Genomic DNA, 57671 nt, shown 5'->3' on the forward strand with positions numbered 1-57671 from the left:
AGAGCCGCCGGGAGGGGTGCTGCCGGACCCGCCCCCCCTCGTGATACAGCACGAACTCCAGCTGATCGCGGTCCCAGTCCGCCAGAGCCACATAGAAGCAGGCGAGGCCAAGGGGCTTGAAACAGACCTCCATGAGGGCCTGCCCCAGCTCCCGAGGCGACAGCCCTGGGCGGAGGCGCTCGACGGCCCCCAGGAGCAGGTCGCGGTCCTGGTCCAGGTGCCGCACCAGTTCCCGGGTTTCCTCCAGGCGGCTCTTCAGGGCCCGGTTCTCCTCCTCGACCTGGACCAGACGCTCATCCCGCCCGGGGGGGGCCTGGTTCCTGGATTTCCCGCCGAAGAGACCCATGAGGACACACGAAGCCTTCAGAAGAAGCGATAAAGATGGTTACCTAGTGCCATGAAGATGCAGCGGCAGATCTCCCTTTTCAACACCCTGACCCGAAAGATCGAGCCCGTGGCGCCGGTGGTGCCCGGGAGGGTCTCTTTGTACACCTGCGGGCCCACCGTCTACAACTACGCACACATCGGAAATTTACGGACCTTCCTTTTCCAGGATCTCCTCAAGCGGACCTTCCAGGCCGCTGGCCATGAGGTCCGCCACTGCATGAACATCACCGACGTCGAGGACAAGATCATCCGCGACTCCCAGGGTGCCCTGCCTGCGGACGCCTCCAACGGGGCCCGCCACGAGGCCATGAAGGCCCTCACCGAGCGCTTCACCACCATCTTCCTGGAGGACCTGGAGACGCTAGGCGTCCAGCGGGCGGACTTCCTCCCCCGGGCCACGGCCTACATCCCCCAGATGATCCACCTCGTGCAGGAGCTCGAGGCGAAGGGCCTGGCGTATGTCCGCGAGGGCAGCGTCTACTACCGCATCGCCGGGCTGCCCCAGTACGGCTGCCTGGCCCACCTGGATCGCGAGGGCATGCAGGCGGGCGCCTCGGTGGACGCCGACGAATACGAACGCGACTCCGTCACGGACTTTGTGCTGTGGAAGGCCGCCAAGCCCGGCGAGCCCTGGTGGGACAGCCCCTGGGGCCCCGGCCGCCCCGGCTGGCACATCGAGTGCTCGGCCATGGGCATGGAGCTGCTGGGCGAGCGGGTGGACATCCACAGCGGTGGCGTGGACCTGATCTTCCCCCACCACGAGAACGAGATCGCCCAGAGCGAGGGCTGCCTGGGCCACCGCTGGGTGAACCACTGGGTGCACGGCGAGTTCCTCATGGTCGAGGGCCAGAAGATGGCCAAGAGCCTGGGGAACTTCTTCACCCTCCGCGACCTGGTGGCCAAGGGGGTGGATCCCATCGCCCTCCGTTACGCCATCCAGAGCAACCACTACCGCAAGGTGCTGAACTTCAGCTTCGAGGGCCTGCGGGCCGCCGAGAACTCGCTGAAGCGCATCCGGGCCTTCCGCAAGCGCATGGAGGGCGAGGGCCAGGCCGGGGGCGGCCCCTGGTCGGAGGCCATCGATCCCATGGCCCGGCTGAACCAGGCCCGCGAGGCGTTCTGGGCCGCCATGGCCGACGACCTGAACACCCCTGAGGCCCTGGCCGCCATCTTCACCCTCATCAGCGATCTCAACGCCCAGGACGACCACGTGGCCCTCACCCGGGAGGAGCGGGATGCCGCGCTGGCCTTCCTGGACGAGACCGACGCCATCTTCGCCGCCTGGCCCCACGAGGGGGAGAGCCTCGACGCCGAGGTGGCGGCCCTCATCGAGGCCCGCCGCGCCGCCAAGGCGGCGAAGAACTGGCCCGAGGCCGACCGCGTCCGCGATCAGCTCAAGACCATGGGCATCGTGCTGGAAGATCGCAAGGACGGCACGGTCGGCTGGCGCAGAGGATAGCTTTTTTCGCGTGGCCCTCAGCGGCTCAGACGGCGGCGGGCGATGGTGAGGAATTCCGGGGGACCAGGCAGGAGGCCCGAATCGGCCACGGCATCCTGGCCCTCCTTCGACAGCAGGTACATGGCCACCTCCTGGATCGCGTCGGGCAGCGGCTCTCCGGGCGTGCGGTTCAGGTAGATGTAGAAGAGCCGCGGCATGGGATAGCGGCTGGTGGTCACATTCTCCTGGGTGGGCATGCGTGCGTCCGTCGCGCGGTGGGGCACCACGGGGATCACCTTGGTGGAGAAGTACCAGGAGGCCATGCTCCCGAACGCGATGCCGGCCGGGTCGTTCGTGACCGCCTCCGCCAGGGCGGCCGGATTCTCGCACGAGATGATGCCGTCGCGGTACTCGCCCTTAAGCATGGCCTGGGCGGCGAAGGTCGTGCGGGTCGTGGTCCCCTCGGCGCGTGCGTAGGCGTGGATGGGCTGCTTGGCCCAGGAGCCGCGGAGGCCGAGGTCCCCCCAGGTCAGGGCGGCGGCTTTGGCCCCGCCCAACCGGTTCTTCGAGTAGATCGCGTCCAGCTTCTCCATGGTGATCTCTGTCATGGGGTTGGACTTGTGGACGAAGACGATGTTCGCGTCCAGGCAGACCGGGATTCGCATGGGCTGGTAGCCGTGCTTGCCCTGGAAGGCGGCGTTCTCCTCCGGCGTCAGTTCCCGGGCCGACAGGATCAGGAGCTGGCCGCCCGCGATGAAGTCCTTCACGGCGTCCTTGGAGAGCCGGGCGCGGTAGGTGAGGTTGGCCTCCGGATGCAGGGTTCGGAAGCCCCGGGACCACTCCTCGCCCAGGTCCAAAAGCTCGTCGGCACCCTGGATCTCGATGGGGCCCTTGACCACGCGCTGCGCTTGGTAGGGCGGAACCGAGTCAGGAACCTTGGCCCGCCTCTGGGCCGATTGAGCGGATAGAGAGCCCACGACCTGGGCAAGGACCAGCAGCTGAGTCGCGACGGAGATTCGGAGGGAATAGCTCATGAACAGGTCCTATGGGCACGGTTCAGGGGAGGGCGGCATCCCGGTCGCCCCAGGGAAGCAAAGGCTGGAGCAGGCGGCTGGGAGACCGGGATATAGATTCCCTCAGCGTCATGATCCCACGATTCCTCATCCACGGGCTTCCGGTATCTCGAGAAGGCGGCTCTCATCTAGTCTGATATTCGGCAAGAAAGGAACGCCCCATGACATTTCGCTGGTCGGTACCCCTGGGTCTTCTCGTGGCGCTCGGAGGCTGCGTGCTGACAGCCCAGCCCGGCCCGACCCGGAAGCTCCCGGCCCCGCACATCAAGGCGGGTGTGCACTGCTACGACTGCCACCATGAGGAGAATCCCACGAAGAAGGCCGTGGCCGCGGAATCCTGCATGGTCTGCCACGGGGACTACCCCGCCATGAAGGCCGTCACCCGGAATGTGAAGCCGAATCCCCACGATTCCCACCTGGGCGAGGTCTCCTGCACGGAATGCCACCGGCAGCATCAGCCCCCGGTTGTGAAATGCCTGGAGTGCCACGAGGGCAAGTTCAAGTTCAACGCGAAGTAGCTCCAGCTGCACCCGCCCTCGCCAGGCGCGACATCCGTCACAGTTCCCGGCCAGTGGACACCGGCGCCTGGATCTTGCTCACCTCAAGGTCCACAATTCAAAGTGCCCCGAGGCGCCGCCTCGGCCCCTCACCACCCCGGCGTCCCGCGCCCTTCCCCCCCTCCCCCGAGTCCATGCGGCTTCCGTCTCGGATCTTGCTCCTGGCGGCCTTCCTGGCCGGGGCGGGCGTCTCCCTGCACGCCCAGGGCCCCAAGCCGGCCTGCGCCGCCTGCCACGAACCGGCCGCCAGGCTGAGCGCCTCGCCCACCGCCCACAAGCCCCTCCGGGAGGGTCACTGCAAGTGGTGCCACCTGGAGCACGGGAAGGCCAATACCAACGTCCTGCATGCCTCCGGCGGCCGGGACCTGTGCCAGATCTGCCACCCGGCGTTCAAGCCCGCCGTGGGGGAGCGAGCCGCCCACCAGTTCGCCGGGAAGCGCGAATGCCTGGCCTGCCACGCAGCCCACGACAGCGGGCGCAAGGGCCTGCTCCCGAAGCCCGCTCAGGAGCTCTGCCTCTCCTGCCACGAGGCCGTCAGGGCGCGGCTCGGCCAGGCCCATGCCCACAGCGCCGCCAAGGACGACTGCCTCGCCTGCCACCAGCCCCACCCATCCTCGACCAGCTTCCTGCTCAAGGAGAAGCCGGCGGAGCTGTGCGCGACCTGCCACGACCTCGAGGCTCTGAAGGCGCCACACACGGGCATATCCCTGAAACCCTCAGGCTGCCTCTCCTGCCACGATCCCCATGGCTCGGCCGAGAAGGGCATGCTCCGGGACCGGCAGCACGCCCCCTTCTCCACCCGTGACTGCTCGAACTGCCACCAGGCCACCAAGGGCGGGAGTGCGCCCCTGGTCGAGCCGCCGCCAGCCCTCTGCCTGACCTGCCACGAGGCTCTCCCCGCCACCGACCATCCCCATGCCCCGGTGAAGGCCGGCAGCTGTCTCGACTGCCACGCCGCGCACGCCTCGAACACCAAGGGCCTGCTCCAGAAGCCGGTCCCGGGCCTCTGCTCCGACTGCCACGCGAACCCCGCCAAGGAAGGTGACTCCCTCCATCCACCCTTCGAGGGGGGAACCTGCGGCGACTGCCACAAGCCTCACAGCTCGAAGGAGCAGAACCTCCTGACGGCGCCCCCGAAGCAGCTCTGCCTGACCTGCCACGACGGTCTGCTCAAGGCCGCAGTCACCCACGCCCCCGCGAAAGCAGGCGACTGCCTGGCCTGCCACGGTGCCCACCTGGCCCCCAATGAGCATGTGCTGAAGGATACCCCCGAGAAGCTCTGCCAAGCTTGCCACCAGGACAAGGCGGCGACGCGGGTCCCCCATTTCCCCGTCAAAGAAGGCCGGTGCGGTGCCTGCCATGCCCCCCATGCCGCCGACCGGCCGGGCTTGCTGAGGAAGGGCGAATTCGAGCTCTGCGGGGCCTGCCACAGAACCATCGTGGAACGGACGGTACTGCACGCACCCGTGAAACAGGGTCAGTGCAGCGCCTGCCACCTGCCCCATGGCGGCCCCGATCCCCGGCTGCTGAAACAAGAGACGGAGAAGCTCTGCGCCAGCTGCCACGGCGAGCTCACCGGCAAAGGGCACGACCACCAGGCCCTAAAGAACAAGGCCTCCTGCCTCGCCTGCCACGACCCGCACGGTGGTAGCGTTCCCAAGCTGCTGACCCTGGCCCAGCCTGACCTCTGCTACCGGTGCCATGAGCGGAAGGACACCTTCCAGGTCGGACACGCCCCGGTGGAATCGGGTGCCTGCTCCACCTGCCACGGCCCACACTCAGAGAAGGGCCCGTCCCTGCTGCGGACCCCCACCGCATCGGAAACCTGCCTCACCTGCCATGAGCTGGGCGGCAAGGCCTTCACGGAAAAGCACAAGGGCGCCACGCTGGCCGGCGCAAACTGCGTCGGCTGCCACGAATCCCACGCCTCGATGCAGAAGGGCCTCATCCTTCCCAACATCCATCCCCCCTTCCTGGATGGCTGCGATTCCTGCCACACCACGCCGAACCAGCGCGGCGGCCTGGACCTGAGCGAACCGGTCCCGGGACTATGCCTCAACTGCCACGAGGGCGCCAAGCCCAAGGAAGGTCTGACCGCGCACAACCCCTTCCGGGAAGGCCAGTGCCTAGCCTGCCATGGGCCCCACGCCTCGCGGTCCGAAGCGCTCCTGAACCGGCCCCAGAGTGGGACCTGCCTCACCTGCCACCCGACCCCGGAAGTCCCCAAGGGCGGCTGGGGGCACAAGCCCGTCCTCGAGAACGCCTGCCGGACCTGCCACGCTCCCCACCAGTCCGAAGAGAAGGCCCTGCTCAGCGCCAAGCCAGCGGCCCTGTGCGTGACCTGCCACACCTCCATCGAGGAGAAGCTCAAGGCCAAACACCCCCATGCCCCTGCCGCCTCGGGGGACTGCCTGAGCTGCCACACGGCCCACACGGGCAAATTCGACCACGGGCTCGTCTCCCCGGTGGAGGAGCTGTGCGTGGGCTGTCATGTTGAGGCGGACCTGCAGCCCAAGCACAAGGGCTACGCGGTGGGCGCGAAGCAGTGCATCACCTGCCACGATCCCCACGGCTCCGACAGTGGCGGCATGCTGAAGGGCAAGGGCCACCCCCCGGTGGCCGAAGGGGCCTGCGACACCTGCCATGCCGGACCCACGCCCGACAAGCCCTTCGGCCTGAACACTCCCCTGCCCGACCTCTGCTTCATGTGCCACGACAAAGTCGCCGCCGCCGCCAAGATGGCCTTCCCGCACCCCCCGGTGGTCAACGGGGAGTGTATGACCTGCCACGCACCCCACGCCTCCCAGTTGCCCTCGCTGCTGGCCGGCAATCCCAAGGACCTCTGCCTCCAGTGCCATGACGGCCTGCAGAAGCAGGCCGAGCAGGCCGCCTCGCGGCACCAGCCCGTGATGGCGGGCCAGTGCGCCACCTGCCACACTTCCCACGGCGGCGAGTCCAAGGGTTTCCCCAAGGGCGACATCCAGAAGACCTGCCTCAGCTGCCACAAGGACAAGAGCGGGAATCATCCCCAGGCCAACCACCCCACGGGCGGCGTCACCAACCCCTCCACTGGCAAGCCCCTGACCTGCCTCTCCTGCCACCAGCCACATTTCTCCAATGAACCCAACCTGCTCTACGTGGGCTGCACCAACTGCCACTAACACGCCGGAGCGGGGCCCATCCCAGGCTCCGCTCCCTCCCCACAAACCCTGAACCCATGAGGTCCCACATGAACCGAACCCTGATCCTCCTGTCCTTGCCCCTGACGCTGGGCATCCTCGCCTGCCGCCGCGACGTTGCCCCTCAGGCGACGGAAGCTGCCCCCCAGGCCTCCGCTCAGGCCGCTCAGGCTGTCGGCTCCACCGCATCCGGGGTCGTGCTCGAGACGATGGACGCCAGCAATTACACTTATGTCCGCTTCAAGGTTCCCAGCGGCGAGCTGTGGGCGGCAGGCCCGCAGACCCAGGTGGCGGTCGGCGACAAGATCGAGGTATCGCTGGAGATGCCCATGGCGCAGTTCCACAGCGCCACGCTGAACCGGACCTTCCCCGCCATCTACTTCACTTCCCGCATCGTCAAGCAGCCTGCCACACCCGCAGCCCACTGATCCTGCGGAACCGTTCCCGGTTTCGACGCCGCCCGCCCCGATCCATGAGGGGCGGGCGGTTCTTACATGAGGTGGCAGCTCAGGCAGAGCGCGGAACCCTGCGTGGTGACCCTGAGGAAAGGCGCCGTGCCGCCGGCGCTCCCGTAGTTGTGGGGGTCATGGCAGGAACCGCACTGGACCTTGCCCCCGGAGACGTTGGACGGATAGAGGCGCACGCCGACGAGTTCGGTGGGATGCCGCAGGGACTTGTTCAGGTCGTCGCGGTAGGTCATGGAGATGGGATGGACGCCTGTCAGGTCGTGCCCGATCGTGTTCGCCCCCTGCATCAGGCCCGTGCCGGGGTTCACGCCCCCGCCCTGAGCCTGCGAGTAGTCCCCATTCCCTCCGCCGGGAGGGGCCTCGTGGAGGGCTCCCATGGCCAGGGTCCCGTCGTGGCAGGAGAGACAGGCCAGGCTCGGCCCGAGGGGCTGTGGGTCCACAACCCCCTTCATGGTGGCGTTGGAGTACATCAGGAACTGCGTGGTGGTGGTCTCGTGGTTCCAGATGGGGATGGCTTGGTTGATGCCCGAGACGGCCTGGTGCGGGGTATGGCAGAAGGTGCAGGTCTCGGTGCTGTGGGTGACCTTGTAGGGCCCCGTGGCGCTGAGGTCGTGGGCCGTGCCGACCAGCCCGCGGACCGGGATCGCTCCCGCAGCGAGGGTGGGTTCCTGGAGGGCCGACACGGCCATCACCGCCAGCCTCGCCACCAGGGTGAGCGCCGCCATGCACGCCGTCGACCAGATGAGCTTCCGCTCGTTCGGGTCGTACCACCGCCGCCCCCGCCAGCGCAGCGAGAACTTTCGGCGGGTATAGGCTGGATGGCTCTTTCTCATGGCGTTCGCCTCGGGGCCGATTGCCGTTCTTACGGCCACCAGAGGCGCAGGCTTGAGCCTGAACCGCGCGGGCCCGGCGGCCGGTCCGCGCACTCCCGGAGGATGGGCAGACTCTCCCCAAGGATCCAGCGTGAACCGGCAGATTTCGCCGCGCTCTGCCTGCAGGCGCCCGCTCAGTCCAGCAGGATCTCGGGAGGCGCGGCCAGGGTCTTCCGGGACTTCAGCTTGGTGGCGGCGCCATGGGCCTCCATGGGGCACCAGTCGTCCGTGTACCCCTCGCCGGCACTGGGGAGGCGGTACGGAGTGGCCATGAAGCCTTCCAGATACTGGGCGGCTGGCGGGTAGGGGGGAAGGAAGGTGCGCGGCGTCGGCCGGATGCCGGGTGTGAGCGATCCCACCAGCGTGAAGTTGACGACGGCGCCCGGGGCGGGATCGGGAGCCTCGAAGGCGGAGACTTCCGGAAAGACGCCCTGCATCGTGCGCAGGACGGCATTCAGCACCCGGTTCTCCTCCTCGGAACCGCCGGCCACGGCCGCCAGGTTGATGACCAGACCACCCCCGGGGTTCAGGCAACGCTTCACCGCCTGGAAGGCCTCCCGGGTGAACATGTGGGAAGGCTCTGTCTCTGCGGAGAAGGCGTCCAGCAGCACCAGGTCGTAGGTCTCCCGGGTGGTCTCGAGGAAGTGGCGGCCGTCGGCCACGGCCAGCTTGAAGGCATCCTGCCGGTACCCGAAGTAGTCTCGCGCCACCTCTGCCACGCGGGGATCGATCTCTACCACCGTGCCCGACAGCCCGTACTTCGCCAGGCGGGCGGTCATCACGCCGGGGCCCAGTCCCACGATCAGCGCCCTTCGGGCCCGCGGCACGAAGGACAGTGCCGCCCGCTCGAGGAAATAGTCATAAGGGTAGACCGGCTCTCCCGAGACCACGTCGAGCCCGCCCTGAATGATCCCGCCGATGAGCATCTCCCGGGTGTGGTTGGGCGGATAGGTGTAGTCCACCACCCGGATGGGGCCGTAGAAGCTGCCCTGGCGGAAGACCACCTCGGCCCGGGTGCCGGAGTCGAGGACCGTCCGGGCCAGGGGCGGCGCCTGGAGGAAGCAGAGGGCCGGGAGCGCGATGGCCATGGCCCGGGCCTTCCGCAGGGTGACGCTGAGCAGCCCCCCCGCGAGGAGCAGGAGAACGAAAGCGCTGCCGCCCGCGATCTGATCCACATGGAAGGCGGGGATCAGCCAGAAGCCCGTGGCCACGGTGCCCAGGAAGCTGCCCACCGTGGAGAGCGCCGACAGGCGTCCCACGGTACTTCCCGTCTCCCGCACATCCCGGAGGAACAGCTTCACGACGAAGGGCGTGACCATGCCCAGCAGGGTGAGGGGGGCGCCGAAGAGGATCAGGGCCGAGAGGAGGGCCCCGCCGCGGATACCCGCCCTGGCGCAGAGCTGGAGGACCGGCGCACGGAGCCAGGGCACGACCATGAGCAGCAGGCCGGCGGCCCCCACCACAAAGGCGAGGGTCCGCAGATCTCCTCGCCGATCCGCCAGCTGGCCGCCCAGGAAGTAGCCGGCGGCCAGCGCCAGCAGCGTCACCGTGATGAGGGCAGTCCACACGAACAGGCTCACACCGAACCAGGGGCTCACGACCCGGGCCCCGAGGACCTCAATCTCCATCACCGCAGCGCCGCAGAGCACCGCCGTGGCCAGGACCAGCAGGCGGCCAAGGCCCCCGAGGCCGGATGCGCCCTGGGGCCCTGCCGAAGCCGCAATCCCGGAACTCATCTCAGCGCACCACCGGGCTGTTCAGGTTCTCCGGGAAGGTCTTCACGGAAAGCCCGGCCTTGCCCTCGCCGTCCAGGTACCGCTTCACCACGGCGGCGCCCTCGACCTTCACGAAGTCCTTCTGGACCTGCTCCAGGCAGTCCTTGAAGGGCAGCACCTCACCGGGCCTCCGCTCCAGCACCTTGAAGAGCATGGAACCCTCGGGACTGGGCACGGGGCCGACGAGCGACCCCAGGGGCTGCTTCAGCATGGCCACCACGGCTTCCTTGGGCAGCACCTTCTGCAGGCCGGAGACCTCCAGCCAGCCTGCATCCCACTGGCCCGTGGATTCCTTGATGGCGTACTTGTCCACGAGCTGCTTCCAGGGCACTCCCTTCTGGGCCTCCCGCGCCGCCTGGTCCACCGTCTCAGGCAGGTCGGCCACCAGCAGGTAGACCTTCACCGCACCGATGGAGCGGAAGTGTTCGAGGTGCGCCTGATAGTGCGCGCTCAGTTCGGCCTCCTGCGGTTTGTAATCCTTCAGGAAGATCTGGGAGAACAGGTTGAAGGCCGCGGCCCGCTCCGAATCCCAGATGGCGGCCTTGATGCCGGGCTCCTTGGGCAGACCCGCCTTCTCGGCTGCGAGGGTCAGCCGCAGGTCATCCGCCATGAGGTCAAGGAACTTCCCCTTGGTCTCGGGACCAAGGCCGTGGCTCGCCCCGCCCACGTTCATGGCCTCGCCCATGAACAGCTTGAGGGCCTTCAGCGTGATCTCCTTGGAACCCACCTTCCCCGCCACACGCTTCTCGTCCCCCTCCACGGGAACGGTGGTGCGGTCGATGCTGAGCACGGCTCGGTCCGCCTTCAGCGGGTAGGTGGCCCGCAGCGGCGCCAACACCGCCGGGCGGCGCTGGGTCTGGTTCATTTCCTCGAGGCCCGCCAGGAGGGCGGCCTTGTTCTGTTCGAAATCCGCGTCCGTGGGCGCCTTGACCTCCCGGACCTGGGCCACGTGCCAACCGAATTCGCTCTGGAAGGGGCCGCGCAGTTCGCCCACCTTGGCGCCGAAGACCGGGTCCGCGAAGGCCTGGACCACCTGGTCCCGCTTGATCCAGCCCAGATTCCCGTGGTTGCTCGCGGTGGAAGGGTCGATGGAAAGGGCCGTGGCGACCTTCTCGAAGCCTTCCCCCTTCTGGATCCGGCCCAGGGCCGCTTTCGCCTCGCTCTCGGTCTTGCAGACCAGGTGCACCACGCGGCGCTGCTCGTTCGACGCCATGAAATGGGCCTTGGCTGCGGCTTCCGTGAGGGGCGGAGCCCCGGGCTGGCGGTCCAGGTAGGCCCTGCTCAGCACCGCCACCCGGTTCTGCACCTTGAATGCTTCCCAGTTTTCGCCCTCCAGCAGGCCCCGCCGCTCAGCCTGTTGCCAGGCGACTTCGCGCCTCAGCAGGTCCTCCAGGGCCACAGCCGGAGTGGCGGCCGGGTGGTGCTCCAGGTAGTAGGTCCACTCGGGCTGCCCCACCCAGGCGCGTCCCACCTGCGCCACAGGATGGGTCGGCTTGTCGCAGCCAAAGGCCGCGACCAAGAGGATCAGCGCCCCGGCCCACAGCGGGCGGCGAGGGCGGGCGGTTTCCGGGTGCTGTTCCGAGGGTGTGCGCATGGGAGACTCCTGGTCGGGTGCCGGCCCCGGAAACGGCGCTGAAGGGGACACGGCGGAACGCTCAGTAGCGTGTCTGGACGTGATCGTAGCCATGGCAGGTGAGCGTGCAGGTGCCGTGGCCCACACCATTTCTACTAAATTCAACCGCGCCTACAGTGGAGCGGGTCACAACTGCGGTATCGAACTGGATGAGCGCGGGCTGGCTCATGGAGCCGTGCGCCGTGTGGCAGGTGGCGCAGGGCGTCGGCACGCCAAGCCCCGCCGGCGGCGCCAGCGGGCGGCCCGCCTGGATCTCCCGCACCGTGCGGAGTCCCTTGACGGGCGCCTTCAGAGATGAGGCCGTGGTGAACCCCAGGAGGTGCTCCCGGTGGAAGGGGAAGGACCGGTTGGATTCGATGGAACGCTGGTCGTGGCAGGTGTAGCACAGGTCGTTGGAGCGCGCCCCCAGGAGCCCTGCATCGCGTTCGTAGCCGTAGCTGGCCTTCAGGAGGGAGGGGAAGCGCGACACGTGGGGCCCGCGGAGCCCCGTGGGATCGGGGTTGGCATGGCACGAGGTGCAGTCCAGGGGATCCTGGTTAGGGCTGGTGCGGAGGCTCGGCAGGTCCATGCGGTCCGAGGCCTTGCGCCCCATGCGATGGCTGGAGGCTGCGCCCTTGCTGAAGAGCAGCCCCACATCCGCCTTCCCCTGTTCCAGCGGCGCAGCCTCGTTCCCCGCATGGCAGCCGAAGCAGACCTGGGAGGCGGAGGCCGGTTTGACGCCGCGCAGAAGCTGGCCCCTGGCGTCGAAGGCGAGGGCCCGCAGCTTCTTGGGCGTCCGCCCGTGGGGATCGTGGCAAGCCGAGCAGCCCGACCGCAAGACCACCCGCGTGGGCCCCGCACCTACCACGCGGGTATAGCGAGCGGCAAGACTGCCGGGCCTCTGATTCACATGATCGGAACCACCGGCCGGCACCAGCAGCCCCTCCTCCCCCTGGCGCGACAGCCCCAGGGAACCGGCGCCTGCGGGAACCAGGCCCACGGCCCGGCCCAGCGTCTGACCCAGCCCCGGGCCAGCGGCCAGCGACTTGGAGGCGCTGGCCGGCAGCGGGTTCATGTGACAGGCCAGGCAGGCGGCATCGATGGCACTGCGCCTGATGCGGGCGACCTCCTCCCGACTGGCGGGATGACGTGACGCGGCCATGGGGGAGTTGTGCTCAGCGTGGCAGCCGGCGCAGCCCCGGTGGGCCTCTGAGGGGGCCGTTGGCGGGGCGGCCGGCGAGGCCAGCGCAAGAAGGCCTGCCAACACAAAGAGGCCCAGGCCGCGGCTGACCGCAGCCCTCCAACGACCCCATCGCCCGAAGGCCCGAGGCACCTGGAGAGATCGGTCCTGCCGAAGTCCGTGTGGCATCAACGCTGCCCAAAACGGTAGAGGGCGACGGTGTCGAAGGCCCGCAGGAGGTCGACCAGGAACTGGGTGTAGCGGATGCCGTCCTGCCGCCGCACCACCTGGACCGAGAACCGCACATCCAGCAGGCCGGAGTTCAGGTCCAGATGGGTGCCGACGGTGGTGATGGCCGGGCTCTGGGAGGCCTGGTAGCGGGTCCAGAGGATGCCGTAGGGGAATCGACCCACACTGGAATTGAAGTTCAGCGTATAGAAGGAGGACGAGCTGGCCCGGTCGCCCATAACCAGGTAGGCCGGAAGGTCTGCCTGGGCCGTGGAGGTCATGGACTGCTCCGAGCGCCCAAAGCCGACCGAGCCGGAGAGCGTGGACCGCCCGAACAGCTCCGAGGCGTTCAGAGCCAGGTTCCGCTCCTCCCGGTGCACCCCCGCGAGGCCCAAGCCGTCGTCCCGGCGGAGGTCCCCCATGGTGAAGATGCGCAGGCCCTCCGCCATCCTCAGGTCGCCGGTGATCCGCACCCAGTCCATCTTCCCGCCCTGCTCGTTCCGGATGTGGAACAGCTCGCTGGAGAAGCCGAGCTTGCCACCCTGGAGGATCCGCCGCCGCTGCATCTCCTGGGCCAGCTCCGAGGGCACGTAGCCCGGCGCATAGTCGTCCTGCACGCGACGCTGGAAGGCCTGGTCCGACAGGTAGAAGAGAGCCCGCTTCACCAGCGTGGGGACATCGCCCCCCTCGGAGATCCCCAGGTGGAAGGAGCGGGTGATCCCTTCGGCAGTGGAGGTCCCTGCGCCGGTGCTGAGGCCGTTGCTGTGCACCTGGGCGATGCTCATGTCCGCGGACACCCGCCACTGGGCCGTCAGCGCATAGGAGCCCCCCAGGGTCAGGGCCCCCTGCCGCGAACCGGGGAATCCTGCCGAAGCGGATTGATCGCTGGCCGAGAAGGCGCCGAAGGTGGAGAAACGTTCCACCGAGTAGATCAGCGACTGGGCAGCAGAATTCGACGCGGCCCGCCCCGCGGGGCTCTCGGATTCGTTGCGCCCCACATTGGTCTGGGTGATCCAGGCGCCCCACTGGCCCATCAGGTCGGCGGACAGGCCTGTGGTGTGGGAGTCGGCCATGCCCTCGGCCGTCACGCTGGTGCGGAAGAACCAGGTGGGAGCCAACTTCGTCTCGAGGCTGCCGTACAAGAAATCGTCCTTGAAGGCCGGACCACTACCCCGGGTGGCGAACTCCTGGTGGGTGGCCGTGAGATGGACCCGGGTGCCGCCGTACTGCTGGTTGGCGGTCAGGGTGCTGAGGGACCACGACTCGCCCTCCCCTGCCTGGCTGGCCGTTCCGTGCCGCAGGGTGATCTGCAGATCCTGGACCGTGCGCCCGCGATAGTTCAGGGCTGCACCGATGACGTCGTTATTGACCCGGGAGTAGCCCGCAAGGCTCGGCGACTGGGCGTGGACATAGTCCAGGCTCAGGTGGAAGGGGCGGTAGGGGAACAGGGTGGCCCGGAGGCCGTAGGTGTTGAGCCCCAGGGCGGACTGGGTTCCCGCCTCGCTGGAGAAGCGCTGGTAGTCCAAAGCTCCTGTCAGGGCCAGCGTGCCCAGCCGGTAGTCGATGACGGGCATGGACAGAGTGAAGTCGTAGTTGGCCTGCGTCATGTCGCTGGCCGACTGGTTCGACTGCCAGCGGGTGTAGTGGAGCTTGAAGGCCTGATTGAGCAGGAGGGCATCCTGGGCATGCCCACCCACCGCGGCGCTTGCCAGGGCTAAGCTCAGCAGAGGGACCTTCAAGGTTGCTCCGGTGGGGGGGGTAGGGCTTTCTATACCATTTGGTATCATAATGCCTGGAGGCCCGCGTGCCCCCGACTTGTGACCAAATGCCAGGGCTGTTTCCAGACCTGGCGCAGGCTCCGGAAAAGGCAGTCGCCCATGACCATCGTCGGTCGAAATGATCCCTGCCCCTGCGGCAGCGGCAGGAAGTTCAAGAGGTGCTGCGCGGACCGGGAACCAGCGGTGAAGGCCCCGCATGCCGCGGCGGCGGGCGCCCTGGTCGACGCGGCCTGGCGGCTTTTCGAACAGGGCGACGGCCTCGGGGCCACCCGGCTTTGCGAGGACGCCCTGAGGCTGGATGACCACCATCCCGACGCCCTCCATGTGCTGGCGGTGGCCCAGTGCCAGCTGGGGAATCTCGACCGCGCCCGGACCCTGTGCCTGCAGGCCCTGGAGGTCCGACCCGGCCACCTCAACACGCTGAACAGCCTCGGCAACATCCTGCGCACCGGCCTCCGCTTTGACGAGGCGATTGAAGCCTTCCGCCGCGCGCTGGCCCTCAACCCGAGGTTCCCCCAGGCCCACCTCAACCTGGGGATCACCTACTGGCAGGCGGGCCGCCTGGAGGACTCCTTCCGCTGCTCGGAGGCGGCCCTGAAGCTCGATCCCTCCTTCGCAGAGGCCCACTACAACCATGCCCTGCACTTGCTCCAGCGCGGCGATTTCGCCCAGGGCTGGCAGGAGTTCGGCTGGCGTTGGCGCGCGCCAGGCGTGGCTCCGCGGCACGGGTTCACGCAGCCGCGCTGGAAGGGCGAGGACTTCCGGGGCCGTACCCTGCTCGTTCACGCGGAGCAGGGGCTGGGCGACACCCTGCAGTTCATCCGCTTCGTGCCGCAGGTGGCCGGGCGGGGCGGCACCGTCCGGGTGGCCTGCCCGCGGGAGCTGGTCGCCCTCCTGGGCCCGGCGTTGCCGGGCATCCAAGTCCTCGATGAAGGCGCCGCCCTGCCCCCCTTCGACCTCCAGTGCCCGCTGATGGACCTGCCCGGCGTCCTCCGAACCACCGGAGAGACCCTGCCCACCACGACGCCCTACCTCTTCGCCCAGGAGGACGCCGTAACCTCCTGGCGGGGTCGCTTCGCCGGGGCGGGCCTGAAGGTGGGCCTGGTCTGGCGCGGCGGGTTCCGCTACGCCCTGGACGCCATGCGCTCCCTGTCCCTCGAAACCCTGGCGCCTCTGGCGGAAGTTGAGGGCGTGCGCTTCGTGAGCCTGCAGAAGGAGCTGCTGCCCGCGGAGGCGGAGACACCCCTGCTCGCGCGTTGCGACGCGGCGGGACCGGACCTGCCCGACTTCGCTGCCACCGCCGCCGCCGTGGCGGCCCTGGACCTGGTCATCTCCGTGGACACCGCCGTGGCCCACCTGGCGGGGGCCCTGGGCCGGCCCACCTGGCTGCTACTGCCCCATCCTTCGGACTGGCGCTGGGGGCTCGAGGCCTCCAGCACGGTCTGGTACCCGAGCCTGCGACTCTTCCGGCAGGACCAGGCCGGGGATTGGACGGGGGTCGTTCACCGCGTGACCCGCGATATCAGGGCTCTCGCCACGGAAACGCAACGGCCCGCCTGAGCCTCAGCCCACCCGCCCCCGCTTCCACGAGGTTTCCGGTACAGCCACGGGGGAGGGCAAGCCCTCCCCCGTGCTGAACAGGTGACTCTGACTACTTCTTGTGGCAGGCCACGCAGAGGGCGGAGCCGGTGTTGTTGTCGATGCGGAGGAAGGGCGTGCCGCCGAAACCGGTCTTGGGGGACAGGGACCAGTTGTGCACGTCGTGGCAGGAGGCGCACTGCACCTTGTTGTTGAAGAGGGGCAGGCCGGCGGCGACCACGGTGGCCTTGGGCTGCAGGCCGAGGTCGGCCACTTCGTCATAGGTGATGGCGATGGGGTGGTCGTTGGTGAAGTCGCCGCCGGCGCCGACCACGTGGTTGATGAGCTTGCCGGTCGCGTCGATGCTGGTGCTGGCGGTGTAGGCGGTGGTGGTGCCGTAGGGGGCGTTGATGATGGACCCGATGGCGATGCTGCCGTCGTGGCAGGAGATGCAGGCCAGGCTCACGCCGGTGGGGGCGGAGTCAACGACGCCCTTGAGCTGGGAGGCGTCGCTCTTGGCGTTGGTCTGGTTGTACATCGTGAAGGTGGTGGTCGCCGTGTTGTTGTGGTTCCACAGGGGCACGAGCTGGGTGTAGGTGGGATCGGCCTTGGCGTGGTCGCCCATGTGGGGGGCGTGGCAGTAGACGCAGGTCTGGGTGTAGACCGTGGTGGACCCGGCGCGGGTCATGACGGCCTTGGCGGACAGGTCGTGCATGGTGCCCTTGACGCCCGAGGCGGGCGAGGCGGCGGTCAGAGCCATGCTGGCGCCGGCGACGAGGAGGAGAAGAAGGCTCTTCATGGTGTTGCTCCGTAGGGTGGGGGGGGGAGGGGGTTGGTTCGGGTCGTTCCAGGGGTACTGGGTTTCATGACCTCGACATGGCTAATGTGAGACCCGAACCTTAAAAGCAGCTTAAAACCCGACCGAAACCTGAGTGACCCCGGTCACACATTGAACACTTACTTATCGTCTAACGAGGGTTGGGCCTCCCACAGCCCGGTACGCGAAAAGGCGCGGAGGATCAGCTCCGCGCCTTTCGATCCACCCGTTCCCGTCAGCCCTTCGGCTTGGGCTCGGCCGGGGCGTCCTTCTTTTTCTCCGGGAAGTACTGGAAGCGCTGGATCCGAGCGTTCATCTCGTCGGCCACATAGATGCCGCCGTCCTTCCCGATGGCGATGCCCGCCGGGATCTGGAACTGGGCCTTTCCGGGCCCGCCGCGCCCCACATGTTCGAGCACCTGGCCGTCCAGGCGGAAGATCTGGAAATTGCAGAAGGTGGAGTCCACCACGTAGAGGTTGCTGTCGGAGTCCACGGCAATGCCCTTGGGTCGGGCAAAGGTGCCCGAAGAATCGCCGGGCTTGCCGAAGGCCCGGATGAACTTGCAGGCGTAGTCGAAGATCTGGATCCGGAAGTTGCCGGTGTCGCAGACGGCAAAGCCGGTGCCGGGGATCACGCAGCAGAAGGTGGGATAGTTGAACTGGCCCACCTTGTCGCCCCGGCTGCCGAACTTCTTGACCAGCTTCAGGGCGCGGTTGAACACCAGGATGTTGTGGTCGCCGCCGTTGACCACGATCACCATGTCCCGGGCCTCATCCACGGCCACGCCCACGGGGCGCTTGAGGCCGTCGTTGACGGTGAGCCCCTGGATGAAGTGGCCCTGCTTGTCGAAGACCGCCAAGGCGTTGGCGTTGGCGTCGGTGGCGTAGACGAACTTGGAGTCGACAGCCACCCCGGCCGGCGCGTTCAGTGAGCGCTGGGAGACATCGGCGAAGCGCCACATCTTGTGATTCACGGGATCGATGGCCGTAATGCCCAAACCGAAGTCGCCCACGAAGATCGTGCCCTTCTCATCTACCGCCACAGACAGGGGCCGCTTGAGCACCAGGGACTCCTGCCCCTTGCCCGTGAGCCGGTCCATGAAGCTGGTGCGTTTCTTGGCGCCCACGTCGAACTCGTTGCGGTACTCCGCCACCCACTTGATGCGGGGTTCGTTGGGCGGGGGTGGCCACTGCAGATCCTCGCCGGCCTTGGCCTTCCCCTGCCCGTGCAGGGCCGGAAGCGGCAGGGCCAGGAGCAGGAGCGCCCCCAGGGCCACCCGCCGCAAGGCGGCGATGCGGGCCCGGAACGGACGGGGGTGCTGCGGGGAACAGGATTGGCTGGTGCGGATCACGGTCGGCCTCCGGAATCTCATCGTACCTGAAGACCCGGCGCCGCCCAGCGCGGGGTGACGGGGATCACGGCTGGAAACCGCCGCCCTCCAGCACCGCCGCCTTCTCCCGCCGGTAGGCCTCGGGCGTGATGCCGCCGCGGTCCAGCTTGGCCTTCAGGGCCCGCAGGCGTGCCTCGATGCCCTCAGCCGCAGGGGCTGCCGCGGCCTGCGGCGGACGCTTGCGCTCCCGCAGGCGCTGCGCCTCGGCCTTGATGTCGACCAGGTCCATCTTCAGCTCGGCGTTGCCGTACCAGTGGGTGTAGGCCGGGTTCTGGTGGAAGGCGCCCTTGATGGTTTTGGCGAAGTCGTACTTCTTCATCTTGAAGAACAGGCGCTCGATGTGGGAGGTGTCCTCGTAGAGCATCTGAGCGTCCAGCACCAGGGCCCTGCCCCGGAGCGGGTGCGGGGGGCGCTCGCCTGGCATGGGGTCGAGCAGGCCGTGGTCGAAGAGGTCGCCGATGATGGCTTCGGCCTCCTTGACGAGGGCCATGCTCTCCTGCTGCACGGCGTCATCCCGCTCCAGTTCCCTCTTGGCGAAGGCGGTGCTGTGGCAGGCCAGGCAGATCTGAACCATCTCCGCCCTACGGGCCGTCCTTGGCGCATCGGGAAGCCGCTCCCCGCCGGAGGTCAGTGTCAGCCCCGCGGACACGTCGTGACTGCCCCTGGGCATGTGGCAGGTCTGGCAGGTGGGCCCGGTGCCCGACGGGGCGCTGGTGGAGAGGGTGCCGTGCCGGGAGGTTTGCCACATTTCCCACTGGGGATGGTCGGGCCCCATGTGACAGGTGGCGCACACGTTGGGATCGCGGGCGATCTTCAGATCGGTGCCGTGGTTGCTGTGACAGGTGGCGCAGGAAGCCTCCACCTGGTGGCAGGCGTTGCAGCCCACCTGCCCCATGGCCGCGCTCTGCTTGAGGAAGCGGGCGCACTGCACGGTGGAGGTGGGCAGGCCGGTGCCATCTTCGTGGCAGAACTGGCATTCCTTCGCGTTCCGGCCCGGCAGGTTGCGCACGCAGCCCCAGCCCGTGTGCAGGGCCATGCCGTGGCGGCTGGCCTGGTGCTCCCCCAGGGCCCGCTTATGGCAGGCGCCGCAAACCTTGAGGTCCACCCGGGCCTCGCCTTTTTCGATGCGGGCGTGGTCGGATCCATGGCATGTGGCACAGCCCACCTTGACTCTGGCATGGGCACTCAGCTCCCACTGGCGCACGGCGCCGGGCGTCTTCTGGCGGTGGCAGGGGAGACAGTCTTCTGCGCCCACGACCGGGATCGCCAGCGCGGCGAAGCAGGCCATGATGAAGGGGGGGAGACCGCGGAGGAGGCTGCGGGGGAGCGCTTCGGAGAACCTCACGGCGCGGGCCTTCGGGTGCGGTAGTCCTCGGCCGAGACCAGGCCTTCGCTGAGCCACTTCCGGAGCTCGCGCAGCCGGGCCGCATCGGCAGCGCCCAGGGGCGGCGCGGCATCCTCGGGAAGCCCCGACACCCAGTGAAGCCGACCGCCCTCAGCCAGCAGGAGCGCCTCGCCCTTCCCCGTGAAGAAGCCCCGAGTCTCCGCCGGGAAGGAAACCAGCAGGCGCCCATCCCGGAAGAGCTGGCCATCCAGCAGGAGGGTGCGGCCAGAAGGGGACATGGCCACGCGCCGTCCCGGCACCGGAAGGGTGGCGAGCGTTTCATCACCCCAGGGGTCCGCCAGCTGACTGGCCATGACGCCGTCGCCGTAGAGGATGCAGTCGCCCCGGCCGGAGAAGCAGGCGCCGCCAGCCTCCATGGCCACTTCGGCGAGCACCCGTGTCTGACCGGTGTCCAGGTGATGCAGCACGAGCCGGAGCTGGGAGGCCAGGGCCGGCGGGTTGTAGAGCCGGTAGTACAGGATCTCGTCCTGCAACGGAGAGAGGGCGAGGCCGAGGATCCGTGGGAGCTGGTCCTTCAGGGATTCGGCGACCTTCGGCATGAGCGTGCTTCCGTTCAGCACCTGGGCCTTGGGCCGGCCCCTGCCGTCCCACTGGTGGAGCACCTGGGCCATGCGCGTCCCGAAGCGGAAGGGTTCGAGCTCCACGGTCAGCACCAGCCAGGTGCCGTCGTTCCGGGCCTGCAGGCCGGTCACCCGTCCCGGGAGATCCACCTCGGCCCCCGGGCGTCCCTTGGCGTCGAAGAGGCGGAGGCGCGCCTTCCCTTCCGCCTCAAAAGCGGCGGCCAGAGTGGCCCCGTCCGCGGACCAGGCGAGTTGAGTGGGGAGCTCCGTCGAGACAGCCTGTTCGACGCCGGCGAGGTCCCGGATGCGGAGCCCTCGGCCCAGATAGGCCACCCTGGTTCCGCCACGGTCGATGGCCACAGGACCTGCCGCGTCTGTCCCGGCGAGCTCCACCATGCGGATGCCTGCCGGCAGGGCCATGGGCGGCGCGGCTGCGAGGTTAGGACTGCCCCAGGCGAGGCAGGACAGGCCGAACAGCAGGCAGCGGAAGCTGTGGCGGTTACGCATGGGCGGCGCCTAGGGGCAGGGTGACTGTGAAGGTGGCGCCGCCTTCGGGGCGGTTGGCGGCGCGGAGGGTGCCGTGGTGCTCGGCCACCACCCAGGCGGCGATGGCCAGGCCCAGGCCCGTGCCTGGCGCGCGGGTGCGGGTGCGGGAGGGATCCACGCGGTAGAAGCGGTCGAAGATCCGCTCGAGGTCCTCCTCGGGAATGCCGGGGCCGGTGTCGCTGACGATGACCTGGAGGGCCTGCGGGGTGCGGGCCATGTCCACGAGCACCTTCCCCCCTCGGGGCGTGTACTTGATGGCGTTGCTCAGCAGGTTGCTCACGACCTGGTGAAGCCATCCTTCATCGCCCAGGATCTCGTCGTGGATCAGGGGCCCCACCTGCACCTCCAGCCCCCACTCCTCGGCCTGGGGAAGGCGCGCCTCCACCTGCGCCTCGACGATGAAGGCCAGGTCCACGGGCCTCGCCTGCATCACCATGCGCCCCGAGTCGGCGCGGGCCAGCAGAAGCAGGTCCTCCGCCAGGGACCGGATGCGGTCCACCTCCTCGCCAACGCTGCGCAGCGCCGCCTCCTGCTCCTGGGGCGTCCGTGCCTGCTCCAGGGTCACGTCGATGGTATTGCGGATGGTGGCCAGAGGGCTGCGCAGCTCGTGGGAGGCATCGGCCGTGAAGCGCTTCATGGCCTCGAAGGCGTTCTCGAGGCGGCCGATCATCCGGTTCAGCGTGTCGACCAGGCGGCCGATCTCGTCATCCACCCCGGGATGGGGGAGGCGCCGGTCGAGGCTGTGGGCCTCGATCTCCTTCGTCAGTGTGATGATGCGCGTGACCGGAGCCAGGGCCCGGCCCGAGAGCATGTACCCGCCGAGGAAGGAGACCAGGAGGCCCACCGGAACGAGGTGGAAGAAGGCCAGCCGGAGCCGCTTCAGCGTGGCGTCCACGGCCCCCAGCTCCTCGAGGATCCAGATGGTGCTGTGACGGGCGCCGGGCGGATGGCGGTGGATGATGAGAACCCGCCAGTAGTCTCCGTTCTGCACGAAGGTCCGGAGGGCGTTGGGTTCGCCCTCCGAATTGGGAAGGGCGGAGATCCGGTCCATGATGGAGGCGTTGTACAGCTCCGGGGACTCGTAGACCACGAGGTCGCGCCCCACCAGATTCTGCGCGATGGCCACCTTGCCCAGCCGGGCCAGCCGGGTGGTCTGCCAGGGGGTGAAGTCGTGGCCGGGCCCACCCTGGGCCAGGATCTGCAGGGCCGTGGCGCCGCGCAGGCTGATGGCCTCGTCGTGGTTGGTCATCAGGTGCCGTTCCGCCAGGCCCAGGAGGACGCCCCCGAACACGACCATGCCCGCCGCCAGGGCGATGCAGTACCAGGCCGTGAGGCGAAAACGCAGCGTGCGGGTGATGCGCTTCACGGGTGATCCTGGATCATGTAGCCTGCGCCGCGGATGGTCTGGATGAGCTTGACGGACTGCCCCTGGTCGATCTTCTTCCGGAGGAAGTTGACGTAGACCTCCACGAGGTTCGAGCCCCCGTTGTAGTCGGAATCCGAGGGCCAGACGTGGTCCATGATCATGGCGCGGGTCAGCACCAGGCCCTTGCGGCTCAGCAGGTATTCCAGGATGCCGAACTCCTTGGGCGTCAAGTCGATGAGCTTGCCGCCGCGGCGGACCTCGTGGCTTTTCGAGTCCAGTTCGAGGTCGGCCACGGTCAGCTTGCTCCGGATTTCCACCTGGGGCCGCCGCGTGACGGCCCGCAGCCGCGCGAGCAGCTCCTTGAAGTCGAAGGGCTTGGAGAGGTAGTCGTCGGCGCCGAAGTCGAGCCCCCGCACGCGGTCGTCCACATTGGTCCGTGCCGTGAGCATCATCACCGGAAGGGTGCTGCGGGTCTTGCGGATCCTGGATAGGACCTCGAAGCCATCCATGGCGGGGAGCATCACATCCAGGATGACGGCGTCGTAGCTGCCCGAGAGGGCCATCTCCAGGCCGGTGGCGCCGTCCCCGACCCAGTCCGCGATGTAGCCGTTCTCCTTCAGGCCCTGCTGGAGGATCTGGGCCAGCTTGGTCTCGTCTTCGACGATCAGGATCTTCACGGGTTCCCCCTGGGGGCGGTGCGGGCCTACCTCTTCTCGAGGGCGGCGTCTTCGAGGAGCACTTCGTAGGCGTAGCCGGAACCGAAGTCCTTGCGGGTCCGCACCACACCCCGGGCCGTCACGACGGTGCCGGGAGCCGTCTGATCGGTCGTGGTGACTGCGAGGTCGTGAGTGCCCTTTCCCGCATTTCCGCTGCCGTCCTGGAGGTGGATCCAGTTCTTGCCCATGACACCGGCGTTGTACTTCACGACTTGGCCGCGTACGGTCACGGCCCGCCCGGCCAGTTGCTCCTTCTGGCTCCAGATCTCGGCCACGGTGCGGGAATCGGGGCCGGTGGCCCTGCCGACCTTGCCGACCGCGGCGCGCGTCGCCGCCGGCTTGCCGTGGGTGCTCTGGTGGGGATTGCCGTGGGGGCTCGCGTGAGGATCTGCCGCCGGGGCCGCGCCGGCGCCGGTGCCGGCCAGGGTGCCGAAGTAGATTCCCGGGAAGGTGCGCTTGAGGGTCTTGGACTCGAAGTTGTCCATCAACACGGGATCCTCCACCACCACTTCGGAGCCCACCTCGAGCTTCGCGTCGGGGATCGCAGCCCACACCTCGCCCTGAGCGGTCTGGAGGCGCAGGTAGCAGTAGGGCATGGCCACGATGCGCTCGAGCAGCCTGCCTGTGAGTGTGTTGGCCTGGGCGGGCTTTGCAGGCGCCTTCGCGGAGGAGGCGGCCGTCTCCGTCGTGGCTCGTGCCGGCGCTGCCGCGGGGGCGAGCGGCTTCGGAGGTTCCGCCGCCGCGAGCACAGACGCAGATGCGGGCAGGGGCGCGAGAGCCGCGGCCGGAGTCGCGGATTCGGCGGCCCTGGGCCGGTTGCCGCGGCAGCCGAGCGCGCAGGCCGCGAGGATCAGAAGCATGAGGGCCGTTCGCACGGAGAGGGCTCCTAGTGGGGATGCAGCGTGGGCATCTTGTCGCCCAGGTGGCTGAAGTGCCGGCGGTAGGCGCGCATCATCTCCTGGCAGGCGCTGAGGAGGTACCGGCGCTTGAAGCCATCGGGGAGGGCCCGGATGCGGGGGATCTTCTGGGCGTAGAAGTCCATGTAGCAGCGGCCCAGCGCGATGGTCACTTCTTCCAGCGTCATGGCGTAGGGCTCGATGATGGGCGTGGCCAGGTTGTACTTCGCGTAATCGTGGACCCGCACACGATCCCTCAGGTCCTCGTAGAGGGGGGTGAAGGGCATGGGCGTCAGCACCGGGAAGACGGCGATGTCGGGGTCCATGCGGATGGCCACCTCGATGGTGCGCTCGACGGTGGCCCAGGTCTCCGTGGGGTGCCCGATCATGAAGGAGGCTTCGGTGACGATGTCGTGCTCGCGGGCCAGGCGCAGGGCGTGGGTGATGGCGTTCACGTCGTTGCCCTTGTTGAGGGCCGCCAGCAACTCGTCCGACCCGGCCTCGGCGCCGATGTAGAGGTGCACCACGCCGGCCTCCCGGTACTTGGGCAGCAGGTCCGCGTCGCGGACGATGTCCTCGGCACGGGTCTCCATGAGCAGGCGCACACCGAAGTCCTCGGCGATGAACAGGTCCAGCAGGCGCTCCCAGCGGGCCCGGTCACTGGTGGGATAGGGATCGATGAGGGTGATGGACTCCACCCCGTAGCGGGTCACCAGGAGGCGCACCTCCTCGATCACGGCCTCGGGCCTGCGGGCCCGCCAGTCCGCCCGCCAGAAGGCCCGGTGGCTGCAGAAGGAGCAGCTCATCATGCAGCCGCGGGAGGTGAGGATCGAGGCCATCCGGCCCGCGGGCTCGATGCGGTAGCGGTAGGCGTCCCAGTCCAGGAGGTGCCAGGCGGGCCGGAGGCGGTCCAGGTCCTGGATGTGGGGCCGCGTCTCGGTGGCCATCACGATGTCGTCGCGCAGGAAGGCGATGCCGCGCACCCGGTCCAGGGGCCCCGGCAGGGCCCCCAGCAGCTCCGCCAGCGTGTCCTCGGCCTCGCCGCGCAGCACGATGTCCACGGCGCCGGAGGGATCGTGCAGCAACTCCTGGTAGCGGAAGGTGGGGAAGGGTCCGCCGATGAGGGTGGTGATGGCGGGATCCACCTCCTTGGCGATGGCCAGGGCCCTCAGAGCCGCGGGCACGACGGCGGTGCTGATGGCGCCGGTCACGGGCAGGTAGTCGAAGGCCACCACGACCTGGGGGCGGACGCGGGCCACCTCGGCCCGGATGCTCTCGAAGTCCGCACCATCGCGGTTCATGGCGTCGAAGATGCAGGCCTCGTGCCCCGCTTCCTCCACGGCGCCCGCCAGGTAGGCCACCTGGAGGGGTGGCCAGGTGCCGATGGCCTCCACACCCCAGCTGGAGTAGGGCGGCACCACGAAGAGGACCTTGCTCACGGGTTCGGCCTCATGATCACTCGCTTCACAGGGGTGGCGGGCCGGAAAGGCGAGCCCGCGCTCAAATCAGAAGTCTAGGTCCCAAATAGTTGTTGTGGGTCACAACTCATTGGAAGTACGCGGAGTGCAGGGAGGGGATCAGGAACGGGAAGATGAACGCGGTCAGGATGGACACCCCGAAGCAGCCGATGGCGATCCAGGCCGTGGCCCGGGGGCCCAGGCGGTAGAACAGCCGCAGATGCAGCAGCGTGCCGAAGCAGAGCCAGGTGACCAGGGACCAGGTCTCGATGGGATCCCAGCCCCAGTAGCGGCCCCAGGACTGGTGGGCCCAGATGGCCCCCGCGATGATCGTGGTGGACCAGAACACGAAGCCGAAGCCCACGAAGCGGATCATGGAGGCATCCAGTACTTCCGCGGCGGGAAACCGCTCCAGGAAGCGGCTGGTGGAACCCTTCAGCTTCCGCAGCAGGATCACGGCCGCCGCGAAGGCCAGCAGGAAGGCCCCCACCGCCAGCTTGGTGAAGAAGATGTGGAAGATGAGCCAGATGGAGCGCAGGGTCGGGGGCAGGTCCTTCGCTTCGGGGCTGGCGAGCAGGCCCAGGCCCATCATGAGGATGCATCCTGGCAGGGCCACCAGGGCCAGCCCTGCCCAGCTGGGGCGGCGCCACAGGACGATGAGCAGCATGAGCACGGCGATCCAGGCGTTCGAGGACAGCACCTCGTACTTCGCCATGTAGGGCCCGTGACCCACCTCGATCCAGCGGATGACGAGGGCCGCTCCATGGGGCAGCAGGCCCAGGGCCGTGAGCCACCGGGCCCAGCGGACCCGGTGGACGTGGTTCCACAGCAGGGCGTGGACAAAGAGGATCGTGGCCAGGATGTAGAAGCCCACCGCCACCCAGTGGAGCAGTGTCTCGAGCAGGAACGGTTTCATGGCTTCGGTCCCTCCTTCACCGGCGGACTCATCATGCCGTGGGCGTCCTTGGCGTCGATGTTCCAGGGGACTTCCTTGCGCCCCACCTGGGGCGGCGCCGTGAACCTGGTCTCCTCCACCAGCCAGGTGCCCTTGTGGTAGCTGAAGCGGTAGAGCATCTCGTAGTGGTCCACCGAGGCTTCGCCCACCTGCCGGCCGGTAGCGGCGCTCACATCCCGGTAGCGCCACTGCTCCCGGGTGCGGACTTCAAGATCCTCCTTCCCCTGCTCCACCCCGGTCACTTCCAGAGCCTCGAGGCGGGCGTCCAAAATGAGGCCCATATCCATGCGCACACCGATCAGACCGAGGAGGCGCTTTCCGTCGGGGGCGTCCGGTCCCACCACCTCGTCGATGAGGCGGACATCATTCTTCCGGTAGGCCTCGCTCACCACCTGGTTGTAGCGGGCCACCAGCATCCTGGCTTCGCTGGGAGACACCCGCGAGCAGCCGAGGGTGAGCGCCAGAGTGGCCAGGGCAAAGAACGTCCGCATCGTCACACCTCACCTCCATGGTCCCGCACCAGGCGCTCGAAGCGCTCCTGGAACAGGGGAGCGAACCGGTGGGGGCGGAGCGCCACCACCACCCGTTCCCTGTCGTCTTCGGGGGTCACGGCGACCAGCTCATCCACCCGCACCACGCCATAGGTGAGGGCCGCCCCCAGCAGCGCCAGGGTGAAACCCAGGTAGGCCAGCCCGATGGCGGCATCGTGGTTGCCGTGGAGCCGGGCCCAGTAGGGCAGGCCGTGGAGCTTCAGCAGGCCGCCACCGGGGAGGGTCAAGGTCTCCCCGGGTTTGAGGACACCCTCTGCGAGGCGGGAGGCGCCGTCAAGGATCCGTATTTCGGCGCGGTCCGGGCGTCGGCCATCGGCGGGCATGGGCACCCGGATGCGGGCCCGGAGGGTTCCGGGCCCCTGGGTGTAGGCTCCGAAGGCGGCGGTCTCCTTCTTCTCCAGCAGGACGGCCGAGCCGATGGGTGCGCTCGACGGGGCCGTCCATTCCACCAGCGCCGCGGGCCCATGCTGGGCGTCGACGTAGAGGCGGCCCCGGCTGACGGGCAGTTCCTCATTGATGCCCATCTCGCGGATCTGGTCACCGCCGGGCCCCGCTTCGGCCAGCTTCAACCGGAGGGTCATCAGGTCGCCGGCTTCATATCGGGTGCTTGCCACCGACAGCAGCCTCAGGGGTTCGTCCAGGCGGAAGGGCCGCCCCAGGGGGCCTGGCCACTGGGCGCCCCAGGCTTCCACCGTGGCGGGGAGCGTCTCGCCCTCGTAGACATCCACCACGGCCTGGACGCCGAACAGGGCCTGCAAGGCGCCGGCGAGGATCACGCAGAGGAGGCCGGTGTGGAACAGGGGCGAACCTGCCAGGGCCAGGCGCCCCTGGGTGCGGATGTGCGTCGCCGCCACTGCATCCGTGGACGTGGGCCGTGTGAACTCGCGCCGGAAGGGCGCGTTCCGGAACTGGGCCTCCGTGGGAACCTGGCCCCAGGCAGCGCGGAGCCGCCGGATCTGCTCGACCACCACGATGGATAGCGAGGCCGTGGCGGAGACGAGCGCCACCAGGAACCACAGGCTCGTGAAGACGTGATCCAGGGCCAGTCCCTGGACGAGAGTCCTGGCGAGAGTGCCGTGCTGCTGCAGGCGGGCCACCTCGGCTGCGGAAGACCGGCCGGCCTGGGCCAGGCTGGCCCCCAGGATGCAGGCGGCGGTGATGACGAGGATCTCCGCCACGATGACGGCCGGTCGGCGCAGGAATCGCTTCAGGGGCCCGAAGAGGGCCCATCCCGCCGCGGGTCGCGGAGTCGTGGCGCCACGGTTCACCACGTTCCCACTCGTGTCCCAGAGAGCGCGCTGTGGTGAACGGACGTGTAGCAATTGCCCGTCGCGAAGTTGTGTGTCGGATCCGTCGCCAACAAGGCAACACCCGTCATCAGGACCAGAGTGGTGGGCCCTGGGGGAAGTACCCTGCGGAGCCTTCCTATGGAGAGCCACACGAGGTGCATACCAGCCGGGGAAGAGGTCAAACCCAGCTCCTTGTGGACTACCAGGATTCGGAAGGAGAAACCGCGGCGTTGTGGTAGCACGAGGTCTGGCAGCTGCCGTCCTGGGAGTAGCCCGTGGCCGTGGTGGGCTTCTTGAAGCCGGTGATCTTCATGTTGCTCACGGTGTTGTTGTAGGCGTACCGGGCGGGCATGGTGGTGCCAGCACCGCTGTAGCCCATCAGGCGCGACATCTTGCTGCCGTGGGGGATTACGATGTGGCAGTTCCAGCACTGGTACCCGTTGTGGTTGCCCGTGTTGTGCGCCGTGTTGTTGCTCAGTGTCAGCGTATGGCAGTTGGTGCACCAGCTGGTGCTGGCACTGCTGAGGGTGATGTTGGGCCAGTTGGCGGGGTTGGTGCCGCGCAGCATGAACTGGGCGGCGGAGCCGTGGGGACCCTGGGCGGCGGGCGAGGCCGCATCGGTGTTGTGGCAGTCGGAGCACATCATGGTCTGGGTGCCCAGGTTGGTGGCCCAGGGGGCCTTCATGGTGGTGGCGGCCAGGGCTTTGGGTGCGGCACTGCCTGAGTAGTTGTTCAGCCCGGTCACCACGGGGTGCCCCGAGCGGTTGGCAGGGTTGAACTCCTGGGCCAGATCCGTCTCCTGCAGATAGATCGGGCCGGCCAGCAGGTAGCGGTAGACGCCCGTGGCACCGGTGAAATTGCCGCTAAGGGTCAGGTGTGTGGCGTCTGTCACGGCGGTGATGGTGTAGGTGCCCGTCACGCCATTGGCCTGGATGGTGCTGCCCACCAGGGTCGAGGTCCAGGCGGTGCCGTAGCCGGTGACGGCGTTGCTCCCGTTCGTGAAGCTGGCGCCTGGGTGGATGTAGAAATCCTGGGGCGTGGTGGAGGTGGTGGCCGTGACGATGGTCAGGCTGGTGGCGGAAGGTACGGCGGTGATCCGGTAGGCCGTGGTGTTGCCGCTGGTCATGGCGAAGAACTGGTTGATCAGGGCGCTGGTCCAGGTGGTACCGGAGCCGGTCACGGTCGTTGTGGCGGTGATGGCGGCGGCATCGCGGGTCTCGTAGGCAACCGAGGCCGTGGTGGTCTGGCCGAAGGAACTGGAGATGGTCAGCGAGGTGGTGCTGGCCACGGCGGTGACCCGGTAGTTGGTGCTGGTGGAGCCCGTGGGACGGATGTACTGGCCGACCATGTTGGCCGTGGTCCAGCTGGTCCCGGTTCCCGTGACTGTGGTGCTGGCGTTGGTGAATTTTGCAGTGCCCGTGCCCGCCACCCAGGGTTGGGTGGTACCCGAGACCAGCGTCAGGGGGCTGTTCCCGCCGGATGTGATGCCGTTGGGCGGCGTGCTGCCGAAGGAGTAGCTGGTGTGGCACTTGAAGCAGACCTGGTATTCGAATTCGGCGCCGCTGGCGGCCACGGCGGGCGACCCGCCGGCGATCTTGGTGAAGTTCCCGGAGGAGGTGGCGGCCCACAGGCCCAAGCCGGAGTAGTTGATAGCCACGCCATCCACGCCCCGCAGGGCGTACATGTTGTTCAGCACGCCACCGGCGGCGGCACGAATGCGGTTCCGGTTGAGATCGGCTGTGGTGGCGTAGGTGTGCACGCCGGCCGTGGCCATGTGGGGGTTGTGGCAGTCCGCGCAGCCCACCAGACGGCCGGTGTTGTTCTCGACGGGATGGTGGATGGTCTTGGTGATCTGGGTGCGGACGTCCTTGGTCGAGGGGCCGTTGCTGTCGTGGCAGGTCTCGCAGAGGTTGTCCTGCTCGGCGCCGAGGGCATTGGCGTACTTGCCGCCCGGGTTGTTGGCATCGGGCCAGCCGTGGGGGGTGTGGCAGTTCTTGCAGGCGCCCCGATCCGTCGCCAGGGTGTAGGCGGGGTAGGTGCTGCCGCCGTACCCATCACCCGGCCAGAGGATGCCGGTGGTGGGGTTGGTGTGCGTGTTGGCAGTGGTGGTATCGGCCAGGGTGTGGCAGTCCGTGCAGAGGGCCGTGGAATTGCTCACCCGCAGCAGCATGCCCGCAGGCGTGGTGGTAGTGGGGGCGCCGTGGATGTCATGGCAGGTGAGGCACTCGACGTTGCCCAGGGTGTTGAGGACCAGCGAGGCCGAGGGCGTTTTCGTGTTGGGGGCGGACGCCAGGTTCACATGCACGGGATGCGAGGTGCCGCCCTTGCCCACGTTGCGGGCGGCGTGGCAGTCACCGCAGAGGGCGCCGCCATTGTTGGCCACCCGCTGGAAGTGGCGGTTGTTGGTGGTGCCCGCGGTGTAGGTGGGGGATGCGGCGGGGTCGAAGGGGGCCAGGGCCTGCAGGTGCTGGTCATGGCAGGTCGAGCACATGATCTTGCCGCTCTCGAGGCGGCTGGTCATGGCGCCGTTGGCCGGGGCACGGAGGTCGGCGCGCACGTAGACGTAGAAGATGTCGTTGAGGTTGAAGGTGCCGGTGCTGGAGAAGGCCAGGGAGACGCCGGTGGCACCGAGGGGCGTGGCGGCGGTACTGGTGGGGACACCGGTGGTGACGGTGCCGAAGTTGGTGGTGCCGGGCGTGGTCATGCTCCAGTCGAATTTGGCCGCCCCCGTGGCTCCGGCCGTGGAGATCTTGATCTGGATGGTGGAAGCGTAGGCGCCGGTGTAGGCGCCGGACGGTGTGAGGGTGCCCGTGGAGGTGTTGGGCGAGCCCTTACTGAGGCGGCCCTGGGACCCGGAATCCCAACGGTGGGAGGTGCCGCCGGCGGTGGCGCCGGCGAGGCCGGCGGGCACGGCCTGGATCGAGTTGGGCATGGCCCTGTTGGTGGCCGAACCGCCCGAGACATGGCAACTCTGGCAGAGGTTGGCGTTGCCGGCCACGGTGGTGAGGCTGGCGCCGCTGGCCCCGCCCATGACCTTGTGGCAGGTGGTGCAGTAGTTGGAGGATCCGTAGGCGTTCGTCGTGGCGATGTTGTGCGGCGGATCCGCCGCGAACAGACAGGTGTGCGCGGCGAGCAGCAGACCCAGGATGGAGGCGGAGCGGGACCTGAGGCGGTTCACTGGACACCTCCAGCGGGCAGGACGCGGACGTCGGCGATGCTTTCGAAGGAGCGCCCGTCAGTGAGGCGCCCGGAGACCACCAGGAAGGCCTCGCCATCGGGCATGGTGGCCAGGAGGCGGTTGTGGTCGAACCAGGCCCGGAACTCGAAGGTGCCGTCGCCGTCGAAATCCCCGATGTAGGCGCCGGGCACGACCGCCGCCCGCAGGCCGTTGGCGGTGATGGAGCCCACCTGGATCTGCGAGAGGGTCAGGCCGGGGACCTTGAGGAGGACGGCCACGAGACCCGGCCGCTGGTTGCGGTTGGCGGCGGCGCGGGCGAGCCCCCTGGCGTGCTGGGAGGCCTGGCCGCCCTCCCATCGGAAGCGATCCGGCGTGGGTGGTTCCTGGAGGTCCGCTTCCGGGCCGCCATCGACCTCGGGGGCCGCCTTCCGCTGCCACTCGGCCGGCGTCACGGTGGCGTCTGCGAAGACGATGGGCGCGGGATCGGTGTAGGCGTCCAGGCCGAAGACTTCGATCCGGGCATTGCCCGCGGTCGCCACGAAAAGCCGGTTGTTGCGGTCCAGGACCAGGCTGGCGGGACCGCTGAGCTGGCCGGGGCCAGTCCCGAACGCCCCGATGCTGGCGATGGAGGTGCCCGCGCCATCGACCACCTTCACCACCCCTCGATAGGAATCCGCCAGGTAGATCCGGCCCTGGGCGTCGGCCAGCAGACCCTGAACGCGCCCGTATGCCGTGTTGTTGCCGAGCATGCCCACGGTGCCTCCGAACTTGCGGAGGAAGGTCCCGGCAAGGGTGAAGACCTGGACCCGTTCGTTGCCCTGGTCGGACACGAAGACCTCGCCCTGGGGCGTGACGACGAGCCCCGTGGGGAAGCTGAACTGGCCGTCCAGCCTGCCGGGGCCGCCGAACTGCCTCGCCAGCTGGTTGTCCGGCCCGTAGACCTTCACCAGGCCGGCCGTGCTGTCCACCACGAAGACCGTGCCGTCGGCGGTGATCTGGAGGTGGTTGGGCATCTGGAACTCGCCCTCGCCCTGCCCCAGGTACCCGGCGGGAACCCATTCGGAGGTGAAGATCGCGACGCGGCCCTTTCCGGCTTCGCAGACGAAGATCCGGCCCGCCCCGTCCACGGCCACGCCGAGGGGCCGGCTAAGCCCGCGCTTGACGGCCAGCAGGTGGCCCGATTCATCGCGCACGGTGATGAGGCCCAGCCGGGGATCGGCGACGAAGAGGCGCCCCGCCCCGTCCGTGGCCAGGCGCACGGGCTCCCGGAAGCCCTGGGCATAGGCGCGCAAGGGCACGGCCACGGGGACCGGCACCTGGGCGGACAGGACCTGGGCGCCGCAGGCGATCACCGCCATGATCCGCAGCACGCCTCGGAGGGAAGTCAGTGTGCCGTTCATGCGTGGGCACCTCGTCAGGGGGATCTGTAGGGGGGGGGGGGGGGGGGGGGGGGGGGGGGGGGACCCGGAACTGCGGCACGGCCTTCCGTTCCATGGGCCGGATTCATCACTCAGAATAGGGAGTTATGAGCTTTGTGGATCATGGTGTGATCTATCGCACATGACATGGATTCAGATTGCCAAATCCAACTGTTTAAAAATACAAATTTTATAGGTAAAAACACGGGGTCTTGATGGACATCACAAGTATCCGCCCCGGAGTATCCGAGCATGGGTCCTACACTGGGTTCCCTGGCGCGGGGGCTTGTGCCCACCCGATCCGCGGATCCAGCCCGCCCGAGGAAGCCGCCATGCCCACCTGCTCCTTCCGCCTGCTGCTTGCCGCCGCCCTGTTTGCGGGATGGGGTGGAGGCTCCCTGGGCGCCCAGACCGCCCCGCCCCCCCCACCCGCGGAGGACACGGCGGAGGTCCTGGCCTGGCCCTCGCCGCCAGCCGCCCCCCGCATCAAGTGGGTGGCGGAGTACCGCAACGCCTTCGATGTGGGCGCCAAGAAGAAGCGCACCTTCCTGGACCGCCTGGCGGGCAAGGCCGAGGAGGTGATCTGGCTCGAACGCCCCCTGAGCGTGGCAGTGGACGAGCAGGGCCTGATCTTCGTCGGGGATTTCACCCGGGGCATCATCGTCATGGATCCCGTCAACAAGGCCATCCGGGCCTTCTCGGCGGTGAACGGCGCCGTGCTCCCCACGCCGACCGGCCTGGCGGTGGACTCCAAGCTCGTGTTCGCCACCAGCTCCAACCTGAACCAGGTCCTCGTCTTCGACAAGAAGGGCCGCCAGCTCAGCGCATTGAGCAAGGCGGACGGCATCAACCGGCCCGTGGGCATCGCCGTGGACGAAGCCCGGGACCTCGTGGTCCTCGTCAACAGCCAGGAGCACGCCGTGCGGCTCTACACGCGGACGCTTCAACTCATCAAGGTCGTCGGCGAGCGCGGGAGCGAGGACGGGCAGTTCAACATGCCCTCCTACGCCTGCATCATTCCTGGCGTGGGCTTCGCCGTGGCGGACACCGGCAACTTCCGCATCCAGATCTTCGACTTCGAGGGGAAGTTCATCCGCGCCTTCGGCAAGGTGGGGAACATGCCGGGCGACTTCGCGCGCCCCAAGGGCATCGGTGTGGACCCTGACGGCCATCTCTATGTCGCGGATGGGATCTTCAACAATTTCCAGATCTTCGACCAGGAGGGCCACCTCCTCCTCTTCGTGGGGCAGGTCGGCGTGAGGCGCGGGCAGTTCCAGGTGCCTACCGGCCTCGCCACCGACACCAAGGGCGGCGTCTTCGTCGTGGATCAGATCAATGCGCGGATCCAGAAATTCCAATACCTCCCCGAGGAGAAAACCGCTCCGCCTGTCCCGGCCAAGCAGCCCTAGGGCAGGCGGCGAGCCGCGAGATGCCCGCTCCTTTCGTGACAGGCATCACGCACTTTTGTTGTCTTTTTTAAGCCCACTTTAAGGTCCCGACCTCAGATTGTCTCCGTGGAAGTGGTCTGAGATTTCCCTCCTGGGCAGACTTCTTTCCCAAGGATATTTCGATCTACCGCGTTTATTTCACACCCCCTCCCCCCCCCACGAGGCACCCCATGAAGTCCCGCGTTCTCCTCCTCCTGGTCGCCACCTCCCTGAGCCTGTCCGCGACCATTGCCGGCACGAAGCACGACCTCAGCTCCTCAGGCCCCGGCGTCAAGACCAACATCACCCAGAAGTGCGTGTTCTGCCACACGCCGCACGGCTCCGCCACCGGCACGGCCCAGATCATCCCCCTGTGGAACAAGACCACCACGGTGACCACCGGCTTCACCATGTATTCCAGTGGCACCATCTCCGGCACCGTGGACACCACGCCCACCGGCGCCTCCATGGCCTGCTTCACCTGCCATGACGGCACCCAGGCTGTGGGCAACATGATCAACCTGCCCAACGGCGTAGCCAGCGTCACCTACACCGCCGGTGGCGGCGTGAATGCGACCGGTTTCATTGCATCGGGTGTGAACCTGCTGGGCAAGGACCTGTCCAACGACCACCCGGTGTCCATCACCTACACGCAGAACCTCGACTCTGGCCTGGTGAACCCCACCAGCTTCGCGCCCAACACCGTCCAGCTGTTCCCCACCAACGCCAATGGATCGAAGGTGCAGTGCGCCTCCTGCCACCAGGTGCACGACAACACCAACCCGCCTTTCCTGCGGGTGAGCATGACCAACTCGGCCCTCTGCACCACCTGCCACATCAAGTAGGCTGTTCGAGCGCCACACCAAAGGGGGCGGACCTGTCCGCCCCCTTGCTCATCCCGCCCGGGTCCAACGGGCCTCAAATCCTGGGGAGGGATCGTCCATGCCCGTTCCGCCCACCCTGCGAAGCCCGGTGGCACTCCTGCTCCTCCTGGCCGGTGGCCCAGCCCTGGAGGCCAAGGCGCCTCTCCGGGCCGCCGCGAAGGAACCGGCACCGGCCCCCGGCCTGCTGCGCAAAGCCCTGCTCGAGGTCCATCCGGGCCTTGCCCCCGAAGCCCTGGAGGCCATGCTGCGGCGCCTGGAGACGGCGTGGTCCCGCGCCCAGGCCCTGGGCCTCCTGACCGGAGTCGAGTGGCAGGAGTCCGTCCGCGAAGGCCGGTGGGAGATCCTCGGGAGGGCCTTTCTGGACCGCCGCCCCGGCCACGTCCCCATGACCGAGGAGCAGGTCCGGGCGGCCTTCCTCGCCCAGGGGGACCAGCGCCGGATCTCGCACATCCTCTGTCCGACGGAAGCGGAAGCCGCCGCCGCCCTGGCGCGGATCAACCGGGGCGAGGCCTTCGCGAAGGTGGCCGCCGACGTCTCCCGGGACCCGGGCTCGACTCGGAGCGGCGGCGACCTCGGCTGGGTGCGGCAGAAGGAACTGGTGCCGGCCTTCGGTGAGCCCGTGTTTGCCGCCGCCCCCGGCACCCTGGTGGGCCCCATCCACTCGGAGTTCGGCTGGCACCTGGCCAGGACCTCGGAGGTGCGCCGACCGAACCCCGCGGACTTCGAGGCGCAGCGCGGGATCCTGCTGAAGCAGGCGGCCGAGGCCCAGCTGGCCGTGAAGCGGGAGGCCGTGATCGAAGGGCTTCGGAAGCGCTACCCCCTCCAGGCCGACCTGGACGTGCTCGACGCCGACCGGTCCACGGAGCCCCTGCCCGGCGACGAGGCGCGCATCGCTGGCCGCGTCGCCGGTGCCTCCATCTCCCTGAAGACCCTGAAGCGCTACTTGGCGGACCGGCTCAAGGCCGCGGGCCAGAGCCATTCCCTTGGAGCCTCCACCAAGGCGCGGTTCATGGAGGACTTCGCAGACCGGGCCCGGTTGGCCGCGGCCGCGCAGAAGCAGGGCCTGGCGCGTCTGCCGGAGGTCCGGGCCGCCCTATGGGTGGACCAGCGCGAACGGGCGCGCGAAGCCTTCGCCACCTCCCACCTCGCCGCCGTGAAGGTGGCCGAGGTCGATCTCCAGGGCTTGTACGAGCGCGCCCCGGACCGCTTCCGCCCAGTGGGGGCGCTCCGCCTGCAGGTCCTGGTGGCCGACAGCAAGGCGCGCGTGGACGAGGCGCTGGACCAGGTCCGGAAGGGGATGCCCTGGCGCGTGGCGGCGGGACGGTACGGCAGCGCTGAGGCCACCGGGGACCCGGAACCCGGCTGGGTCGAGGTGGAGGCCCTCCGCCGGATGGTGCCCCCCACGCTGCTGCAGCCCCTCCTGACCGGCCCTCTGGGTCAGCCCGTGGGACCGATGCTCGGGGCGGACGGATTCATGATCTTCAACGCCCTCGAGCGCCGGCCGGGACCGGTGCCGCCCCTGGCCGAGTGCCGGGATGCCGTCCGGGCCGAGTACCTCCGGGAGCGTGGCCAGGCCCTGGTGGATCAGGAGCTGGACCGTCGGCCTTGAGGCAGGAGCGCCCTACTTGTGGCAGGCTTCGCAGTCCGTGACGGACAGGAGCTTCTCGTTCTTGGAGAAGTGGGGCTGGTGGCAGGACAGGCAGGTCAGGGGTTTCCCCGTCGCCTTGACGATCCGGTCCGAACAGGGGTGGTTGACGGACGGGTGATCCATCCGCTGGGCCCGGTGGCAGCCGATGCAGATGGCCTGGATGTTGCCGCGGGGGAAGCCCTTGGCCTCCCCGCCGTGGGGTGTGTGGCAGAGGGCACACTGGCCCTCCATGAACGGCCGGTGCTTGGACATCGACTTCCTGGCCTCCTCGCGCAGCGACTCGTGGCACCGGAGGCAGAGCTCGCTTGGATTGCCCATCAGGAGGGTCGGCAGCCTGGAGGCGTGGGGGGCGTGGCAGAGGGTGCATTCCCCGTTGGCCACTGGCGAATGGGGGAAGGGCATCTTCGCAGCGCTGGCGACGCCCGGGTGGCAGCCGAAGCAGAGGCCGGGTTGGGCGGCCCGGGTCGCGAAGGGCCTGGCGGAGGTCGACGGGGCGTGGCAAGTCTCGCAGCTGCCCTTCGCCACTGGCGCGTGGGCGGTCGGGCGCAGCATGCCCTGGAGGTTGGAGCCATGGGGATCGTGGCAGGTGAGGCAGTCCCCGGGCGGGACGGGATAGCCCCGGTGGGCCTTCCCCATGTCCTTCATCTCGTGGCAGGTGGTGCAGAGCCGCTCCACGGGCCTGAGCAGCCCCTTGGGCTGGCTGCCCGCATGGGCCACGTGGCAGGCACCGCAGTCGCCAGAGGCGGCGGGCCGATGGGGATGTTTCGCCTGCAGCGCAGGGCGGAGTTTTTCGTGGCAGGACAGGCAGAGATCCAGGGGCTTCTCCCGCAGGAGGTGCTTCCCTTCGGTGTAGTGCGCCAGGTGGCATTCCCGGCAGCTTCCCTCCACATAGGGTTTGTGCGCCCAGCCCTCCTTCGGCGGTTGGGGCTGTCCGTGGCAGGTGAAGCAAAGCTGGTTCCCCGGGGCTTCCAGCAGGGCCTCGTTTCGGGAGGCGTGAGGCTGGTGGCAACTGAGGCACTCGCCGGCCTGGAAGGGCTGGTGCTGGTGGACGGCGCCCTTGGGTTGCACACCCGGATGGCAGCCCAGGCAAAGCTGGGTCACGGGACGGACGAAGGCCATCCGGCCCTCGGAATTCCGCCCGGGGACCGGGGGCTTGTGGCAGATCGGGCACCCCTCGGGGCCGACATGGCCCTTGACCAGGCTTGCCGCGAAGGGGGCGTGCACCTTCTTCTGGAGGAGGCCCGCTTTCTGGGAGGCGTGGGGCTCATGGCAGCCGAGGCAGTCCACCTTGCCCAACGCCGCGCCGAGGTGTTTCTTCCGCAGGCCCGAGTCGTCGAGGTCGTGGCAGCCCGAGCAGGTGTCCTGGAGGGTCGAGGCCTTGAGCAGGGCCCCGCCGGTGCCGGAGTGCGGATCGTGGCAGCCGCTGCAGGCGCCTTCCTTCACGGGCTGATGCACCACCTGGAACCGGTCCTGCCGCCGGTGGCAGGCATAGCACCCTTCGGGCTGGTCGCGCTTCAGGTGCTTCGCCTTGGTCCCCCCGTGGGGGTCATGGCAGGCGAGGCAGCCGTTCTTCCCGATGGCCGGCTTGTGGATGGTGTCTCGGTCCAGGAGCTTGGCGTGACAGCCGGTGCAGAGCTTCTCGGACTCGTCTTTCAGCAGCTTGCGGAGGGGGCCCCCGTGGGCCGCATGGCAGGCGCTGCAGTTCCCCTCCTTCACAGGGCCGTGCAGCCTGGGCCTCGCCAGGATCTTCTTGTGACAGCCGCCGCAGGCCTCCGCCTGCCCGCCGCGGATGAGGTGGGCTGAGCCGCTCGCGTGGGGCACGTGGCAGGTGAAGCACTGCCCCTTCTTCACGGGGTCGTGCGACACGGGCCCCTTGGACACGCCCGTGTGGCAGCCGGCGCAGAGGGCCTGCTTCGCCTGCCGGAGGACCGGCGGCGTCGCGCCGGCGTGGGCTTCATGGCAGGACAGGCATTCGCCCTTCACCACCGGGGCGTGCTGGCTTGCGCCCTTGGCCAGGTCCGTGTGGCAGGTGAGGCAGAGCTTGGTAGCGGGTGCGATGAGGAGGTGCTTGTCCGGGGATTCATGGGGCCTGTGGCAGGCGAGACAGGCACCCTTGCGGAAGGGCGTGTGCTGGGAGGCGCCCTTGGCGAGCGCCCCGTGGCAGGTGAGGCAGAGCTCCTGCGGGGCCGAGGTCAGGAGGCCCTTCCCGTCAGCGGCGTGGGGCCGGTGGCAGGTCAGGCAGGCGCCGGCCTGGACCGGCTGGTGCTGGGTGCCCGGGCCTGGAACCGAGCGGTGGCAGTCCTGACAGAGGCCGGGCACGGGCTTCACCAGCTGGACGGCCTTCCCTTCTGCAGGCCGGTGGCAGTCCGAACAGCGCCCCGCCTTGAACGGCGCGTGGGCCTGGTCGCGCACCAGACCCTTGGCCGCGGAGCCGTGCGGGTTGTGGCAAGTGACGCAGGCCCCGGCCTGCAGGGGAAAGCCCGCATGCGAGGCAGGGGAAGGGCTGGCGCCGTGGCAGCTCTCGCACTGGCCCGGCTGACCTGGCTTCAGCAGGTAGCGGGTGGGGGAGGGATGCGGCGCATGGCAGGCCATGCAGTCCTCGGCGGCGGCATGGGGATGGGCGCTGTCCATGCGCGCCCTGACCTCGGCATGGCAGGAGAGGCAGAGTTCCTGGGCCGGCTTCCGCAGCAGGCCACTCCGGCCGGAATCGTGGGCATCATGGCAGGCTCCGCACCCGCCCCGGCCCTCGAAGCGATGGGCCGCCCGCTCCCCCGGGGCCGGTGCCAGAGACTTGTGGCAGAGCACGCACAGGGGCCGTCCGCCCCCGGCGTGGAGGATGTTCATGTTGGCTTCGCCATGGGGGCGATGGCACCACTGGCACCGGCCCTCGCGCAGCGGCTTGTGGGCAGTGGCCGATGAGGCCCGGCTGGCCACTTTCGGGTGGCAGTCCTGGCAGGTGGCAGGCGCCGCCAGCAGCACCGATGGAAGGAGCGCCAGAGCCGTGACCAACAGGCAGCGGCGGATATACCGGATGCGGTCGGTCATGGCGTCCTGGTTCCGAGGGCCCGGCCATCGAGACGCGGGCATTCTCTATCCTATCGTCCCCATTGGACGGGCCAAGGTCACGATTGCCCCAGGGACGGGACCGGACGCACTCCGGTGGGTGCCAGGAGCGCCCCGGCCACCCACTCCGGGGGGAGCTCCTCCAGGCACTGCCGCCGCTGGCAGGCCCGCTCCCGACAGGGCGAGCAGCTGATGCCCGTGCGCAGGACAGTGCCCGCGCCCGGGGGCAGCCCGGCCACCACCGGATCGCTGGACCCATACAGTCCCAGGGCCGGCACGCCCAGCACCACGGCCAGATGCAGCAGGCCCGTGTCCGGGGCAACCACTTGATCCGCCTGCCGGAGCGCTGAGGCCAGCTGCCAGAACCCCAGGCGCGGCAGGGCCGGTACGCCCGTGGTCTCCGGCAGCCAGGCCCGCAGGTCCTCCTCTTCGGGTCCCAGGGACCACCGCAGGTCCCACCGGTCCTTCAGCATCCGGGCCAGGGTGATCCAGTGCCGCAGGGGCCAGCGCTTGATCGCGCCGCGCCGGGAGGCCCCGGGCACCAGGACCGCCCGGGGCTTCCCGGCCTGGCCCCAGATGGCGCCCGGGTCGGGCAGCTCGGCCGCCTGCAGGACCGGCTTGAAGCGGCCCAGCCCCTCCCTGCCCCGGCTCAGGCCGAAGGCCCCGGACAGCCCCAGGGCCTGGTCGTAGCGGGTCTGAGGGCGGAACGGCAGCGGATGGGTCTGGAGGGAGCCGGCGAACTCCTTGGTAACGCCATCTCCCCAGCGCTCCGGGATGGCGGCCAACCGCGGGATGAGGGCCGCCTTCAGGATGCCGTGGAAGTCCAGGCTGGCCTCGGCGTCCCGGACCAGGCCCGCCACACGCCGCAGCTCGGGCAGGGCCGTCAGCGGATTGGAGAGCCTCCCCCTCCGCACAATCACAGGTTCCAGCCAGGGCAGCGGCTCCAGCAGGAAGGCGTGGCGATCCTCCACCACGGCCCGGAACCGCGCCTCCGGGAAGGCCTCCCGCAGGTTCGCCCAGGCGGGCAGGACGCGGAGGATGTCACCGAGGGCGGAGAGGCGGAGCAGGACCAGATCCATGCCCCCATGCTACCTGCCGATGCCGCTAGGCTGGAGCCATGAAGCCCTTCGCCAAGGATCAGTCCAAGAATCCGCCACCCGCGAACTGGCTCGACCGCCTGCTGCGCCGGTTCTCACGCATCGCCTACGGACTGGCGGTCCTGCTGATGTACACCCTGGCCTCATCCGCGCTGGGACTGGCCCTGGCGCCCGCCCTGTGGGTCTGGCCCCTCCTGCACCGGTGGTCGATGTGGCTCCCGGGCCCCCTGCCCTGGATCCTGTCCGGCTTCGGGCTGGCCCTCTGCTTCTTCCTCTTCGGCCTGGCCCTGCTGGTGGTGATCCCCATCTACAACTGGGTGCTGCCCACCCGCGTGAGGCCGTTCAGGGGCGGCTACTACACCATCCACGCCCTGCCCTGGTTCCTGCACAACGGCCTGTTCTACCTGGTGCGGTTCACGTTCCTGCCTTTTGTCACGCTCACGCCCTTCGGCGTCTGGTTTCTGAAGGCCATGGGCATGAAGATCGGCCGCCATGCCTTCATCAACACGGAATACATCAGCGATCCCCAGCTCATCACCATCGGGGACGACGCGGCCCTGGGCGGCAGCGTACGCATCTTCGCCCACTACGGCGGCGGCGGGAACCTCGTCATCGCCCCGGTGACCGTGGGGCATCGGGCCACCCTCGGCCTGGCCTGCTGTGTCATGGGCGATGTGATCATCGGGGACGACGCCACCATCCTGCCCGAGAGCGTGGTGCTGCCCGGGAGCCGGGTCGGGGCCGGGGAGACCTGGGGCGGCGTCCCTGCGCGGAAGATCGAGCGGGAGGAGATGGAGAAGATCAAGGCCGAAATCCGGGGAATGTCCGAAGCCCTGGGGTGACGAAACCTTGGGATAAGGCGACATCCGATCCTGGGACTAGTCAAGGCCGGTGGATCCCGGAACAATGGAAGTTTCCCCCCCGGGGCCTCCCCCCTTCATCTTGGGTCATGCTGATGCGCACCTTCGCCCTTCTTCCCGCCCTTCTCCTTCCCGCCGCCCTGATCGCCCAGGCCCCCGCCCCCTCCCTCGGGGACCGGGTGAAGGCCGAGCGGCCTGCCGTAGACAAGCTGATGGCGGACCTCCAGTTCCCCGAGGCCCTGAAGCGGGCCGAAAGCCTGCTCCCCGCCACGAAGCCGGTGTTCGACAAGACCGACAACCAGGCGCTGGTCCAGAGCGCGGTGATCTACATGGATCTCGGCCAGGCCTACCGGATGGCGGTGGAGACCGCCGATGCCGCCGGCAGCTGGGAGAAGGCCCTGGAATACGCCAAGACCGCCAAGGCCCTGAGCGCCGAGAGCTATGCCGCGATCAAGGATCCCTTCACCCAGACGGTCACCTACTACACGCAGGCTGGGGCCCGCGCCAAGCAGGTGCTCGAGGAGAACGACGCCCACATCAAGGAACTGAAGGGCAAGAGCGTCCTCGATGCCGGCGAGCGCCAGGAACTCGACCTGGCCATCGGCGTGGAAAAGGAATTGGTAGATGACGCCAAGTGGGTGAAGTTCTTCCAGACCTACCTGGATGTGGTCAAGCGCGAGAGCGAGGCCTACGATCCCCTGGTGAAGGTGATGGAGGACAAGCTCAAGGGCGAGGCCGACCAGGTGGCCGACTACAAGGCCGGCAAGGGCGAAAAGACCAAGTGGGTCGAAGCCGTCGTCTCCAGTCCCGCCTACCTGGAAGCCCAGGGCGACAAGGCCGGCAAGGCGCGCTTCCTTTACCGCCTGTCGGTCCTGGATCCCGAGAACAAGAAGGTCCAGCACCAGCTGGATGTCCTGTTCGGCCGGGCCTCGGCGGCTCCCGCCAAGCCCGCCAAGAAGGGAAAGAAGGGCTGATCTCTTCCAGGGCCTGTACCCTGAGGACATGGCCCGTCGTTCCGCCCCCCGCATCCCCGTCCGCTCTCCTGCCCGCACGCCCGATCGGCGGGAAACGCCGAAAGCCCCGCCCCCCCAGGCCGCGGGGCTTCGTCCGTACGAGACCTTCGAAGCCACCTTTTTGGGCCACCCCGAGGGCGCCGGCGGCTTCCTGAGGCTGGCCGGGGCCCGGAAGGGTCCGGGCATGGACCTGCTGGTGGACTGGCGCGACGCCCGTGGCGCCATCCACGGCGACCGCGTGATCGCCGAAGTATGCGGCGAGGGCTGGGATGGCCGCCTCAAGGCCCGGGTGCTGGAGGTCAAGGGACGGGGCGACATCCCCCTGCCCGGCACCCTCCAGCAGCAGCCCTGGGGCTGGCGCGTGGTACCCCTGGAGCCCCGCCTGCCCCAGGTCATCGCCGTGCCGCCCACAGATCTGGCCCAGGATGGCGAGCTGGTGAGCGTGCGGCTCGATCCCGATCCCGAGGCCAAGCAGCTGCGGGGCACCGTGGTGGCCCGGCTGGGGAAGAAGACCGACCTGAAGATCGAGAACAAGCTGACCGCGGCCCTCTTCAACCTGCGCACGGACTTCCCCGAGGCCGTCATGCGCGAGCTGGCGCCCTTCCCCACGGCCATCCCCGCCGAGTGGATCCAGGGCCGGGAGGACCTGCGCGGGACGCTTACCTGCACCGTGGATCCCCCCACGGCCAAGGACTTCGACGACGCCATCAGCCTGGAGGTGCTGCCCAGGTCCGAGGGCGGCGGCTGGCTCCTGGGCGTCCACATTGCGGACGTGAGCCACTATGTGACCGAGAACGGCCCCCTGGACGAGGAGGCCCGCCTGCGGGGCACCTCCGTCTACTTCCCGGACGAGGCCATCCCCATGATCCCGGACCGGCTCAGCGGAGACCTGTGCAGCCTCCGCGAAGGCGTGGACCGCCTCACCATGACGGCCTGGATGACGATCTCGCCCGACCTGGAAGTCGTGGAGACGCGCCTCTCCGAGAGCGTCATCCGCAGCGCGAAGCGCCTCACCTACGACGAGGTGAAGGAGGCCTGCATCGACCTGTCCCCGCGGAAGCGTGCGGAGCTGGGGGAGCCCCTCTGCGCCCTGCTGGACGAGTCCCTGGTGCTGTCGCGCCGCCTCACGGAGATCCGCCTGGGCCGGGGCGCCCTGAACCTGGACACCGAGGAGGCCGAGTTCATCTTCGATGCCGAGGGCCGTCCCGTGGATGCCCGCCGCTACCCGCGCCACGACGCCCACCGCATGATCGAGGAGTTCATGCTGCTGGCCAACGAGACCGTGGCCCAGTTCTTCACGCGGAAGAAGATCCCCACGATCTACCGCATCCACGACGAGCCGGATCCCCTGAAGCTGGAGATCTTCGCGGAAGTCGCCCGCACCTTCGGCCTGCTCAAGCCCAAGGAAGTGCCCACGCCCGAGCACCTCAACGCCATGCTCGACAAGATCCGGGGCGGCCCCCTGGAGGCCATGATCAACACCCTCCTGCTGCGCAGCCTCAAGCGGGCCGAGTACAGCGCGGAGAACATCGGCCACGCGGGCCTGGCCCTCCAGGACTACCTGCACTTCACCAGCCCCATCCGGCGCTACCCGGATCTCGTCGTCCACCGCTATCTGAGGAAGGTCCTGCGAGGCGAGCGCCTGCCCGAGGCCCTGCAGAGCCACCTGGCCGTGCTGGCCAAGGGCGCCAGCGACGCCGAGCAGAAGGCCACGGAGGCCGAGCGCGAGAACGACAAGTGGAAGGCCTGCCTCCTGATGAAAGACCGCATCGGCCAGCGCTTCCAGGGCCGCATCCAGGGTTTCTCCGCCAAGGTGGTGTTTATCACGCTCGACGCCCCCTTCGTGGAGGTGGGCGTGCCCCTGGCGGCTCTGGGGGGCAACTTCTGGATCGACGAGCACCGCACCCAGGCCACCGGCCTGCGCGGCACCGTGGTGCTCACCATCGGCGATGCCGTGGCGGTGGAGATCACCGCCGTGGACGAGGACCTGCGCCGCATCAGCGCCTGGGTTACGGAAGTGAAGGCGCAGGATGCCCACGGGAAGGTGTTCCATTTCGTGCCCACCCTCGCCGCGCCGGCCATGCTGCGGGAAGGCGACCTGGAGAAGCCCCGGCTGGGCCGCTCCCAGACCCAGGAGACCCGGAGTCGGCGCGAGGCTGCTCCCAAGGGCCGCCCGCCGAAGAAGGCCCGCGAAACGGCCGGGAAGCGCCGCGAGGCCAGTCCCAAGCCCCCGAAAGGCACTGTCCGGGGCACCGGCAAGCGGAAGGGCCGATGATCGTCGCGCCCTCGCCCGTGCGCTGCCTGGGTGTGGATCCGGGCTCCCTGGCCTGCGGCTGGGCCGTGGTGGAGCGGTTCGGCTCCCGGATGACGCTGGTGGAGGCCGGCGTCATCCGCAATCCCCGCGGGGCCGACTTCGATCAGCGGGCCCTCTGCATCCATGAGCGGCTGTCCGAGGCCATCGCCGCCCATGCACCGGGCTTCATGGCCGTGGAATCGCCCTTTGTGGAGAAGAACGCCGCCACCGCCCTGAAGCTGGGCCAGATCCGCGGCGGCATCCTGCTCACGGCGGCCCTCCACGGCCTGCCTGTGGGGGACTACAACCCCATGCAGGTGAAGAAGGCCGTCAGCGGCTACGGCTGGGCCGACAAGCACCAGGTGGGGAAGATGGTGATGACCCTGCTGAACTTGAAGGAGCCCCTGGCGGTGGATGCGGCCGATGCTGCGGCCGTGGCCATCGGTCATCTTCTGGCCTCCCGGCGGGCCTGATCCGCTCCATGTACGACCTGAAGGTCATGTTTTTCAAGGCCTTGATAAATTGTCACGCGATTCATGACAAAAAAACACGTAACTCATGACATTTCTTGTGATGTCCATCACTAGCATTGGTGATCATCAAAGACGATGATGATGTCCAGCAAGCAAGTGGAGCGGCCATGCACATGGATACCAGCGTTCGACAGCACAACCCGGCCTTCTGGACCACCGCCGAGCGGCTGCACGAAGTCTTCAACCAGCTGGAGCGCCAGATGAGCGCCTCCCCGCGCGGTCTCGCCGTCCTCCGGCAGGTCCAGGCGCTCGAGGCCGAGCTCGAGGCCGAGGTCATGCACCGCAGTCACCGGACCTTCGCGGCCTGAGCCCGGTTCCTGCGCAGAACGGCCCGGCGATGCCGGGCCGTTCTGCGTACGGAGCAGCTCAGGGTTTGGGAGGCTCCATCCGGAAGGCGAAGGTCTTCCAGGGGGCATCCAGCAGCACCCGGGTCTCGCCACGCCAGCCGGTGCCGGGATCCTCGCCGCGGATCAACAGGCTCGCACCGGCTTTGGAGGCATCCACCAGGACCCTGGGCCTGAACTCCGTCCAGGGTCCCACGGTGTAGGTCCCATCCTGGCGCCTCTCCCCGATCTGGACGGTGCCCAACACTCCGGCGCCGTCCGCGGGCAGCAGGTCCAGCTTCAGGTTGCCGCGACCGCTCACGCGGAGCTGCAGCGTGATCCGGCCGCCGCTTCCCCGCCGGAGCACACCCTGGATTTCACCCTCTGCCAGCGATGTCTCCGGCTGGACGGCCTTCGCCGCCAGCACGCCCAGCACCATCTCCCGGTAGCGGGTCGCCTCTTCGGTGATGCGCCCCTCGTCCAGGGCCTTCTCGCCGCAGTTGTAGGCCGCCACGGCCTTCTGGACGTCCCCATGGTAGCGGTCCAGCAGGAAGCGCAGGTATTTCGCCCCCGCCGCCATGACCTGGGCGGGATCGTCCAGATCCTTCGCGCCATAGGTCCGGGCCGTCCCGGGCATGACCTGGAGCAGCCCCGTGGCGCCCATGGGGCTCCTGGCCGCGGTGTTGAAGCCGCTCTCCACCCAGGCCATGCTGCGGAGCAGCTGGGGGTCCAGGCCCTCCTGGGCCGCCAGGGCGTCCAGCTTCGCCACCACCTCGGCGGGCGCGCCGATGGGAGGGGGTTCCGGGGCCGCCGCGCGCAGGGCCAGGACCAGGCAGGGGGCCAGCAGGAGGGTCAGGAAGCTCCAGGAAGAGCCGCCGACGGGCCTGGGGGAGAGCAGACGTTCGATGCGGGTGAGCAAGTGTCCTCCTCGGGCCGCGAGGGCCGGGAACAACGGGTGGGGGAGGGTGCGCTGGAGATCGTCCAGCGCGTTGAGGGCCAGCGCCAGGCGGCGTGGATCACCAAGCCCCTGGGCCGCCAGGTCATCGGCCAGTTCCTCGCGCTCGGCCCGGATCCTGGCCGAGAGCCACCAGACGGCGGGATGGAAGAAGAGCAGGGTCTCGGCCAGGCTCTGGAGGAGGTTGTACAGGTGGTCCTGCCGCCGCACATGGGCCAGCTCGTGGGCCAGGAGCGCCTCCAGGTAGCCAAGGGGCAGGCTGGTGAGCAGGGCCGCGGGGACCAGCACCACAGGCTTCCAGAGCCCGAGGACCATGGGCGTGTCGCCCTGCCCCGCCAGGAGCAGACGGATCGGCCACGGGATCCCCATGCGCCGGGTGAGGGCCTCCAGCCGCTCCTGCCACTCGCCCGGCGCGGAAACCGCCTGGCGCCGCCACTTCAGGCTGAGGGCGTAGCCTCCGCCGAGGCGCAGGGCCATGAGGCTGGCCCCCAGGGCCCAGAGGGCCACCAGGAGCGGCAGGCGGGGCTGCAGGGAGGCCTCCAGCCGGACCAGCAGCGGCCTGGACGGGGGATTCCGGAGCGGGGTGGCGGATGCCGCCTGGGCCAGGTCCATGGTTGCGGCCTGCCCGTACTCAGCCGGCGCGGGGCGATGGAAGCGCCAGCCTGTGGCGACGGGCAGCACCAGGCAGAGGAGCAGGACCAGGCCATTCAGCCGGTGCCGGGCCCGGCCGTGGAGGGCGGCCCCGCCCACGGCCGCCAGCGCGACGAGCAGGCAGCCCTGCCAGAGCGCGTGGACAAGGGCCCAGCCGAGGATCTGGACGAAGGCCTCCATCAGTCCTCCCCGCCCAGCACCTCGCGGATGCGGGCCTTCTCTTCGGGGCTGACCGCGCCGGACCGGAGGGCCGCGAGCACCAGCGCCCCGGCGGAGCCCCCGAAGAGGCGCTCGGTCAGGTCCGTCACCAGGCCGCCCTCCATGGCCGCGCGGCTGTGGGCCGGGGCATAGACATGACTGCGCTGCCCCTCGTCACGGGTCACCAACCCTTTGTCCAGCATCACCTGGAGCATCCGCAGCACCCCGGTATAGGCGTAAGCCTCCCGGCGGTTCAGGCAGGCATGGACCTCCTTCACGGTGGAGGGCCCCAGGTCCCAGAGGACCCGCAGGAACTTGAGCTCCACGTCCGTCGGCTTGAGGGGGCGTTTCATGAGAGTCCTACACAAGATGGTGTAGACCATTTTGTGTAGATTCACTCCATTGTCAAGAGGCCCCCCTGGGGATTGAATGCCGACGACCCAGGGGAAGTGCAAAGCCCGGTTCTGCCGGGCTTGCACACGGGGGCCCGGGGGTGTTCGCGTAGCGAGCCCATAGATCCCTGCAACGCATGCGTTGCGGGGGGAACCCCCGGACAACGAAAGGGCACCCCGAAGGGTGCCCAAGTGTCTCGGCCGCTTGGATCATGGGCCGGAAGGGGCTGGCGTAAACGGTCGCCCCGAGGGAGGAAAGAGGGTCTCTTCCCGCCCCCAGGCTACGTCGCGCGCGAACCCCCTCAAGGGGAAATTCTGTCCTGGCGTCAATCCGCCTGGCGCGGTGCCCCGGCCCGGTAGGCGGTGTAGTGCGGCTCCCACTGGGCCTTGACGATGATGGCGTCCAACTGCTCGTCATCCAACAGCCGGCCGAGCCCCGCGTCCCGTGCCTCCCGGCTCACGGCCTTGGCCACGGCGGCCGAGACCTGGCGGATGTCCTTCATCTCCGGCAACAGCAGGCCCGTGGCCTCCTGCTCCGGCGTGACGAAGGTGCTGATGGCCTTGCTGGCCGCCAGGAACATGCTGTCCGTGATCCGGGTGGCCTTGCAGACCAGGGCGCCGAGGCCCACGCCGGGGAAGATGTACATGTTGTTGCACTGGGAGGCCTGGAGCGTACGGCCCTTCCAGTCCACAGGTGCGAAGGGGCTGCCCGTGGCCACCAGGCCCTTGCCGTCCGTGGCCTTCCAGACCGCCTCGGGCGAGCACTCGCACTTGTGGGTGGGGTTGGAGAGGGCCAGGACGATGGGACGCTCGGAATGCTTCGCAGTCTCCGCCAGGATGGCCTCGCTGAAGAGGTTCGGCTGGGCGGTGACGCCGATGAGCACCGTGGGATGCGCGTTGCGCACCACGTCCTGCAGGCCGATGCGGGAAGGCTCGTCCAGCTTCCAGCCTTCCACCGCCGATCGGCACTGCGCCAGAGGCATCTGCGGGCCCTCCAGCAGCGGATCGCCTTCGATGAGCAAGCCCTGCATGTCCACGGCGAAGATGCGCTTGCGCGCCTCCTCGTCGGAGAGGCCTTCCGCCTTCAGCGCAGCGCGGATGTTCATGGCGATGCCGGTGCCGGCCTGGCCCATGCCCACGATGACGTAGCGCTCGTCCTGGAATCGGCTCTTCTTGATGCGCATGGCCGTCATGAGGGCCGCCAGGGCCGTGGAGCCCGTACCCTGGATGTCGTCGTTGAAGGAGAGGATCCGCTCGCGGTAGCGGTCGAGGTTCTTGAAGGCCGTGTGCTTGGCGAAGTCCTCCCACTGCAGCAGCGCGCCGGGGAAGTTGCGCTTCACGCCCAGGACGAACTTCTCGACCAGTTCCTCGTACTCGGCGCCGCGCAGCCGGGGCCTGCGGATGCCCAGGTAGAGGGGATCCTCCAGCAGGCGGGGGTTGTTGGTGCCCACGTCCAGCGTCACGGGCAGACACACACCGGGATGCACGCCGCCGGCGGCCACGTAGAGGCTCACCTTGCCCACGGGAATGCCCATGCCGTCCGAGCCCAGGTCGCCCAGGCCCAGGATGCGCTCACCGTCCGTCACGACAACGAGGTTCACCTGTGGCTGGGAGAGGCCGTGGAAGATCTGGTCGATGTTCCCGATGTTCTCGGGCGTGATGTAGATGCCGCGGTAACGCCGCTGGATGTGGCTCAGCTGGAGGCAGGCCTGCCCCACGGTGGGCGTGTAGACGATGGGCACCATCTCATCGAGGTGATCCACGAGGAGCCGGTAGAACAGGACTTCGTTCCGGTCGAGGAGGCCCGACAGGTAGATGTAACGCTCGATGTCATCAGGCTTGCGGAGGAAGGCCTCATAGGTCCGGTCCAGCTGGGATTCCAGCGTGGAGATGCCGGGCCGCAGCATGCCGTCCAGGCCCAGGCCCAGGCGCTCTTCCTTGGTGAAGGCGGAGGCCTTGTTCAGGTGGGGATTGTTCAGCAGCTGCCGGCCCCTGACGTAGACCTCGTAGTACTCCTCGCCCGTCAGCGGGTCGATCTTCAAGGCGAAGGTCTTCATGGGAGCCCCTTTATCACAGGGTCATGCGAACGCGCCTGAATCCGTGGAGGGCCGCGCGAATGACCACCCCAGTGTAGCCAATCTGACCAGGGCAGAGGGTCACAGGAGGGGCCGCGGTCAGGCGAGGAGCGCCGCCAGTTCGACCGGTGAAGTCACCGGCCGGGCGCAGGTGCGGCCCCGGCAGACGAAGGCGAAGGGACCTTCCTCGGAGGCGGCGCGATCCTCGCGCAGAGGGAGGAGCTGGTCCTCCGATACGGACAGGACCCGGCCAGGCAGGTGGCGGCAATGGACCTCCGCCAGCAGGGCCCGCACCGCCGGGCTGCCGGGATCACCGGAGATGGCCACCTCCACCGGCTCGCGCAGGGCCAGGTCGAGCACGCCGAGCAGGCCCAGGAAGGCCCGGGGCGCCCGCTGCATCCAGGGCCCAAAGCAGCGGAGGGCGCCCTCTGCGGCCAACCGGAACTCCTCCCGCTGGAGGTGCCGCGACAGCCGCAACAGGGCCCGGGCCGCCAGGGTATTGCCGCCGGGGACGGCGTTGTCGAAGCCCGGTTTCTGCCGGAAGATCAGATCGGCCTGATCCGCCTCTGTGCTGAAGAAGCCCCCCTCCGCAGAGTCCTCGAAGCGGGCCAGCAGCCCCTCGGCCAGAGCCTCGGCCCAGCTCAGCCAGGCGGGATCGAAGCCGGCCTCATAGAGATCCACCAGGCCGTCCACCACCGCGGCACTGTCCTCCAGGAACCCCGGAGTGTGGGCCTGGCCCTGGCGCCACACCCGCAGCAGGCGGCCATCCCGCCACAGCTCCCGGCGCAGGAAGCCGGCGCAGGCCTGTGCCGCGTCCAGGTAGCGCGGGTCCCCCAGCACCTGGTAGCCCCGGGCCATCGCCGACAGGGCCAGCCCATTCCAGGCGGCCAGCACCTTGTCGTCCTTGCCGGGGCGCACGCGCCGGTCCCGCCAGAGTCTCAGTTGCTCGCGCAGGGCCCGGTCGTCCTCCTCCGCCAGGCGCGCTCGGGGCGGGCAGGAGAATCGGTGCACCACGCTGCGCCCGTGCTCGAAGTTCCCCTGTTCCGTGATGCCAAAGGCGGTGCAGAAACGGGCGCCGTCGACCTCCCCCAGGGCCTCGCGCACCTCGGCCGGCGTGAAGACGTAGAACTTCCCCTCTTCGCCTTCGCTGTCTGCATCCTCGCTGGAATGGAAGCCCCCGCTGGGATCGCGCAGGTCGCGCAGCAGGTAATCCAGCGTCTCCCCGGCCACCTGCGCGTACCGGGGCTCGCCCGTGGCCTGGAACGCCGTCAGGTAGGCGCAGGCCAGCTGCGCGTTGTCGTAGAGCATCTTCTCGAAGTGGGGCACCAGCCACTGGCCGTCCACGCTGTAGCGGGCAAAGCCGCCGCCCAGGTGGTCGTACATGCCGCCCTCCCACATGGCGTCGAGGGTGCGGAGCGCCATGGCTCGGTCCTCCACCGATCCCCGGGCCAGGATCAATTCCACGGCCAGCTGCTGCGGAAATTTGGGCGCGGGACCGAACCCGCCCCAGCGGGCATCGAAGCCCTGGCGGAGCTGCTGGAGGGCAGCGTCGACCACCGGGGCGTCCGGCAGCCCGTCGCCGGGCTCCACCGCCGCCTGGCGCTGGAGCTCTGCGGCCAAGGCCCGGGCCTGGCCCACCACCCCGGCCCGATCCTCCCGCCACACCTCCGCGATGCGGGTGAGCAGAGGAACGAAGCCTGGCATGCCACCCCGGGATTCGGGAGGGAAGTAGGTGCCCGCGTAGAAGGGTTCCAGCTCCGGCGTGAGCCACACGCTCATGGGCCAGCCGCCCCGGCCCGTGAGCGTCTGCACGGCGTCCATGTAGAGGTCATCGAGATCGGGCCGCTCCTCGCGATCCACCTTGATGCTCACGAAGTGGGCGTTCAAAACCCCGGCCACCGTGGGGTTCTCGAAGCTCTCCCGCTCCATGACGTGGCACCAGTGGCAGGCGCTGTAGCCGATGCTGAGGAAGATGGGCTTCTGCTCCGTCCTGGCCTTCGCCAGGGCCGCCGCGCCCCAGGGATGCCAATCCACCGGATTGTGGGCGTGCTGGAGCAGGTAGGGACTGAGGCTTCCGGCCAGCTGGTTGGACATATCCGACTCCACCGGATCGGATTATGACCCAGGATGCCTTTCGTGACAGGGAAATGACTTCGCACGTCGGTAGAATGGAACTTTCGTACCGACCCGGAGTCCCATGTTCGACAGCCTCACCCAGAAGCTCAGCCAGGCGATGAAGTCTCTCCGGGGCCAGTCCAAGCTGACCGAAGCCAACCTCGAAGCCGTCCTCCGCGAAGTCCGCATGGCCCTCCTGGAGGCGGACGTCCACGTGAGCGTGGCCCGCACCTTCCTCCAGCGGGTGAAGGAGAAGGCCCTGGGCGCCGAGGTCATGCAGGGCCTCAACCCGACCCAGGCCTTCATCGACATCGTCCACCGGGAGCTGGTGGAGATCATGGGCGGCCAGGCACCGGAATATCCCATCACCTTCGCGGCCAAGCCGCCGACAGTGGTGATGATGGTGGGCCTCCAGGGCGCCGGCAAGACCACCACCTGCGGCAAGCTGGCGGTCTTCCTCAAGAAGCTGGGCCGCTCCCCCCTGCTGGTGCCCGCCGACGTCTACCGCCCCGCGGCCATCGAGCAGCTGCACGTGGTGGCCAAGGATGCCGGCGTGCCCTCCTTCCGCACCGGGGAGAAGGATCCGGTCGCCATCTGCGCCGCGGCCGTGGCCGAGGCGAAGCTGAAGGGCTGGGACACGGTCATCCTCGACACGGCGGGCCGCCTGCACTTGGACGAGGCCCTCATGGAGGAGCTGGCCAGGATCAAGTCGGCCACCGGCCCCGACGAGATCCTCTTCGTGGCCGACGCCATGACGGGCCAGGACGCGGTCCGCAGCGCCACGGCCTTCCACGAGAAGCTGGGCATCACCGGCGTGGTGCTCACCAAGACCGACGGCGACACCCGCGGCGGCGCGGCCTTCAGCATCAAGCAGGCCACGGGCCAGCCCCTGAAGTTCGTGGGCGAGGGGGAGAAGCTGGAGGACTTCCAGCGCTTCCACCCGGATCGCATGGCCCAGCGCATCCTCGGCATGGGCGACGTGCTGAGCCTCATCGAGCACGCCAAGGACAAGATCGACGAGAAGGAAGCCGAGGTCATGGCCAGGCGCCTGGCCAAGAACCAGTTCACCCTGGAGGACATGCGCAAGCAGTTCCAGCAGGTGCAGAAGCTGGGCTCCATGAACAAGATCATCGGCATGCTGCCGGGCCTGGGGCAGATGAAGGACCAGCTGGCGAGCGTGGCCACGGACAAGCGCATCAAGCACCTGGAGGCCATCATCAACTCCATGACTCCCGCGGAGCGCGCCAACCACAACCTGCTGGACGGCAAGCGCAAGCGCCGCATCGCCGCGGGCTGCGGGCGCCCGGTGAGCGAGATCAACCAGCTCATCAAGCAGTACGTGGAGACGAAGAAGATGATGGGCCAGATGAACGATCCCAAGTTCATGGCCCGCATGCAGCGCATGGCCAAGATGGGCGGCGGACCCAACCTTCCCTTCTAGCCTTCCCTTCTAGCCTTCCCTTACAGCCTTCCCTTCCAGAGGTCCCCCAGGTGCTTCCCCGACCCCTGACGTCCGCAAGAGCCTGGATGGTCCTCGGGGGGATCCTGGCCGTCTGCCTGGCCGGGGCGTGGCTGTGGCGATCCAGCGCCCACCGGGCCGGGACGAGGCGGGTGCTCGTCATCAGCGCCGAGCCCTCCCAGCAGACCGACGTGAACCTCGGCCTCGAGACCCTGATCACGGACCACCTGGAGGTGCTGGCCGGCGTCACCGTGACCCATGCCCCGGTAGTCCCGCTCCCGGCGGTCCTCCGGAAGCTGCCTCCGGACCTGGCGCTGCTCCGGTTGCATGGGCGGCGGGAAGGCCAGCGGCTGGCCCTGAGCACCCAGTGGACCACACCCGCCGACCTGCTGGCGGGGCATCCCTGGAATCGCAGCGCCCAGCCGCCCATGGATCCGGGGCAGGCCATGGAGACCTGGCTGGCCCACTGGCCCCTGGAACGCCGGTATCGCTTCCGGGCGGACCTCTACCCCCGCCAGCCCGAGCGCTTCTGGGACCTCCTCCAGGCCATGGCCATCCGGGATGACCGCGGAGCCACCGCGCACCTGGCGGCGACCCAGGCCCTGGCCGAGGCCGAGCCCATGTGCGCCACGGCCTGGACCACCCTGGGCGACCACCTCTACCGCAGCCTGTGGGTGGACCCGGCCCAGGCGGGCATCGGCCTCAACTCCCGCACCCACAAGGCCTTCCAGCGGGCCGTGAGCCTGGTTCCGGGCCACCCCCGGGCCACCTTCCTGTGGTCTCTGATGCTCACCGACACCGGAAACCAGGACCTGGGCCTGCGGCTGCTCGGCGAGGCCATGCGACTGAGGCCCGGGGTGCCGGACCTCTACCTGGGCCTCACCTACGCCGGCCGCACCTCGGGTCTGCTGGCCGGGGCGCGCTCGGCCATGACCCGGCGGGAAGCCCTCATCGCCCCCCTCGCCCCGACGTCGTTCTGGACCGTCGAGACCACCAACCTCTACCTTGGCGACTGGACGGCCTTCGAGCGGGACCTGCAGCAGGCCCGCGCCGTGCGGGAGGACGCGGGCGTCCTGTTCTACTTGGGCTACCTGGCCCTGCTGAAGGGCGATCGCCCGACCGCCCTCGCCCACATGAAGGCTTCCGAAGCGACGGCGGGCTCCAGCCCCTTCCAGGACCTCAGCCGGGTCTACCGCGCCTATCTGGAAGGACGCGGCGCGGACGGCCTGGCCGAGCTCAAGCGCATCGACGAGGTCCGCGGGAAGCTGCGCATCCCCGACGGTGAGCTGACCTTCAAGCAGGCCGAGGCCTACTCGGTCCTGGGCGACGCGGACCGGGCCGTGGACTGCGCCACCCGTGCCTTCGTCCAGGGGTTCAGCTGCTCCCGTTGGTACGAGACCTCGCCCTTCCTCGAGAAGATGCGGACCCATCCCCGCTGGCCGACCCTGCGGCGGAACATCCGGGAGCGCCAAGCCGTCCTCGAAGGCAGCTTCCCGCCCTCCAGCTTCGAACCCTGAATTTACGCTTGGGCGGAAGCCCTTTCCGAGATACACTTTCCTGCTCAGGGAGTGCCCATGCTTTCGATCCGTCTTGCTCGCAATGGTGCCAAGAAGCGCCCGTTCTACCACATCGTCGTCTCCGAGAACGACCGCATCCCCACTGGCCGCGCCGTGGAGGTGCTGGGCTTCGTGAACCCCATCGCCGGTTCCGGCGAAGAGGTCCGCATCGACGCCGAGAAGGCGAAGTCCTGGCTCCAGAAGGGCGCCCAGCCCTCCAAGACCGTGCTCGATCTGTTCAAGAAGAACCAGATCCTGTAATCCGGTTTCCGACGTCCGAAAGCCGGGCCCTGGTCCGGCTTTCTTTGTTCGTGGAGCGACCACATGAATCCCGAAGCCTTCCTGCGTGATGTGCTGACCCCCCTGCTGGACCACCCGGAGGCGCTCCGGGTCGAGGTCAGCGGCGAAGGGAAGAAGCGCGACGTGCTGGTCTTCGCCAATCCCCGGGATCGCGGGCGCATCATCGGCAAGCACGGGCGCATGATCTCGGCCCTCCGCACCCTCTGCAAGGTCGCCGGCGAGAAGGCCGGCCTGGCGGTGAACCTCGAGCTGGATGACGAGGACGAACGGGAGGCTTAGGGCCTGGCTCCAGAATGGGGCGCGGCCCAAGCGAGACAAGGAAAGCGACGATGGCAATAGCGGCACTATTGACGAGGAGCTTGACGCAGGATCGCGCCGGGCGCCGCCCCTTGCCCTCCGGGACGGGCCCAGCCGCGCGCTCAGGTGCGTCACCGCGCTTGAACGATGTCCCGCATCGCCCTGCGCGCGCTTTCTTCCTGGATCACGCGGCTGGACCCGTCGCGGCTCGCATCCATTTTGAAGGCAGGCCCTAAATGCTGCTGGCAGGCCATCTGGCCAAGGTCCAGGGACTCAAGGGCGAGTTCCTCTTCCATTCCGTCATGGACGAGCCGGACCGGCTGGAGGGCATGGCGGGCCTGGTCCTGGCTCCGCCTCAAATGGACCTCGAGCATGGCGAAGCGGCTTCCCCGGCCCGGCCCGTGAAGCTGCGGAGCTTCCGCTGGCACCAGGACCGGCCCTGCCTCGCCTTCGCCGAGGTGCCCGACCGCACGGCCGCCGAGACCCTGAAGGGCTGGGCGCTGTGGATGCCCGAAGCGGCCGCCACGCTCTCCGAGGGCGAGACCTTCCGGCACCAGTGGATCGGCTGCGAGGTCTTCATCGGCGGGCGCAAGGTGGGCGAGGTGCTGCGCCTGGATCCCGGCCCCGCCGGCTACGACATGGTGGTGATGCGCGACCTGCGGCCCGGCCGCACGGGCCAGCGCGACATCCCCTACATCAAGGCCTGGTGGACCCTGGACCTGCCGAACCGCCGCCTGGACCTGGATCCCCCGGAAGGTCTGCTGGACGTGAACCAGGTCGGAAGCTGACAATCGGAGCCATGTCCCCCCGCTTCGAACGCCTGAAACAGACCTTCGGCATGCGCCTGTTCGGGTGGCTGAAGATCCCCCTCCTGGCCTCCGTGCGCCCCAGCGTGGTCGAGCTGACGGAAGCCCGCTGCGTCGTGCGGATTCCGCTCCGGCGCTGGACCCGGAACCACCTGGGCTCCATGTATTTCGGCGCCCTGGCCATCGGTGCGGACTGCGCCGGGGGGCTGCTGGCCATGGACCAGATCAAGCGCTCCGGGAAGCCGGTCTCCCTGGTCTTCAAGGCCTTCCAGGCCACCTTCCTGAAGCGCCCGGAATCCGATGTCTACTTCATCTGCGAGGAAGGCGCCGCCATCCGCGACCAGGTGCGCCGCACCCTGGAATCGGAGGAGCGCATCACCGAGCCCATGCGCATCCAGGCCTCGGTGAAGCTGCCGGACGGCACCTTCGAGCCCGTGGCGGAGTTCACGCTGGAGCTGAGCCTCAAGCGGCGCAGCTAGGCGACCCGCAGCTGCAGCACGAACTTCTGGATGCCGGCCAGCAGCATCTCGATGGCGATGGCCGTCAGCACCAGGCCCATGAGCCGCTCGAAGGCCAGGGTGACCTTCTCGCCGAGGAAGTCGGCGATCTTCTCCGCGAAGCCGAGCACCACCGCCGAGACCGCCATGGCCACGGACAGGGCGCCCAGCCATTCCCAGAGCCGCTGAGGCTCCCGGCTCACCAGCAGCAGCACCGTGGCGATGGCCGAGGGCCCGGCGATGAAGGGGACCGCCAGCGGCACGAGGAAGGGCTCCCCGTGGACCGGGAGGTCCGTGGGCCCCTCCGGGTGGGGGAACACCATCTTCAGCGCGATGAGGAAGAGGATCACGCCGCCGGCGATGCCCAGCGAGGTGTCCGTCAGGTGCATGAGGCGCAACACCGTCTGGCCGAAGAGGGCGAAGAACAGCAGGATGGCGAAGGCGAACAGCACCTCCCGGATGATGATCCGCTGGCGCCGGGCCGGATCCACCTGGCGCAGCAGCCCGATGAAGACCGGGATATTGCCCAGGGGATCCGTCACCAGCACCAGCAGGATGATG

General features: G+C 68.7%; 46 protein-coding genes and 1 pseudogene (2 of these 47 only partly in view). 20 read left to right on the plus strand and 27 right to left on the minus strand.

Features of this window, described 5'->3' with window-relative positions; translation table 11 throughout:
- On the minus strand, positions 1-346 hold the 5' portion of the coding sequence (locus tag QSJ30_RS11070) for a GAF domain-containing protein (RefSeq protein ID WP_285609211.1). It extends 299 nt beyond the left edge of the window; only the first 346 of its 645 coding nucleotides appear in the window; it begins with the start codon at positions 344-346; its stop codon lies beyond the left edge, outside the window.
- A 51-nt stretch (positions 347-397) separates the two neighbouring features.
- Between QSJ30_RS11070 and cysS the strand changes: the two genes are divergently transcribed.
- Positions 398-1846 carry a cysteine--tRNA ligase gene (gene cysS, locus QSJ30_RS11075; protein WP_285609213.1) on the plus strand — a complete coding sequence of 483 codons (1449 nt, stop codon included), beginning with the start codon at positions 398-400 and terminating at the stop codon, positions 1844-1846.
- Positions 1847-1863: 17 nt separating this feature from the next.
- Here the strand turns inward: cysS and QSJ30_RS11080 are convergent, their stop codons facing one another.
- Positions 1864-2859 (minus strand): PstS family phosphate ABC transporter substrate-binding protein, encoded by a 996-nt coding sequence (locus QSJ30_RS11080; RefSeq protein WP_285609215.1) that lies wholly within the window; start codon positions 2857-2859, stop codon positions 1864-1866.
- Between the two features lie 200 nt (positions 2860-3059).
- Between QSJ30_RS11080 and QSJ30_RS11085 the strand changes: the two genes are divergently transcribed.
- The 3 genes from QSJ30_RS11085 (at position 3060) to QSJ30_RS11095 (ending at position 7062) form a co-directional block, all read left to right on the plus strand.
- A complete protein-coding gene (locus QSJ30_RS11085) occupies positions 3060-3416 on the plus strand; it encodes a cytochrome c3 family protein (RefSeq protein WP_285609217.1) in 357 nt (118 codons plus the stop codon).
- A gap of 173 nt (positions 3417-3589) precedes the next feature.
- Positions 3590-6616, plus strand: coding sequence for a cytochrome c3 family protein (locus QSJ30_RS11090; protein ID WP_285609220.1), 3027 nt, complete (start codon positions 3590-3592; stop codon positions 6614-6616).
- Between the two features lie 68 nt (positions 6617-6684).
- Positions 6685-7062, plus strand: a complete 378-nt coding sequence (locus tag QSJ30_RS11095) for a hypothetical protein (RefSeq protein ID WP_285609222.1) — start codon at positions 6685-6687, stop codon at positions 7060-7062.
- A gap of 62 nt (positions 7063-7124) precedes the next feature.
- Here the strand turns inward: QSJ30_RS11095 and QSJ30_RS11100 are convergent, their stop codons facing one another.
- The 5 genes from QSJ30_RS11100 to QSJ30_RS11120 all read right to left on the minus strand — a co-directional run bounded on the left by QSJ30_RS11100 (position 7125) and on the right by QSJ30_RS11120 (position 14507).
- The gene (locus QSJ30_RS11100) at positions 7125-7934 is read right to left on the minus strand and encodes a cytochrome c3 family protein (protein ID WP_285609224.1); all 810 of its coding nucleotides are present in this window, start codon (positions 7932-7934) and stop codon (positions 7125-7127) included.
- A 173-nt stretch (positions 7935-8107) separates the two neighbouring features.
- Positions 8108-9709, minus strand: coding sequence for a spermidine synthase (locus QSJ30_RS11105; protein ID WP_285609226.1), 1602 nt, complete (start codon positions 9707-9709; stop codon positions 8108-8110).
- Between the two features lies 1 nt (position 9710).
- On the minus strand, positions 9711-11342 hold the full coding sequence (locus QSJ30_RS11110) for a peptidyl-prolyl cis-trans isomerase (RefSeq protein ID WP_285609228.1): 1632 nt from the start codon (positions 11340-11342) through the stop codon (positions 9711-9713).
- A 61-nt stretch (positions 11343-11403) separates the two neighbouring features.
- Positions 11404-12522 (minus strand): cytochrome c3 family protein, encoded by a 1119-nt coding sequence (locus tag QSJ30_RS11115; protein WP_285609229.1) that lies wholly within the window; start codon positions 12520-12522, stop codon positions 11404-11406.
- Positions 12523-12728: 206 nt separating this feature from the next.
- Positions 12729-14507: a hypothetical protein gene (locus QSJ30_RS11120; protein WP_285609232.1), complete on the minus strand. Its 1779-nt coding sequence runs from the start codon at positions 14505-14507 to the stop codon at positions 12729-12731.
- 138 nt (positions 14508-14645) lie between these two features.
- On the opposite strand from QSJ30_RS11120, the pseudogene QSJ30_RS14510 reads away from it, so the two are divergent.
- A pseudogene (locus tag QSJ30_RS14510) lies at positions 14646-14714 on the plus strand (SEC-C metal-binding domain-containing protein); the annotation flags it as partial.
- A 15-nt stretch (positions 14715-14729) separates the two neighbouring features.
- The gene (locus tag QSJ30_RS11125; protein ID WP_285609234.1) at positions 14730-16106 is read left to right on the plus strand and encodes a tetratricopeptide repeat protein; all 1377 of its coding nucleotides are present in this window, start codon (positions 14730-14732) and stop codon (positions 16104-16106) included.
- 91 nt (positions 16107-16197) lie between these two features.
- On the opposite strand, the gene QSJ30_RS11130 is transcribed toward QSJ30_RS11125, so the two are convergent.
- The 13 genes from QSJ30_RS11130 to QSJ30_RS11190 all read right to left on the minus strand — a co-directional run bounded on the left by QSJ30_RS11130 (position 16198) and on the right by QSJ30_RS11190 (position 32650).
- The gene (locus QSJ30_RS11130; protein WP_285609236.1) at positions 16198-16923 is read right to left on the minus strand and encodes a hypothetical protein; all 726 of its coding nucleotides are present in this window, start codon (positions 16921-16923) and stop codon (positions 16198-16200) included.
- Positions 16924-17176: 253 nt separating this feature from the next.
- Positions 17177-18292, minus strand: a complete 1116-nt coding sequence (locus QSJ30_RS11135) for an NHL repeat-containing protein (RefSeq protein ID WP_285609238.1) — start codon at positions 18290-18292, stop codon at positions 17177-17179.
- A gap of 64 nt (positions 18293-18356) precedes the next feature.
- The gene (locus QSJ30_RS11140) at positions 18357-19676 is read right to left on the minus strand and encodes a multiheme c-type cytochrome (protein WP_285609240.1); all 1320 of its coding nucleotides are present in this window, start codon (positions 19674-19676) and stop codon (positions 18357-18359) included.
- Positions 19673-20803 carry a hypothetical protein gene (locus tag QSJ30_RS11145; protein ID WP_285609242.1) on the minus strand — a complete coding sequence of 377 codons (1131 nt, stop codon included), beginning with the start codon at positions 20801-20803 and terminating at the stop codon, positions 19673-19675. The genes QSJ30_RS11140 and QSJ30_RS11145 overlap by 4 nt, the downstream gene beginning before the upstream one ends.
- Positions 20796-22208, minus strand: a complete 1413-nt coding sequence (locus QSJ30_RS11150; RefSeq protein ID WP_285609244.1) for a sensor histidine kinase — start codon at positions 22206-22208, stop codon at positions 20796-20798. The genes QSJ30_RS11145 and QSJ30_RS11150 overlap by 8 nt, the downstream gene beginning before the upstream one ends.
- On the minus strand, positions 22205-22885 hold the full coding sequence (locus QSJ30_RS11155) for a response regulator transcription factor (RefSeq protein ID WP_285609246.1): 681 nt from the start codon (positions 22883-22885) through the stop codon (positions 22205-22207). Before QSJ30_RS11155 ends, QSJ30_RS11150 begins: the two co-directional genes overlap by 4 nt.
- A gap of 26 nt (positions 22886-22911) precedes the next feature.
- The gene (locus QSJ30_RS11160) at positions 22912-23799 is read right to left on the minus strand and encodes a hypothetical protein (protein ID WP_285609248.1); all 888 of its coding nucleotides are present in this window, start codon (positions 23797-23799) and stop codon (positions 22912-22914) included.
- Positions 23800-23810: 11 nt separating this feature from the next.
- Positions 23811-25259, minus strand: coding sequence for a B12-binding domain-containing radical SAM protein (locus QSJ30_RS11165; RefSeq protein ID WP_285609250.1), 1449 nt, complete (start codon positions 25257-25259; stop codon positions 23811-23813).
- Between the two features lie 106 nt (positions 25260-25365).
- Entirely contained in the window at positions 25366-26193 is an 828-nt protein-coding gene (gene ccsA / locus QSJ30_RS11170; RefSeq protein ID WP_285609252.1) for a cytochrome c biogenesis protein CcsA, read from the minus strand.
- Positions 26190-26723 (minus strand): hypothetical protein, encoded by a 534-nt coding sequence (locus QSJ30_RS11175; RefSeq protein ID WP_285609254.1) that lies wholly within the window; start codon positions 26721-26723, stop codon positions 26190-26192. The genes ccsA and QSJ30_RS11175 overlap by 4 nt, the downstream gene beginning before the upstream one ends.
- Positions 26724-26725: 2 nt before the next feature.
- Positions 26726-28054, minus strand: coding sequence for a cytochrome c biogenesis ResB family protein (locus QSJ30_RS11180; protein ID WP_285609256.1), 1329 nt, complete (start codon positions 28052-28054; stop codon positions 26726-26728).
- A gap of 217 nt (positions 28055-28271) precedes the next feature.
- Positions 28272-31250, minus strand: coding sequence for a cytochrome c3 family protein (locus QSJ30_RS11185; protein WP_285609258.1), 2979 nt, complete (start codon positions 31248-31250; stop codon positions 28272-28274).
- Positions 31247-32650: an NHL repeat-containing protein gene (locus tag QSJ30_RS11190; RefSeq protein WP_285609260.1), complete on the minus strand. Its 1404-nt coding sequence runs from the start codon at positions 32648-32650 to the stop codon at positions 31247-31249. Before QSJ30_RS11190 ends, QSJ30_RS11185 begins: the two co-directional genes overlap by 4 nt.
- A 350-nt stretch (positions 32651-33000) precedes the next feature.
- Here QSJ30_RS11190 and QSJ30_RS11195 point away from each other — a divergent pair, with 350 nt between their 5' ends.
- The 3 genes from QSJ30_RS11195 to QSJ30_RS11205 all read left to right on the plus strand — a co-directional run bounded on the left by QSJ30_RS11195 (position 33001) and on the right by QSJ30_RS11205 (position 36588).
- Positions 33001-34077, plus strand: a complete 1077-nt coding sequence (locus QSJ30_RS11195; RefSeq protein WP_285609266.1) for an NHL repeat-containing protein — start codon at positions 33001-33003, stop codon at positions 34075-34077.
- A 209-nt stretch (positions 34078-34286) separates the two neighbouring features.
- Positions 34287-34940 (plus strand): cytochrome c3 family protein, encoded by a 654-nt coding sequence (locus tag QSJ30_RS11200; protein ID WP_285609269.1) that lies wholly within the window; start codon positions 34287-34289, stop codon positions 34938-34940.
- Between the two features lie 97 nt (positions 34941-35037).
- Entirely contained in the window at positions 35038-36588 is a 1551-nt protein-coding gene (locus QSJ30_RS11205) for a peptidylprolyl isomerase (protein WP_285609271.1), read from the plus strand.
- Between the two features lie 12 nt (positions 36589-36600).
- On the opposite strand, the gene QSJ30_RS11210 is transcribed toward QSJ30_RS11205, so the two are convergent.
- Together QSJ30_RS11210 and QSJ30_RS11215 are read right to left on the minus strand one after the other, a co-directional pair.
- Complete coding sequence (locus QSJ30_RS11210) at positions 36601-39672, minus strand: cytochrome c3 family protein (RefSeq protein WP_285609273.1); 3072 nt, start codon at positions 39670-39672, stop codon at positions 36601-36603.
- Positions 39673-39749: 77 nt separating this feature from the next.
- A complete protein-coding gene (locus tag QSJ30_RS11215; protein ID WP_285609275.1) occupies positions 39750-40769 on the minus strand; it encodes a glycosyltransferase family 9 protein in 1020 nt (339 codons plus the stop codon).
- Positions 40770-40807: 38 nt separating this feature from the next.
- On the opposite strand from QSJ30_RS11215, the gene QSJ30_RS11220 reads away from it, so the two are divergent.
- From QSJ30_RS11220 to QSJ30_RS11240, 5 genes are all read left to right on the plus strand, one after another.
- The gene (locus QSJ30_RS11220) at positions 40808-41629 is read left to right on the plus strand and encodes a hypothetical protein (RefSeq protein ID WP_285609277.1); all 822 of its coding nucleotides are present in this window, start codon (positions 40808-40810) and stop codon (positions 41627-41629) included.
- Positions 41630-41742: 113 nt separating this feature from the next.
- Positions 41743-42621 carry a hypothetical protein gene (locus QSJ30_RS11225; protein WP_285609279.1) on the plus strand — a complete coding sequence of 293 codons (879 nt, stop codon included), beginning with the start codon at positions 41743-41745 and terminating at the stop codon, positions 42619-42621.
- Positions 42622-42649: 28 nt separating this feature from the next.
- Positions 42650-44935 (plus strand): ribonuclease R family protein, encoded by a 2286-nt coding sequence (locus QSJ30_RS11230; protein ID WP_285609281.1) that lies wholly within the window; start codon positions 42650-42652, stop codon positions 44933-44935.
- On the plus strand, positions 44932-45426 hold the full coding sequence (gene ruvC, locus QSJ30_RS11235) for a crossover junction endodeoxyribonuclease RuvC (RefSeq protein ID WP_285609283.1): 495 nt from the start codon (positions 44932-44934) through the stop codon (positions 45424-45426). The genes QSJ30_RS11230 and ruvC overlap by 4 nt, the downstream gene beginning before the upstream one ends.
- A 167-nt stretch (positions 45427-45593) precedes the next feature.
- Positions 45594-45794: a hypothetical protein gene (locus QSJ30_RS11240; RefSeq protein ID WP_243304126.1), complete on the plus strand. Its 201-nt coding sequence runs from the start codon at positions 45594-45596 to the stop codon at positions 45792-45794.
- 58 nt (positions 45795-45852) lie between these two features.
- On the opposite strand, the gene QSJ30_RS11245 is transcribed toward QSJ30_RS11240, so the two are convergent.
- From QSJ30_RS11245 to QSJ30_RS11260, 4 genes are all read right to left on the minus strand, one after another.
- The gene (locus QSJ30_RS11245) at positions 45853-47595 is read right to left on the minus strand and encodes a M56 family metallopeptidase (protein WP_285609286.1); all 1743 of its coding nucleotides are present in this window, start codon (positions 47593-47595) and stop codon (positions 45853-45855) included.
- On the minus strand, positions 47595-47966 hold the full coding sequence (locus QSJ30_RS11250) for a BlaI/MecI/CopY family transcriptional regulator (RefSeq protein WP_285609288.1): 372 nt from the start codon (positions 47964-47966) through the stop codon (positions 47595-47597). Before QSJ30_RS11250 ends, QSJ30_RS11245 begins: the two co-directional genes overlap by 1 nt.
- Positions 47967-48331: 365 nt before the next feature.
- Positions 48332-50062, minus strand: coding sequence for an NAD-dependent malic enzyme (locus QSJ30_RS11255; protein WP_285609290.1), 1731 nt, complete (start codon positions 50060-50062; stop codon positions 48332-48334).
- A 117-nt stretch (positions 50063-50179) separates the two neighbouring features.
- Positions 50180-52174, minus strand: coding sequence for a thioredoxin domain-containing protein (locus tag QSJ30_RS11260; RefSeq protein ID WP_285609292.1), 1995 nt, complete (start codon positions 52172-52174; stop codon positions 50180-50182).
- A 103-nt stretch (positions 52175-52277) separates the two neighbouring features.
- Here QSJ30_RS11260 and ffh point away from each other — a divergent pair, with 103 nt between their 5' ends.
- The 6 genes from ffh (at position 52278) to QSJ30_RS11290 (ending at position 57092) form a co-directional block, all read left to right on the plus strand.
- Positions 52278-53636 carry a signal recognition particle protein gene (ffh, locus tag QSJ30_RS11265; protein WP_285609293.1) on the plus strand — a complete coding sequence of 453 codons (1359 nt, stop codon included), beginning with the start codon at positions 52278-52280 and terminating at the stop codon, positions 53634-53636.
- An 86-nt stretch (positions 53637-53722) separates the two neighbouring features.
- Complete coding sequence (locus QSJ30_RS11270; protein WP_285609295.1) at positions 53723-55171, plus strand: tetratricopeptide repeat protein; 1449 nt, start codon at positions 53723-53725, stop codon at positions 55169-55171.
- Between the two features lie 57 nt (positions 55172-55228).
- Positions 55229-55471, plus strand: a complete 243-nt coding sequence (gene rpsP / locus QSJ30_RS11275) for a 30S ribosomal protein S16 (protein ID WP_243288668.1) — start codon at positions 55229-55231, stop codon at positions 55469-55471.
- Between the two features lie 63 nt (positions 55472-55534).
- The gene (locus QSJ30_RS11280) at positions 55535-55789 is read left to right on the plus strand and encodes a KH domain-containing protein (protein ID WP_285609299.1); all 255 of its coding nucleotides are present in this window, start codon (positions 55535-55537) and stop codon (positions 55787-55789) included.
- A gap of 254 nt (positions 55790-56043) precedes the next feature.
- Positions 56044-56595, plus strand: a complete 552-nt coding sequence (locus QSJ30_RS11285; protein WP_285609301.1) for a ribosome maturation factor RimM — start codon at positions 56044-56046, stop codon at positions 56593-56595.
- A gap of 11 nt (positions 56596-56606) precedes the next feature.
- Positions 56607-57092: a DUF4442 domain-containing protein gene (locus tag QSJ30_RS11290; protein WP_285609302.1), complete on the plus strand. Its 486-nt coding sequence runs from the start codon at positions 56607-56609 to the stop codon at positions 57090-57092.
- Here QSJ30_RS11290 and QSJ30_RS11295 read toward each other — a convergent pair.
- A protein-coding gene (locus QSJ30_RS11295; RefSeq protein ID WP_285609303.1) for a MarC family protein crosses the window boundary here: on the minus strand, positions 57089-57671 show its 3' portion. Its footprint extends 26 nt past the window's final position; the window shows 583 of its 609 coding nt (coding positions 27-609); its start codon lies off the right edge, out of view; the stop codon is at positions 57089-57091. The genes QSJ30_RS11290 and QSJ30_RS11295 overlap by 4 nt on opposite strands.

This window comes from Geothrix edaphica, assembly GCF_030268045.1.
Classification (GTDB): domain Bacteria; phylum Acidobacteriota; class Holophagae; order Holophagales; family Holophagaceae; genus Geothrix; species Geothrix edaphica.

Coding starts and splice junctions, on each gene's coding strand:
- cysS (WP_285609213.1), top strand. CDS start 398: ATGAAGATGCAGCGGCAGATCTCCCTTTTCAACACCCTGACCCGAAAG.
- QSJ30_RS11080 (WP_285609215.1), bottom strand. CDS start 2,859: ATGAGCTATTCCCTCCGAATCTCCGTCGCGACTCAGCTGCTGGTCCTT.
- QSJ30_RS11085 (WP_285609217.1), top strand. CDS start 3,060: ATGACATTTCGCTGGTCGGTACCCCTGGGTCTTCTCGTGGCGCTCGGA.
- QSJ30_RS11090 (WP_285609220.1), top strand. CDS start 3,590: ATGCGGCTTCCGTCTCGGATCTTGCTCCTGGCGGCCTTCCTGGCCGGG.
- QSJ30_RS11095 (WP_285609222.1), top strand. CDS start 6,685: ATGAACCGAACCCTGATCCTCCTGTCCTTGCCCCTGACGCTGGGCATC.
- QSJ30_RS11100 (WP_285609224.1), bottom strand. CDS start 7,934: ATGAGAAAGAGCCATCCAGCCTATACCCGCCGAAAGTTCTCGCTGCGC.
- QSJ30_RS11105 (WP_285609226.1), bottom strand. CDS start 9,709: ATGAGTTCCGGGATTGCGGCTTCGGCAGGGCCCCAGGGCGCATCCGGC.
- QSJ30_RS11110 (WP_285609228.1), bottom strand. CDS start 11,342: ATGCGCACACCCTCGGAACAGCACCCGGAAACCGCCCGCCCTCGCCGC.
- QSJ30_RS11115 (WP_285609229.1), bottom strand. CDS start 12,522: ATGGCCGCGTCACGTCATCCCGCCAGTCGGGAGGAGGTCGCCCGCATC.
- QSJ30_RS11130 (WP_285609236.1), bottom strand. CDS start 16,923: ATGAAGAGCCTTCTTCTCCTCCTCGTCGCCGGCGCCAGCATGGCTCTG.
- QSJ30_RS11145 (WP_285609242.1), bottom strand. CDS start 20,803: ATGCGTAACCGCCACAGCTTCCGCTGCCTGCTGTTCGGCCTGTCCTGC.
- ccsA (WP_285609252.1), bottom strand. CDS start 26,193: ATGAAACCGTTCCTGCTCGAGACACTGCTCCACTGGGTGGCGGTGGGC.
- QSJ30_RS11175 (WP_285609254.1), bottom strand. CDS start 26,723: ATGCGGACGTTCTTTGCCCTGGCCACTCTGGCGCTCACCCTCGGCTGC.
- QSJ30_RS11190 (WP_285609260.1), bottom strand. CDS start 32,650: ATGAACGGCACACTGACTTCCCTCCGAGGCGTGCTGCGGATCATGGCG.
- QSJ30_RS11195 (WP_285609266.1), top strand. CDS start 33,001: ATGCCCACCTGCTCCTTCCGCCTGCTGCTTGCCGCCGCCCTGTTTGCG.
- QSJ30_RS11200 (WP_285609269.1), top strand. CDS start 34,287: ATGAAGTCCCGCGTTCTCCTCCTCCTGGTCGCCACCTCCCTGAGCCTG.
- QSJ30_RS11205 (WP_285609271.1), top strand. CDS start 35,038: ATGCCCGTTCCGCCCACCCTGCGAAGCCCGGTGGCACTCCTGCTCCTC.
- QSJ30_RS11210 (WP_285609273.1), bottom strand. CDS start 39,672: ATGACCGACCGCATCCGGTATATCCGCCGCTGCCTGTTGGTCACGGCT.
- QSJ30_RS11215 (WP_285609275.1), bottom strand. CDS start 40,769: ATGGATCTGGTCCTGCTCCGCCTCTCCGCCCTCGGTGACATCCTCCGC.
- QSJ30_RS11220 (WP_285609277.1), top strand. CDS start 40,808: ATGAAGCCCTTCGCCAAGGATCAGTCCAAGAATCCGCCACCCGCGAAC.
- QSJ30_RS11225 (WP_285609279.1), top strand. CDS start 41,743: ATGCGCACCTTCGCCCTTCTTCCCGCCCTTCTCCTTCCCGCCGCCCTG.
- QSJ30_RS11230 (WP_285609281.1), top strand. CDS start 42,650: ATGGCCCGTCGTTCCGCCCCCCGCATCCCCGTCCGCTCTCCTGCCCGC.
- ruvC (WP_285609283.1), top strand. CDS start 44,932: ATGATCGTCGCGCCCTCGCCCGTGCGCTGCCTGGGTGTGGATCCGGGC.
- QSJ30_RS11240 (WP_243304126.1), top strand. CDS start 45,594: ATGCACATGGATACCAGCGTTCGACAGCACAACCCGGCCTTCTGGACC.
- QSJ30_RS11245 (WP_285609286.1), bottom strand. CDS start 47,595: ATGGAGGCCTTCGTCCAGATCCTCGGCTGGGCCCTTGTCCACGCGCTC.
- QSJ30_RS11250 (WP_285609288.1), bottom strand. CDS start 47,966: ATGAAACGCCCCCTCAAGCCGACGGACGTGGAGCTCAAGTTCCTGCGG.
- QSJ30_RS11255 (WP_285609290.1), bottom strand. CDS start 50,062: ATGAAGACCTTCGCCTTGAAGATCGACCCGCTGACGGGCGAGGAGTAC.
- QSJ30_RS11260 (WP_285609292.1), bottom strand. CDS start 52,174: ATGTCCAACCAGCTGGCCGGAAGCCTCAGTCCCTACCTGCTCCAGCAC.
- ffh (WP_285609293.1), top strand. CDS start 52,278: ATGTTCGACAGCCTCACCCAGAAGCTCAGCCAGGCGATGAAGTCTCTC.
- QSJ30_RS11270 (WP_285609295.1), top strand. CDS start 53,723: ATGGTCCTCGGGGGGATCCTGGCCGTCTGCCTGGCCGGGGCGTGGCTG.
- rpsP (WP_243288668.1), top strand. CDS start 55,229: ATGCTTTCGATCCGTCTTGCTCGCAATGGTGCCAAGAAGCGCCCGTTC.
- QSJ30_RS11280 (WP_285609299.1), top strand. CDS start 55,535: ATGAATCCCGAAGCCTTCCTGCGTGATGTGCTGACCCCCCTGCTGGAC.
- QSJ30_RS11285 (WP_285609301.1), top strand. CDS start 56,044: ATGCTGCTGGCAGGCCATCTGGCCAAGGTCCAGGGACTCAAGGGCGAG.
- QSJ30_RS11290 (WP_285609302.1), top strand. CDS start 56,607: ATGTCCCCCCGCTTCGAACGCCTGAAACAGACCTTCGGCATGCGCCTG.